We start from the raw sequence: 57,671 nt of genomic DNA on the forward strand, positions 1-57,671 counted from the left end.
ACATGGATCGTGTACCTGACCATTTGTCAAGCGAAATCAACCATCCCGACCATCAACACGCGCGCGAATGAGGTATGGCGCATACACTGCGACATAAAGCAGGAAAGCTGCGCTCCAACTAATGGCAGCAATGACAAGCAGGGCGTCGCGTACACCGAAGGCATTGGCGGCGGCGAGCAGGCGTGCAATGACGCCAGCCTGGATGAGCAGGTACATCAGGGTTTCACTGCGGCCGGCGGCCAGCGGACGTCCGGTATGGCCGAGCGCGGTACGTGTGATCATGCCGATGATCAGGCCGCCCATGGAACCGACAGCCAACGCGTGGAAGGCCGCACTCGTCGTGGCATATTGCAGTGCCGCCAGCGACAGCAGGAAGAAGCCGACCGCAATCCATGCGTACGACACATGAAGAATCCACACCAGCGGCTTGCGCAGCGTGGCCTGCGGCTTCCATCCCACCAGGCGTGTCAGTTGCGTGACGCTCGCGGCGAAGGTCAGCGCCGCCACCAGCGGCGCAGGCAGATGCGCGATCCACGCCACCGCCGCCACCGCGGTCAGCGCAATGCTGATGCTGTCGCGCTTTGGATTGGTGATCGGCTTGGTGCCCGGAACGCCGTTGGAGGTGAAGCCGGGAATCACACGGCCGCCAATCACCGATTCGATCATCACGACAATCAGAATCGCTGCCTCGATCGGCGCGATCGGCGAGATCGCCAGCACGCCGTTGGCGCTCAGGTGGAAAACGATGTTGGCGCAGGTCAGCAAGCTGAGCAAGGCTACCAGGAAATAATTGCGCTTGTTGCCAGAGCGCTTGAGCACGCGGTAGATCGGCCATGCCGCCAGCGGCAGGAAGGACACGTCCACCACGGCGGCCAACGCCGGCGGGCAAACCAGCATGGCAAGTCGTCCCGCGAGCCAGAGCCCGGCAAGCGCGGCGAGATGGCCACGGCGCGGCGTCCACAGGCCGGTCCAGTTGCGCCCGGCAGTGAAAAGAAATCCGATGATCACGGCGATGGCGAAACCGAACACCATTTCATGCACGTGCCAGTTGATATTCACATGCAGGCGGCTGGGCGCGAGGCCGAAGTAGCCGGCAAGCCATAGCGGAATGCTGAGCGCCGCGAAGGCGGCTGCCAGCAGATAGAACGGACGGAATCCGAGACGAAAGAACGGATGATGCGTCAGCGACGGCTTCCCCTGCGCCGGCGAGCGCGGCTCTTCAATGGTCAGCAAGGCCATGGCAACCCCTTTTAAAGATTCATATTGGATGAATCTTATATGGCATTGGGCTGCAAATCAACCTTGGCAAGGAATAATCGGCCGGATTCGCCAAAAAAGCTCAACTCTTTCGCAAATCCAGCTTCAGTAGTGTTGTGTCGTTTTCAAGAGAACGCGAGCAAACAAAGCCGAACTCCCGCGCCAGGGCAATCAGCGCCTTGTTGTAACTGAGGGTTTCACCCACGATTTCCTGTGTGCCGCGATCGCGGCAGTATTGCACCAGCTTGCTCATCAGCCGCCGTCCGAGCCCCTTCCCCTTGAGATCGGAGCGGACGATGATGGCAAACTCCGCGCTGACGTTGTCAGGATCGAAAATCACGCGCGCCACGCCCAGCGTTTCCGGATGACCTTTTTCGTTTTTCCAGCTTGCGATAAACGCCATCTCGCGGTTGTAGTCGATCTGCGTCATGCGCGCCAGTTGCGGATTGGTCAGCTCCCGCATGCGGACGAACATGCGGTAACGCACGTCTTCCGGGTCGAGCGCATTGAAAAACTCGATGTGCTGCGGCCCGTCTTCCGGCTTGATCGGGCGCAGCATGATCTGCATGTTCTGCCACGCGATCGTTTCTTCCAGTTCTTCCGGATACGGGCGGATTGCCAAGCGATCCACGCCGCTCTTCCCTGTCGGCTTCACCCCGATGCGTGCATCGAGCGCAATCACTCCCTCGGCATCAGCCAGCAGCGGATTGATATCGAGTTCGGCAATTTCCGGAATGTCCACGATCAGATGCGATATCTGGATCAGGACGCGGCAGATCGCATCGATGTCCGCCGCGGAACGGTTGCGATAGGCGGCAAGCAATTTCGACACGCGCGTGCGCTGGATCATGTCGCGCGCCAGCACCATGTTCAGCGGCGGCAGCCCGACCGCATGGTCGGCGGTGACCTCGACCGCAATGCCTCCTTGCCCGAACAGGATGACCGGGCCGAACACCGGGTCCGTTGTCACGCCGATGATCAGTTCGCGTGCGTCGGGGCGCCGCACCATCGACTGCACCGCGAAGCCGCGCAATTGCGCATCCGGACGCAATTCGCGCAGGCGCTTGTTCATCGCCTGGGCCGCGGCGGTGACCGATGCGGCATCCTCCAGATCGAGCACAACGCCGCCCACGTCGGACTTGTGCGTGATGTCCGGCGACAATATCTTGAGCGCCACCGGGAAGCCGATTTCCTCGGCGCCTTGCGCAGCCTCTTCGACCGTGCCCACCGAGCGGGTCTGCACCACCGGGATGCCATACGCCGCCAGCACTTCCTTCGCCTCCGGTTCCGACAGCATGCCCCGACCGCTGGCGAGTACATTGGTGACGACGGATCGCGCCTTGGCGCGGTCTTCCGAAATGCCGTGCGCGGCCGATGCCGGCACTTCCATCAGCAATGCCTGGTTGCGGTTGTATTGCACGATCTGCATGAAGCCGCGCACCGCCTCCTCCGGGGTGTCGTAGGTCGGTATGCCCGCCTCGGTGAACGCGCTGCGCGCTTGCGCGACGGAATCGCCGCCCAGCCAGCAGGCGAGAATGTTGCGATTCGCCTTTTTCACGACCGGTGCGACTGCGGCAGCAATGTCGGCGCTCGGCACGATCGCGGTCGGCACGTGGATGAACAAGGTCGCGTCGACCTCTTTTTCCTGGAGCAGGATTTCCAGCGTTTCGATGTAGCGCTCCGCCGGCGCGTCGCCGATGATGTCCACCGGATTGCCGTGTGACCAGGTATCGGGAAGAATCTGGTCCAGCCTTTGCATCGCTTCGGGCGACAGGTTGGCAAGCCGGCCCTGCTTGCCGATCAGCGCGTCGGTCGCGAGCACGCCCGGCCCGCCGCCGTTGGTCACGATGGCAAGGCGGTCGCCCTTGATGGGCCGCGAACGGGCCAGCGTTTCCGCCGCGTCGAACAAATCCATCGTGGTGTACACGCGCAACATGCCGGCGCGCCGGATCGCCGCGTCGTACACATCGTCCGAACCGGTCAGCGCGCCGGTATGCGAGGCTGCCGCGCGCGCACCCTCCGGCGCCCTGCCCGCCTTGATCACCAGGGTCGGCTTGGTGCGGGCGGCGGAACGGGCGGCGGACATGAATTTTCGTGCATCCTTGACCGCTTCCATGTACAACATGATGGCGTGCGTATCCGGGTCGCTGGCCAGATAGTCGAGCGCGTCGCCAAAATCGACGTCCGCGCTGTCGCCGAGCGAAATGAATTTCGAGAAACCGATGCCGCGCGACTTCGCCCAGTCGAGAATGCCGGTCACCATGCCGCCGGATTGCGAGACGAAGGCGATTTTTCCTGGCAGCGCGCCGGTATGCGCGAAGCTGGCATTGAGCGACAGGGCCGGCACCAGCAAGCCCACGCAGTTCGGGCCGAGGATGCGCAGCAGATGCGGTCTGGCGGCAGCCAGCATGAGTTCTTTCATGCTCCTGCCGTGCAGATCCTTGACGGCGGAAAGGCCGGCGGTCAGCACGATCGCGGCTTTGGTTCCCAGCCTGCCCAGATCGCTGATAATGCCGGGGACGGTTTCCGGCGGCGTGCAGATGACCGCCACGTCGGGAGCGCGCGGCAGATCCTTCACCGCGGCGTAGGTCTTCATTCCGGACAGCGTTTCGTACTTCGGATTGACCGGCATGATCTCGCCCTTGAAGCCGCCGACCACCAGGTTTTGCAGCACGGTCGCGCCCACGCTGTGCGGCCGACTGGTCGCGCCGACCACGGCGATGGAGCCGGGTTCGAACAGTGACTTCAGATTTCTGACTGTCATATGCGATTCCTAAGTTGCGCAGAGCCACCTCACGCGGCTGCTTGTAATCGTCCCGAATGCGTCTCGCCACCGTCAATGCAAAACGACAGTGTAGGCGCTTTGCGGCATGGTGACGACCCGTGTCCATGCCTTCTGAATTCCTGTCCATGACGCGGCGTCGATGCTATGAAACAGCCGTCCGGAAACTTTTGATTTGCATCAAAAATGCCAAAAGTAATAGATCGTGCGTTCGCTTTTCTCTGGACTGGGCTATATCTTGGCCCTACGCTATTACTGCTGGTTTTGATACCAATCATGTTTGGCTCATTAAGAAAAGAAGGGGTAACACATGTCTTATAAAACCGTTCTTGTGCACGTCGACAAAGACAAGCATGCAGGCGAGCGCATCGAACTCGCCGCCAAGATCGCCATGAGTGAAGAAGCACATTTGATCGGCGCAGCACCGACAGGCGTTTCACGGTTTGTCTACCAGTCCCGTTATATTTACGAGGGCGGCGGCATGACGACGCACCTTGAAAACCATATTGAAGAATTGCGCAAGGACGCAAACGACGCGCTCAAGAACTTTGAAGAGATCGTCAAAAAAATGGGCGTCCAGTCGTATGAAGGCCGCGCCGTGGACGATGAAGCCGGCGGCGGCGTCAGCCTGCAGGCCCGCTACAGCGACCTGGTGGTGATCGGACAAACCGATCGCGAGGAACCATCGACCACCACGCTTCCCGACTTCCCCGAATTCGTCGTCATGAATTCCGGCCGTCCAGTGCTGATCGTCCCGTACGTCGGACACTACAACACTGTCGCGAAACGCGTTCTGATCGCATGGGATGCCAGCACCAGCGCAACGCGCGCCGTCACCGGTGCGATTCCGCTCCTGAAGAGCGCGGATAATGTCGACGTCGTTGTCTTCAACGCTGACTCGCAAGGCGATGCGCATGGCGAGCAACCGGGCGCGGACATCGGACTCTACCTCGCACGCCACGGCATCAAGGTCAACGTGGTGCGCCAGAAGACCGATATCGATGTCGGCAATGCGCTGCTGTCAATTTCCACCGATCTCGGATCCGACATGATCGTCATGGGCGGTTACGGGCATTCCCGCTTCCGCGAGATCCTGCTGGGCGGCGTCACCCGCACCGTACTGGAATCCATGACGGTTCCGGTTTTCATGTCGCACTGATCATTTCTCATCCCGGCGCGCGCAGCGGTTTGCGCGCGCCGTCGTCCTTCCCGCCTCCCGTTTCTGATACCTCGGTTGTGTACGTGCAGCCTCAGTGCCCGCGATCATTGCTGAAAACTTGATCTTGATCATTTATGGGCGGCGCGCCGTTCAATTAGTATCGGCTGATGTGCGGCAACCCGACCGCCGTACATCGCGTCTCACCTCTGCAGCGCGCCTGCTTGTACCACCCATTGTCTTAAACAGAAATAAGGAAGCACCATGCAAACCGAAATCCTGAACGTGACAGGAATGAAGTCCGAAGATTGCACCGAATCCGTCATGCGCGCGATCAAATCCATCGATGGCGTCAGCAACGTCAGCGTGTCGTATCCGCAGAGTCGCGTGATCGTGCAGTACGATGAGGACCAGACAGCCACCCAGGAAATGGCAGCAGTGCTCGCCAAGGTCGGCTACGGTGTGAAGAAAGTCGCGCTGGAAGAGATCGAGTCCTGCGGCGGTTGCTGCGGCAAGTGCGGCGGCTGAAACCGCACTCCGGACAACGAATTACGGTTGTTTTTCCGAGCCGCCGGCCATGCCGTGGCCGACGGCAAAGACGGCAGCCTGCACACGGCTCGACAGATTGAGTTTTTTCAGGATGTTCTGCACGTGAATTTTCACGGTGCTCTCTGCAACATCCAGCGTGCGGGCAATGATCTTGTTGCTTTCACCCCGCGCCAGGCACGCAAGAATTTCCTTCTCCCGCGGCGTCAGCTTGTCCAGATCGGACGGCGGCTCGGGTTTCGCACCGCCTCCCTGCAAATGCGCCACGAGCTTGGTGGTCATCGCCTCCGCCAGCACCGGTTCGCCGGCGGCCGCACGGCGAATCGCACGTACCAGATAATCAGCGTCGATATTCTTGATCAGGTAGCCGCGCGCACCCGCTTGCAGCGCTGCCTTCAGGTCCTCAGCTTCTTCCGATACGGTCAACAGGATCACGGCGGTATCCGGGCAGTCCTGCAAGAGCAGTTGCAGGGTTTCCAGGCCGGACATGCCGGGCATGTTCAAATCGAGCAACACGACATCCGGCCGCAGTTGCTTGGCGCGCTTGATGCCCTCCACGCCATCCGATGCCTCGCCAACGACAGTGAAGTCGGAGTGACGTTGCAGCAGCGAGCGTATACCGCTGCGGAACAGGGTATGGTCGTCAACCAGCAGCACGGTGATGGGTTTGGCGGGTGTGTTCATGTTTTATTCTTATTCCAGATCATGCAGCGCGACGTTCTTCCTGCGGCAACTGCAGCGACACCGTCGTGCCCTTGCCGATTTCAGAACTGACCGCCAGGGATGCGTGAATGCGCTGCGCGCGTTCTCGCATGATATTGATGCCGACGTGATTCTCCCCTTTCTGGTGCAAAGAATCAAACTGGAAACCGATGCCGTCATCGCGAATGGTCAGCGAAAAATCCTGCCGGTTGTCGAGGCGGATTTCGACCCGCCGCGCCATCGCGTGCTTGCGCACGTTCGACAGCGCTTCCTGCACGATGAACAGCATCTGCAACTGCTGCTCGCGCGAGAATGGCGGACCGTTGCCCTCGGCAATGAATTCTGCTTCGATGCCGGTCTGGCGGCGGAATTTGTCCACCGTGGTCTTCAGCGCACCGAGCAGATCGTCTTCCGCCAGCCGGCTGCGGAAATTCAGCAAGAGTTCGCGCACGTCTTCATAGCTTTCCTGCACGCCTGAGCGCAGCGCCGGAACAATTTCCGCCGCCTCTTCGGTGTTGCCCGAGCGCAGAGAGTCGTCCAGCATCTGGATCTGGATGTTCATGAAGGTCAGGCCCTGCGCGATGCTGTCGTGCAGCCCTTGCGCGACCAGGTTGCGCTCCTCGGAAATCGCCATTTCGCGCTCGCGCGTCGCAAGCCGCAGATTTTCAATGGCGATGCCCAGCAATTGTCCCAGCGTTTCCAGCAACGCCTGCTCCCTCTGACTGAAAATCTTCGGCTCGCGGAAGTGGAGATTGAAGAATCCGAGGTGCTGCTCGTGGGCCTCGATGTGGAACACCGAGATCGTCGCGAAGCCCTCTTTCGCACACAAGAGTCCGCGCGATGTATCCGATTCGCGCAGGTCGCGCACGATCGATATCTTTTTCGCCACGGCCTCGCCGCACAGGCAATCGCCCACCTTCATGCATTGCTCGGAGGCCGCAAGACCGGTTGAAATCCCCTTGTGCACAACCATGTGCAGATTGCCATTCTTGTCATCGAGTACACGCACGGAGCCGCCGGCGGCGCCGAAATACTTGGTGATGCGTTGCAGGAAACCGTCGCACATCGATTCCAGGGTCTGCGGCCGCTGCAGGAAGGCGGCGCTGTCATACAACAAGCCAAGCTCGCGATTCTGGTCGGCCAGTGCCGCCGTCTTTGTCTGCACCCGCTGCTCCAGGCTGCCGTACAACTCCTCGAGCCGGTCAGCCATGTGGTTGAAGCCGCGCGTGAGCTGACCGAATTCGTCGTTGCTCTCGACCTGAAGGCGAACGCTGAAATCTTTTTCCGTCATGCGCTGAATGCCGACCTGGAGTCGATCGATCGGCTCGATAATGAGCAAGAACATCAGATAGATGAGCACCACCGTGCCGCTCAGCGCCATCGCCACCAATGCCAGCTGCGACGAACGCAGCCAGAAAGTGCGCAGCTCGCTGTCCCGTTCGATCAACTGCACCAAGGCGTCCACTTCGGCAACAAAACTGTCCACCTGGGCCTGATACTTTTGCCAGGCTGCATGCCTGGCGACGCCCTCCTGGCGCAGCACGTCGGTCGCCATCGGACGCATGGAATTGCTCCAGCGATCCTGGATCACATGGAAGCCGTTCTGAATCCGGGTAGTCGGCGGCAGCAGCAAGGGGCGCTGCGGATCGCCGCGATGCAGGCGGTCGAAGGTCTGTTCGATCGCCTTCAATTCCTGCACGGTGGCGGGCTGCATGTTTTCCGAGCCGGCCTCATTCACCAGCCGCGCCAGCAGCATGCTCAGGCGGTAGCTGTGCATGCGCAGGGTGCCGGTTTCATTGATGGCTGCAGAACTGCCTTCCAATTGCCAGGAAAGCATCAGGGTCGCACCGATCGCGATCAGCGCAAGCAGGAGAAAGCCGAGCAGCGCACCGACGATTTTCGTCGAAAGGCGTTGCCAGGTCGGCAAGAGTGTTTCCAAAGTGATTCCGTCAAGGTATCCAAATGGCCGGCCTCGCTTGCGCCCGGAGAAGGCCCGGGCTGCAACAGGCCGAATTCGCCGGTAGGTGGTGGCCGGCTCCATACGGCTACAGTATAACGGCCTGCTGCACCGGCCGCATTTGCATCTCGCACATTTGCATGCCGATATAAAGCTGGATCCAGGAAAGCACTTGCGCCGGCTTCTGGATGTCGAGCCAGATCAACCGCTGCCGCACGATGCGCGGCGGCGGCGAGTCGGTTGCCACCGCGATGACGTGGCTGTCATGCGGATAAAGCGCCGGCTCACCGAGTCCGGGACGATAGATTTCCAGCTTCGGAATCGGCGCATTCTTGAAGCCCTCGACCAGGATCAGGTCCGTCGCGGACTGGCAACACAGGAGCTTGTCCAGATCCGGCTCGCGCCCGCGGCTTGACGAAGCGACAAGCACCCTGGCAGCGCCGGCGGCATAGAGGCGGAAGCTGTCCTTGCTCCTGTCCTCGGACGATGGCTCATGATGGGTATGCTTGATGACGTTGATGCGCAAGCCCTGAGACGACAGGCGCGGCAGCACATATTCGAGCAGCGCCGTCTTTCCGCTGCCGGACCAGCCGGCAATGCCCAGCACCGGCGCCCTCATGCGGCCTCCACCAGTACGCGCTTTTCCAGCGGGCAAACCAGCGGCAGGAATTCCTGCTTGCGCGGCGAATAGGCGAGCAACGCGCCGGTTTCGATGTCGAAATACCATCCATGCAGCATCAGTTTTCCTTCTTCGACGCGGCGCTTGAGCCACGGATAGGTCATCAGGTTGTCGAGCGAGTGCAGAATGCTGGCCAGTTCGCAGGCTTTGTGCCGCTCGTTGCTCGACTTGTGTTCGAGTTCCCGCATCACGCGCTGCCGCACGGGCTCGGCGATGCGCATCCAGCGTTCGACGAAATTTGTTTCGGGCGCCAGCCGGCGCGGCGCCATGAGCGCGCGGATGCCGCCGCAGTGCGCATGGCCCAGCACGATCACGCGGGCAACTTCAAGTCCGCATACCGCGAATTCGATAGCGGAGCTGACGCCGGGCGGCGCGTCTGCCCGGCACGGCGGAACCAGATTGGCGATATTGCGCACCACGAACAGTTCGCCCGGATCGCTTCCCGTCAACAGTGCCGGATCGACGCGCGAGTCGCAGCAACCGATCACGAGGGTGCCGGGTCGTTGGCCTTCACGCAGACTATCGAAGATTCCTTGTTCGCTGAGATACTGTTCCTGAAACCGACAGAAGCCGCGAACGAATTTTTCGATGTCCTGCATGATCGTCACCCGCCCGTCTGTGCCATGAATCGGATGATTTTTTCCGGCTGCTCGCGAAATTCATGCTGCTGCGGTTTCAGCTCGATCGCCTGCCTGATCGCCGCCTCCAGTTCCGCATCGCTCGCGCCATCGCGCAGCAAGGGGCGGAACTCGAATTTTTCTTCCTGGCCGAGACAGAGATACAAGGTGCCGTCGACCGCCAGGCGCACGCGATTGCAGGTGGCGCAGAAATGCTGCGACATCGGCGTGATGAAGCCGACACTGGCGCGGCCGTCGGCCGTGGCGAGATAGCGCGCCGGACCGCCGCCGAGTTCGCGTGCTTGCGGCAGCAGTCCGAATTTCTTCGACAGCCGCGCCTGAATCGGTCCGAGTTCGAGGAAGGATGCATCGCGTCCGGTCGCGCCCATGGGCATGGCTTCGATCAGTCGCAGGATGAAACCGTGTTCGATGCAAAACTCCACCATCGCATCAATCTCGCCGTCATTAATGCCGCGCATCGCCACCATGTTGATCTTGATCGGATCGAATCCGGCGGCCTTGCCAGCCATGATGCCATCGAGAATCTTCTCCAGGCTGTCGCGGCCAGTGATCTTCTCCATGCAGCTGCGGTCGAGCGAATCCAGGCTGACGTTGATGCGCGATACACCTGCGGCCTTGAGGGCCTCCGCATGGCGGTCGAGGCGGGTTGCGTTGGTGGACAGGGATAGATCGCGAATGCCGGGCAGGCGTGCAATGCGCCCGGCCAGGTCCGGCAGATTGCGCCGCAGAAGCGGCTCGCCGCCGGTCAGGCGTATGCGTGACGTGCCAAGCCGGGCGAACACGCCGATCAGGCGTTCGATCTCGTCGAAAGTGAGCCAGTGTTTCGGCTCTTCGAATCCCTTGAATCCCTTTGGAATGCAATACGTGCAACGCAGATCACAACGGTCGGTCACCGATAGCCGCAGATAATCGATGGATCGCCCGAAGCGGTCGCTTAGCATGATCACTCCCGATGGATTTTGATGATCCGATTCTATCGGCTGCGCCGCGGTCTGCCAGTTGGCATGAGGAGCTAACGAGGGTAGTTCTTAAGAACTAGGGCACCTTGAAGCGTCCATCAGCGCGCCAGCCATAATCCCATGATCGAGAAGGACTCAATGACGGAGAGCGGCGTGATCCGCCATAAGTGCCGCGGGCGGGACAAAGGAATCACGCTGCGCAGAATCACGCCGTAATTCAGGGACTCTGCGTGGGGAAAATAATTTTCCTGAATCGAAATGATCTGCCTGAATCCTTTCATGAAGTAATACTTCAGCTGCGGATCCAAGGGCTCGTCTGCGTGGAAGTTTCGCTTCGCATGGACATACTCCCAGACGGAGAGATCCGGATTCTTTTGACGCGCCTTCCTGAAGCCCGGAATCGGGGAACCGAGATAGACATCCCGCCAACCTGCCTTGAGCGCTCGCGGATAAAAGAACTTGAAAATCGCTTTTACCGCCTCCGGGTGATTGCTGCTCAGGCTGATGCCAAACAAGGAACGACCGCAACTGTGCGCAGCGCATGCCCCATCCACGCGCGCCGCAGTTTCCCACTTCGTTGGTGCCGTGAATATCGCGGGATTCACGGGGCGCATGAAAAGCGACGCCAGTGACTGTCCCGTCCTTGCGCAAAATGTGCCGATGGACAGCTCCGGATACGCTGAGATCCGCTGGAGCATCAGCTCCCGTCCGGCCACCTGCTGCAGCTCCCATTTTGAGTGTTCCAGATCCATCAAGGCAGAGATGTCTTCAGGCTCAAGAAAACGCGTTTGAAATGCGGATAGAGTCATGACCGCAACGATCCATTCGCAATGTGCGCATCGCCTGCCCGCCACGCATTGCTCGGCACCATGGCGACTTCATCAACTAATCCCGTCAGATATCCGCGCGTGAGGACTGCATGGCGCCGATATTGACTATCCTTCATGAGAGCCCGGTGCAGTCGATTCAATCGAAAGAATGGCACGGAAGGAAAAAGATGATGTTCGGTATGGAAATTGACGCCGTTTTGACAAATCAGGAGACGCTCGATCGTTCCGGCGAGGACCGTTCTCGAACCGGCAATACCGGGTGACGGCATGCCGAAATGCTCGCCCATGTCACGCAAATACAGGATTGCCATCAGAAATGTGGCGAGCGGCACAATCCAGTAGAGAAACACATTCCACCACCAGCCGAACCAGGTTGTCGCGACGACAAAACCAGTCACCCACACGGCGCGGCTGATGCGCGTGGAGCGCGGAAGATCAATCGCCATGCCGGAGTCGATGGTGTATCCCTTCAAATCGGTGATGGTGTACCAGCCCGCGCAATGCTTCGCTATTTCGAGGAAAACCTGTTTCCGTGTCTTGGGGAAGCGATACCTGTCCTTTTTCATGGATGCAATCCAGTCAGGATCTTCATCGGTCGAAGCATGCCGGTGATGCGGCATGTGGTTCCTGCGAAATCCGTGGATGGTGATCAAGAACGGAAACGCAGTAAAGACATCGCCAACAAGGTCGTTCAGCAAGGGACGCTTGCGACTGAACTGATAATGCGAATACTCGTGCATCAAGACCAGCAAGGCATGCTGGCGCGTCGCGATCAGCATGATGCAGACAATACTGATTGCAGTGTTTGATAACCAGGCGGCGGCGGTGATCAGCATAACGATCCAGAGCCATTCGATGCAGGTCTGGAGCAGCAAGCGATATGGTGCTGGCGCTGCCATGCGCTTCAAGAACTCGCGGTCCAACCGGATGCACGCCCCTGCATGCTGCCCGGCGGTAAATGACTTAGCCATAGATGAATGTTTTCCGGCAAAAGGACTGATTGCTCACGAGCGGGGATCGTAAAGAGGAAATGTTTCAGCAAGATGAAATTTTCACAAGTTTCCGCGTGGAAGGAACCAGCCATCGAACCACCCCACTCATAGCCGGCGAGTAATGCGCCGAATCCCGAAAGCCTTTCTGAAGAGCCATGATCTCGAGAACCGTGCAATCCGGCGCGAACATGCGTCAGTCACCGAATACCAAGCCATCATCGCGTCAACATGAGGCCACAGTACCCTCACCAGTAAGCGAACGAGGACTATCCGGCGAGACGATTGACGATGCTTCGCAGAGAGCAAGGCAGCCGAACAGTGATGGCGGCCTGCGCGCCAGGCTGAAAAGACTGTTTGATACGAAGGACGTGCCGCATGAACCAGCCTTGCGTCTGGATGGAGACTGGAAGAACGACGTCGCGCAACGGATTTGCGACGCTTGGGTGGAAAGCCGGAAAAAGTACGACCCGCATGCAGTTTCCATCGTTGCCCTGTCGAGAATGAAAGCACTCGACTACGAGCGAAAGCATCGCGACAGCATTCCGGAGGATCAACGTCTTTTACCGGGAAATGCGACGAAGCAGGACTACTATGAGGCACAGACTGAAGCCTTCCTGGGGGCAATTGGCATCAATGGAGACGACCTGACAGCGATGCTGGAAAGTTTCAAACTCGCAGGGACAGGCGGCTTGCATCGCCAGCATGTCACTGCCGCTACAACGGTCAGCAATGTCGTCATCGGGACGTCGCAACTACTGTCCTCGCAACACCCCGCGGCAGCGACAGCTCTTTATGGCGTGCGATTGCTGTTGCAGGGAATTACCACCGAGCGAATACTTGACTCGGGATGGCGGCGCCTGCGCAATGCGGGGACGGAAGATGTGTTGCCGCATGGCCGCGCCGACGCCGCCCCCAGCGCCAAGAATGCACCAACCATGTTCGGCGCCGCCCATGACGTGATATGGGAACTGAGAGGCGTGAAGAAAAACCTGCGCAAGATGGAAGCCGCTTTGAAAGCGCTGGAAGAAGCCAGCACAGTCTTCGAGAAGAGCGGCACCAACGCGGACAGGGAGAAGTTGGAAAAGGCCACGGAGAAACTGGAGATCGGCTTTGCGAAGATCTGTCGCCAGTTGGAAGTCAAAGCCTCGTACAAGGTATCTTCAGAAAGCGCAAAGATTGAATTCCGCGGTAACCAGCGCTATCTCGGCACCAGCTATGCGGGCACCACGCTTACTCTCGGCGCCGGGCTGTTTTCCATTCTGACGCCTGTCCTCGGCGCAGCGGCCGCGCCGATCACCGGCGGCGTCAGCCTTGCCACGGCCGCACTCGTTGCGACCCTCTATGCAGGCTATCAGCTCAGCAAGGGCCCGAGCAAGGATGGCGAAGCGAAGGCAAGGCGAGCCATTGTCGCGCTGAGCAAATCCGCTGACATATTGAGCGGGGACACCGTACAAAGCCGGAAGGACCGAGCCGCCGCTCTCAAGATATACAGAAAGGATCGACGAAAAGCCCGTCTGAAGTTCGGCAAAGCCAGGGCCGAGGCCAAAGAAACCGCGAGAGCGAAGTTATTGGCGCGATTGGAGGCAATCTCGGAGCAGGAGAAGGTCGGAGATCTCATGGATGCGCGGCGAAACTGGAAGACCTATCGCGCGCACCTTGGAGAGGTATCGAAGATCGAACAGACGGCAGCACGTGAAGAATGGCCACCCTCGCGGCTCGCCGATCGGGTGGCGCGACTGGAAAAGCAATTCCAGACCACTCATCAAGCCGACTTTTCCACAAAAGTCATTGCGGACGCATGGAAGAATCCGATGCGCATACGCATGGATACAGCCGTCCGTCTGTTGAAAGGCAAGGTGGCACAATCGACCGATCACCTCATCAATCAGGTACAACATCCGGGCTTGAAAGCGCGGCTTTCCAGGAGCGGGAACGAAAACGCAATTGATGCGACCAGGACGGAACTGCGAAAAAACCTGCAGGATTTGTTCAATCTGGGGATCGCACTGCGTGAACTGAAGGCGCTGAAAGACGGAAGTGACGCCGACCCTGCGGCAATGCACCGCGCCGCGACCGCCATCGGCGCTATTGAAGATGCGGACGTGCGCAGCCTGTTTTGCGGCGATGGCAGGGAGCAGGTCGAGGCTGCAGACAAGGCGAAGAAACTGACAGCCGGGGAAGCAGAACGTTATGTCTATACGAATGCAGGCGCTTCCTCGATAGGCATCGGCTTGAATGTCGGGGTTGGCGCCACCGACTTCGGCATTGGCCTGGCGAAGGCGAGCAACGTTGTCCACGTCGGTCTCGATGACCCGAATCCCGAAGGAAAGCCAAGGATCCCCGAGTACAACGATTACAAGTTTGCCGCAATTTCCCAGGCCGGAGCGCCACTGATGGCGCATATGAACGCCGGCAATCGTGCGGCATTCCAGAAGACTCAAATGCCGGCCGCTCTGAAAGCCACGATACGTCCGAAGGATGAGCAAGTCGAACTGAAGATCGACCTCGACAGCGATATTGTCCACCTTCAGGACGGCAATGGCGCGACAAAGGAAAAGATCGATGCACTTGTCGAGCAGCTTGCCAGTGCGGACTCGGTACCCGACAAAATCATCCTGTCCATGACGCAAGCGCCTGATACTGCCGCACCGGGCGAAGCTGTGCGCAGGAATATCGCGTTCAATCTCCGGTCGACTTCCGCTTATCACCGTGCCCGATACAAAACTGCGTCACGAAGGGAGAAGTTGAAAGTGATGAGCGCGAAGGCCGGCATTATCGGACGACACGCCTTCATGTCGATCGCCGGCTTGCCAGCGCAAGCGATCGCCCAATATAACCTGAAGAAAACCCGAGCCGCGCTTGAGCAGGCCGCAACACTCGAGCACAAGGTGCGTGAGACGCTGTCTGGCGTCGCCACCACAGGCATCGTCCCGCAAGGCAGTCAGGATCGTTCCGGCTCGGATGCCGGGACAGACAATGAACTGCCATAAAAGCCACCGTGATACGTTGCCGTACCCGCCGGTGGAGACGTCATGGCGAGCCAAGCCAAGTTCGAACAACGCAGCGAGATGGAAATAGACGCGATGCCATCTCGCGTGACGGATGCGGATTGGTGTTACTGCACCAGCAGCGTTTCGGCACCTTCGAGCGTGACCCCTTGGATGTCAGCCTTACCGACCAGGATTTGCAGATACTGATGGACGGCGCGCTGCGACGATTGGCGCGTCAACGTATCCGCGATCTGGCTCCTGACCGATTCGAACGGCAGCAACTTGCCGGCGATATGCCGGGTGACCTGAACGATATGGAGCCCGAACCGCGTTTCCAGCAGACGGCTGCCAATCTCGCCCTCCTTCATGCGAAACACGAAACGTTCGAATTCCGGCACGGTCTGGCCGCGCGAGAGCTGTCCAAGATTGCCGCCGACCGTACCGGAAGGACAATTGGAATACGTCGTCGCGAGTTCGGCAAAGCGCTCGGGATTCGACTGCAGTTCTTCCAGCACCGACTCCGCCGTCGTGCGCAGGAATTCCAGCGGCACCGTCGGCGTGACCTGGAACAGGATGTGGCGCGCCTCGACCAGTTCACCATAGGTGAACAGTTCCGGGCGGCCTCGGTAATACGCCTCGCATGCGGCCTCGTCGGCTTCCGGAACGCGGATTTCCTGCGCGAGCAGTGCCTCTACGCGCGCATCCTCGTCCTCGCCGGCGATGCCGAGCCGGTCCGCTTCCTGCAGCAGCAGGGTGCGCAGGACCAGCTCGTGCACGCTTTGCTTCAGCGGGTTTTCCGCACTTTGATGATGCGGCATCTCGTTCTCGATGGCGCGGTCGGTGATCTCGACGCCGTTGACGGAAATACCCATGACAATCTCTCCTTGTATGACTTAACGCGGGCGCACCAGCTGATAGGCGCGACCAAGGTAGCCGACCGAAGCAAAACCGCTCCAGACATGCACCAGACGAGTGAACGGGAAGATCACGAACAGTGACATGCCCATGAACAGATGGATCTTGAAGACGGTCGGCGCATCGGCGATGAAGGATGCAGCATCACCGCGCAGCGTGATGACGTGCTGTGCCCAGGTCATCAGCTGCACCATCATGTGGCCGTCGGTATGCGAGGCGGACACGAAGATGGAAGACAGGCCGAGCAGCAAGGTGACGAGAATCCACAGCATCACGACCTTGTCCTTGAAGGTCGTCACGCGCAGCAGGCGATCGTTCGAGAAGCGGCGTGCCAGCAGGATCAGCAGGCCGATCAGGCACAGCGAGCCCATCAGGCCGCCGGCGGCCATCGCGAAGATCTGCTTCGCGCCATGCGAGACGCCGAGCGTGTCCCACACCACCACCGGTGTCAGCAAGCCCACTGCGTGGCCGAAGAACAGGCCGATGATGCCGATATGGAAAAGTATATTGCCAAGACGCAGGCTGCCACGATGCAGCATCTGGCTCGACTCCGATTTCCAGGTGTATTGCTCGCGATCGAACCGGATCAGGCTGCCGAGGAAAAAGATCGCCAGCGCGATGTACGGGTAGATCCCGAAAAAGAACTGATTGGCATAATTCATTGTTATATCTCCTTTATCGATGCTCCGGCAGCGCCGTCGTGCAATGTTGGATCATCCGGCGGCGCAAGCATTGTTGCGTGCGCCCTTCGGATAGAAATTGATCGGCTGGACGCCGTTCCCCTGCGCCTTCTTCAGCAGCGGCTCGACGCCATCGACGCCGGGGCCGAAGGTTTCCAGCGCTTCATCCATGTCGCGTACCGGCGGCTCGCTCAACTCCTCCGCCACCACCGGGCTGAGTTGTTGCACGGCGTCGAACACGCCTGCGTAGGGGCTGCCGTTGGCGGCGAGCTTGCGTCCCACGTGAGCCAGGACATGGACAGCATCGGACAGCAGGCGTTCCGCTTCGTCCTTGTCCAGTTGCGAGAGGAATTCGAGGAACAGCGGCACATAGTCCGGCAGGTCGTCGCCCACCATTTCCAGTCCGTGCTTCTTGTACTCTTCCATCAGGTCGACCATGGCCTGCCCGCGATCGCGCGATTCGCCGTGGATGTGTTCGAACAGATGCAGCGAATGAGAGGGATTGCGGTCGAAGGTCGCTACATAGTTTTCCTGCAGTGCGATCAGCTCTTCCTGCGCAAGGTAAGCGAACAAGGGGCGCAAGGGAGCGTGCAATTCCGGCGTTTTCTCCAGAATCGACTCGAGTTCGCCGAGGCTGTCGATCAGCCCCCGCTCGGGATACAGCAGGAGGGCCGACAAGACTTGATAGTGTTGCATAGTGATTCCTTTTTGACTCGCTTCAGAGTGGCTTCAGGCAGAACGGCAGGACGGACGAACTGGATGGGGGAACAGGCTGTCCATCCTGCCTTCTGACATCAAGCGCCTTCCGTCTCGCGTTTCTTGCGCGACTTCGGCATGTCGACAAAGATCACCGACCCCTGCTTCTTCTTGCCGAACAGCGACTGATCGCTGACGCCGTCCGAGCAGCCGTTGCCGAAGCTGAAGCCGCACGAACCTTTTTCGTTGAAGCTGTCTTCCGCCATTTCCTTGTGGCTGGACGGAATCACGAAGCGGTCTTCGTAATTGGCAATCGCCATGATGTGGTACATGTCTTCCACCGTTGCCTTGTCGAGGCCGACCTGCTTCAGAACCTCGAGGTTCTCCACGCCTTCAACCGACTTGCCACGCATGTAGGCGCGCATGGCGAGCATGCGGTCCAGTGCGTGCACCACCGGGGCTTCCTTGCCTGCGGTCAGCAGATTGGCCAAGTACTTGACCGGAATGCGCAGGCTCTTGGTATCGGGGATGATGCCGTTCATGCCCATCTTGCCGGACTCCGCCGCAGCCTGGATCGGCGAGAGCGGCGGGATGTACCAGACCATCGGCAGCGTGCGGTATTCCGGATGCAGCGGGAAAGCGACCTTCCATTCCATCGCCATCTTGTACACCGGCGAACGCTTGGCGGCTTCCAGCCATGCGTCGGGAATGCCCTGCTTGCGCGCTTCCTCGATGATCTTCGGATCATGCGGATTGAGGAACAGGCCGAGCTGCGATTCGTACAGGTCCTGCTCGTCGGGCACCGATGCGGCGGATTCGATCTGATCGGCGTCGTACAGCATCACGCCGAGATACCGGATACGGCCCACGCAGGTTTCCGAGCACACGGTCGGCTGGCCGGCTTCGATACGCGGATAGCAGAAGGTGCACTTCTCGGCCTTGCCGGAAGACCAGTTGTAGTAGATCTTCTTGTATGGGCAGCCGGAAATGCACATGCGCCAGCCGCGGCACTTGTCCTGGTCGATCAGCACGATGCCGTCGTCTTCGCGCTTGTACACGGAACCGGACGGGCAGGATGCGACGCAGGCCGGGTTCAGGCAGTGTTCGCACAGACGCGGCAGGTACATCATGAAGGTGTTTTCGAACGTGCCGTACATTTCCTTCTGCACGTTGTCGAACAGCTTGTCCTTGCTGCGCTTGGCGAACTCGCCGCCGAGGTCGTCTTCCCAGTTCGGACCCCATTCGATCTTGTCCATCTTCTTGCCGGTGATCACCGAGATCGGACGCGCGGTCGGCGGCGTCTCTGACAAGGGCGCGTTCTGCAGGCGCTCGTAGTCGTAGGTGAACGGCTCGTAGTAGTCGTCAATGGCCGGCAGGTTCGGGTTGGCGAAAATGTTGGCCAGGATCTTCAGGCGGCTGCCCTGACGCGGTTCCAGCTTGCCGGCCGCATTGCGCTTCCAGCCGCCGTTCCACTTGTCCTGGTTTTCCCACTCTTTCGGGTAGCCGATGCCCGGCTTGGTTTCCACGTTGTTGAACCATGCGTATTCCACACCGTCACGGCTGGTCCAGACGTTTTTGCAGGTGACCGAACAAGTGTGGCAACCGATGCACTTGTCCAGGTTCAACACCATGCCAATTTGCGCTCTAATCTTCATGTTTGCTCCAGATCTGTGACTGTGATTACGCTTTTTCTTTCAGCGGGCCTTCCAGCCAATCGATGTTCTTCATCTTGCGAATCAGCACAAACTCGTCGCGGTTCGAACCCACGGTGCCGTAGTAGTTGAAGCCGTAGGAGAGCTGCGCATAACCGCCGATCATGTGCGTCGGCTTGGTCACGACACGCGTCACCGAGTTATGGATGCCGCCGCGCATGCCGGATGTCTCGGCGCCGGGAACGTTCACGATCTTTTCCTGGGCGTGATACATCAGGGTCATGCCGACCGGTACGCGCTGGCTCACCACCGCACGGGCGGTCAGCGTGCCGTTGACGTTGAAGATTTCGATCCAGTCGTTGTCGACGATTCCAGCCGTCTTCGCGTCTTCTTCCGACAGCCACACGTGCGGGCCGCCGCGTGACAGCGTCAGCATGCGCAGGTTGTCCGAATAGGTCGAGTGGATGCCCCACTTCTGGTGCGGCGTAATCCAGTTCAGCGCGATTTCCTTGTTGCCGTTCGGACGCTTGCCGAGCATCGAGCTGGTGGTCTTGGTATTGATCGCCGGCTTGTACACGCACAGTCCTTCGCCGAATTCGCGCATCCACAGGTGGTCCTGGTAGAACTGCTGGCGACCGGTCAGCGTGCGCCAGGGAATCAGCTCATGCACGTTGGTATAGCAGGCGTTGTAGCTGACTTCTTCGCTTTCCAGGCCGGACCAGGTCGGCGACGAAATGATCTTGCGCGGTTGCGCCTGCACGTCGCGGAAGCGGATGCTGTCGTGTTCGCGCGGGATCGCCAGGTGCGTGTGATCGCGGCCGGTGATCTTCGACAGCGCATCCCATGCTTTCACTGCAACGTGGCCGTTGGTTTCGGGAGCGAGCGAGAGAATCATCTCGGCTGCATCGATCGCGGTGTTCAGGCGCGGCTGCCCCTTCGACACACCCTCTTCCGTGACCACGCGATTCAGGCCGCGCAAGACGTCGACTTCATGCTCCGTCTTCCAGCTGATACCTTTGCCGCCGTTGCCGACTTTCTCTAGCAGCGGGCCGATCGAGGTGTACTTCTTGAATACATCGCGGTAGTTGCGCTCCACCACCGTCATCGACGGCATGGTCTTGCCGGGGATCGGCTCGCATTCGCCCTTGCGCCAGTCCTTCGGATCGAAGGGCTGACCGAGTTCTCCCGGCGTGTCGTGCATCAGCGGTGTGAGCACGAGATCTTTCTGCGTGCCGAGGTATTCGCCGCCGATCTCGCTGAATTTCTCCGCGATGCCCTTGTAGATTTCCCAGTCGGACTTCGACTTCCACAGCGGCTGCACGGCTTCCGACAGCGGATGGATGAACGGATGCATGTCCGAGGTGTTCAGGTCATCCTTCTCGTACCAGGTCGCCGTCGGCAGCACGATGTCGCCGTACAGGCAGGTGGTGGACATGCGGAAGTCGAGCACGACCAGCAGGTCGAGCTTGCCTTCGACTGCCGGACGCACCTTCACGTCCTTCGGCAGCACGCAGCCTTCTTCCTCGCTCATCAGTGCATTCTGCGTGCCGAGCAGGTACTTCAGGAAGTACTCGTGGCCCTTGCCGGAGCTGCCAAGGATGTTGGAACGCCACACAAACATGTTGCGCGGGAAGTTCGCCGGATTGTCAGGATCGTCGCAGGACAGGTTCAGCTTGCCGTCCTTCAGGTTCTCGACCGCATACTTGACCGGATCCTTGCCGGCCGCTTCCGCGGCGCGCACGACTTCCAGCGGGTTGGTTTCGAGCTGCGGTGCGGAAGGCAGCCAGCCGAGGCGTTCTGCCTTGGCGTTGAAATCGAGCAGCGACATTTCCGCCGTCTTGCCGTCCGCCGTCGGGCAGAGGATTTCGGAAGTCTGCAGCTTCTCGTGACGCCATTGGCTGGTGTGCGCGTAGAAGAACGAAGTCGAGTTCATCTGACGCGACGGACGGTGCCAGTCGAGTGCGAAGGCGAGCGGCGTCCAGCCGGTCTGCGGGCGCAGTTTTTCCTGGCCCACATAGTGCGACCAGCCGCCGCCGGATTGACCGACGCAACCGCACATCATCAGCATGTTGATGATGCCGCGATAGGTCATGTCCATGTGATACCAGTGGTTCAGCGCAGCGCCGACAATCACCATGCTCTTGCCGCGCGTCTTGTCGGCGTTGTCCGCGAATTCGCGGGCCACAGTGATGACGTCTTCCGGCTTGACGCCGGTATGCTTCTGCTGCCACTTCGGCGTATAGGGAACGTCGTCGTTGTAATCGCGTGCGACGTTCTTGCCGCCGAGGCCGCGATCGACGCCGTAGTTCGCCATCGACAGGTCGAACACGGTGGCGACCAGCGCGGTCGTGCCGTCGGCCAGTTGCACTTTCTTCACCGGCACGTTGCGAACCAGCACGTCGTCGGCATCCTTGCCGCCGAAGTAGCCGAAACCGACTTCAACAACTTCATCGTGGCTGTCGATCAGCGACAGTTTCGGATCGATTGCCTTGCCGCTCTTGCCTTCGATCTGCTCCAGGTTCCACTTGCCGGATTCACCCCAGCGGAAGCCGATCGAACCGGCCGGCGCCGTGATGTTGCCCGTTGCCTCGTCAATGACCAGCGTCTTCCATTCCGGATTGTTGGCTTCGTCGAGATTGTTGGTGAGATTGGATGCGCGCAGGAAGTAATCCGGCACCAGATGGCCGTTCTTTTCCTTCAGCAGCACCAGCATCGGGAAGTCGGTGTACTGCTTCGCATATTCGCGGAAATAGGCCGACTTGTTCGTTGCGTGGAATTCTTTCAGAATCACGTGGCCCATCGCCATCGCGAGCGCCGCGTCGGTGCCCTGCTTCGGCGCGAGCCAGATGTCGCCGAACTTGGCCATTTCGCCGAAGTCGGACGAGACGGCGACCGTCTTCGTGCCCTTGTAACGCACTTCGGTGTAGAAGTGTGCGTCCGGGGTACGGGTCATCGGGATGTTGGAGCCCCACACCATCAGGTAGGTCGAGTTGTACCAGTCGGCCGATTCCGGCACGTCGGTCTGCTCGCCCCACACTTGCGGGCTGGACGGCGGCAAGTCGCAATACCAGTCGTAGAAGCTCATCGCCACGCCGCCGATCAGGCTCAGGTAACGCGTTCCCGCGGCATAGCTGATCATCGACATCGCGGGAATCGGCGAGAAACCAAGGATGCGGTCCGGACCGAATTTCTTGATGGTGAAGGCATTCGCCGCAGCGATGATTTCGTTCACCTCATTCCAGTCAGCACGCACGAAACCGCCCTGGCCGCGCACCTTCTTGTAATGCGCTGCACGAGCCGGATTCTGGCTGATGTGTTCCCAGGCTTCGATCGGGGACATGGTCTGGCGTGCTTCGCGCCACATCTTCATCAGACGGCCGCGCACCATCGGGTATTTCACGCGCTGGGCGGAATACACATACCAGGAATAGCTGGCGCCACGCGGGCAGCCGCGCGGCTCATGGTTGGGCAGGTCGGGACGCGTGCGCGGATAATCGGTCTGCTGGGTTTCCCAGGTGATCAGGCCGTTCTTGACGTAGACCTTCCAGCTGCACGACCCGGTGCAGTTCACACCGTGGGTCGAACGCACGATCTTGTCATGCTGCCAGCGCTGGCGATAGGCGTTTTCCCAGGTGCGGTCTTCGTTTACAACCGCGCCATGGCCGTTGGAAAAGGTTTCCTTCGGCTTGCTGAAGAATTTCAGGCGGTCCAGAAAGTGACTCATGGTTTCTCCATCCTTGTGCCCGGTGGTCGGACACATTGTTTTTCGAGGCTTGATTCGAGGCTTGTCTACGCAGAAAGTCTACGCAGATGTATCACGTCTTGATATTCCCTAGAAGTCGGGCCGGTCTCTGCGGAGTGACTAGCCCATCTAGATCGAAAGTAGTAGTGCGGGATTGAAGCGCGCCCCGTCGAGCGGGGCGTGCCGGAAAATCAACAGGGCATATCCGCGCCCTTGCGCGAATAGAACCACCAGGTGATGGCGACGCAGGTCACGTAGAAGCCGATGAAGCACCACAAGGCTGCTTCAGGTCCGCCCGTCAACGCGATCGAGGTGCCGTAGCTCTTCGGAATGAAGAAGGCGCCATAGGCTGCGACCGCCGAGGTGAAGCCGAGGACAGCAGCGGCTTCCTTGTTGCCGTTCGTGATGGCTTGCGCTTCCGCTGCCGCGCCTTTGCCGGCGGCTGCGCGCTGCTGCTCGGTGAGGAAAATGACCGGGATCATGCGGAAGGTCGATGCATTTCCGACACCAGTGCCGGCGAACAGCAGCATGAACATCCAGAAGAAGCCCGTGAAGCTGCCCGCAGTGCCGGCGTTCGGCAGGAAGAAGATGACGCCGACCACGGCAAGCGCCATCACGATGAAGGTCCAGAACGTGACGACCGCACCGCCCAGCTTGTCAGAAATCCATCCGCCCGCGACGCGCGCCAGGGCGCCGACAAGCGGGCCGAGGAATGCGTATTGCAAAGGATTCACATTCGGGAACTGCGACTTGATCAGCAGCGGGAAGCCTGCGGAATAGCCGATGAACGAACCGAAGGTGCCGAGGTAAAGCCAGCACATCAGCCAGTTGTGCTTGCGCTTGAAGATGACGGCTTGCTCTGCGAAGGATGCATTTGCCGATGCGAGATCATTCATGCCGTACCAGGCTGCGACGGTCGTGACCAGGATGAACGGCACCCAGACGAAACCCGCGTTCTGCAGCCACATTTCCTTCGTCATGCCGCCGCTGTTCCAGACCTGCGCTTCGCCGCCGATTCCGCCGAAGACGCCCGCCGTGATCACCAGCGGCACCACGAACTGCACCACCGAGACGCCAAGATTGCCGAGGCCGGCATTCATGCCGAGCGCATAGCCCTTCTGCGATTTTGGAAAGAAGAAACTGATATTGGCCATCGAAGAAGCGAAGTTGCCGCCGCCGAAGCCGCACAGCAAGGCCAGGATCAGCATGGTCGGATAGCTGGTGGCCGGATCCTGCACCGCATAGCCGATGCCGATTGCCGGGATCAGCAGCGACGCGGTGGAAATCGTGGTCCACTTGCGACCGCCGAAGATCGGCACCATGAAGGAATAAAAGATGCGCAAGGTGGCGCCCGACAAACCGGGCAAGGCTGCCAGCCAGAACAACTGGTTGGTGCTGTACTTGAAGCCGATGTTCGGCAAGTTCACCACCACCACGCTCCACACCATCCACACCGCGAACGCCAGCAGCAAGGCCGGGATCGAGATCCACAGGTTGCGGTTGGCGGTCGACCTGCCTTTGCTGAGCCAGAAGGACGGTGTTTCCGGCTCCCAGTGGCTGATCAGATATCTACTCACGTTTTTCTCCTATTGATGGCAGACGGGGCATTTACCCCGGAATTCGATGGCAATCGGTTATGCAGCTTTCGCAAACGGCATGGCCGATTCGGGCATGTTCCGCTGCGGTTTGAACGAGTAATGCATCCACACCAGCGACACGCAGACAGTTCCGTACAAGAGCATGAATGCGCTGGAGCGGATGCCGGTCAAGTCGACCAGCGCACCGAACATGACCGGCAGCACGAAGCCGCCCAGTCCGCCGGCCAGGCCGACGACGCCGGACACCGCGCCGATGTTGTGTGTGAAGTCGTCGGAAATGAACTTGAAGACAGAAGCCTTGCCGACCGCCATGGCGACGCCGACGACGAACAACAGCACCGTGAACATCACCGGCGACACGCCGATATTCATCGCCATGTCACCCTTCACGGTTTTGACGATCATGCTGGTTTGCGGATAGGACAGCAGGAAGAAGCTGACCCAGCAGACCCACATCACCCACCAGGTCACCTTGTAGGCGCCGTACTTGTCCGAAATCCAGCCTCCCAGGGCGCGCAACACGCCGCCCGGCAGGGAAAAGCATGCGGCAAGCAAGGCGGCCAGCCGCATGTCGAAGCCGTATTCGGACACGTAGTATTTCGTCATCCACAGCGCCAGCGCGACATAGCCGCCGAACACCACGGAGTAATACTGGCAGTAGCGCCACACACGCGGATCCTTCAGCACCCGCAACTGATCGATAAAGGACACGTTGGACGGCACCGTATGCGACTTGTCGCTGTAGGAGAAGAACCAGAACAGCAAGGCAGTCACGAGCATCGCAGCCGCATAAACTTTCGGCAGCATGGTCCATCCAAAGGCGGCGATGATGGGCGGCGCGACAAACTTCGTGAGCGCCGAGCCGGAGTTGCCGGCGCCGAAAATGCCCATCGCCAGCCCGCGGCGCTCTTGCGAGAACCAGCGCGCCACATAGGGCGTACCGACCGAGAAGGAGCCGCCCGCCAGACCGACGAACAAGCCGAGTGCGAGGAAGTGCCAGAACTGTGTCGCCTCGCTGATCAGGTAGATCGGGATCACGGTGGAAAGCATCAGGGCGAACAGGACGACGCGGCCGCCGAACTTGTCGGTCCAGATACCGAGCGGCACCCGCACCAGCGAACCGGTCAGCACCGGCGTCGCTGCCAGCAGGCCGAACTGCGTTTCGTTCAAGCCAAGCTTGGCCTTGATCGGGATGCCCAGCACCGCGAACATCATCCAGATGGCAAAGCAGATGGTGAACGCGAAGGTACTGCTGACGAGTACCGAAATTTGCTTCCTGCCGTTATTGTTTGAGTCGACCACGACACACCTCCTTGGACGAATGACCAGATGCAGCAAGGTTACGACTGGTCACGCGACAGCACTATTGGCCGGAGGGGTATTTGCGGGAGGCAAGCGAGCTAGGCCGGTAGGGCTTAGGGATTAGGCAAGTTGGAGGAGAATAGGCCGAAAGTAGTAGAAGAGTATCGACAGGCAGGAAGTCCGTGCGGATTATGTGGCTCCGGCTGAATCGTGGAGCCGGAAACACCCGGCTATCAGGCGCGTGGAGATCAGCTCGGCCCGGCTTCCGACGCCAGACGCTGTTGCATCGCAGGCGTCATCTCGACGTTCCGATTGGCGTCGATCAGCATCACTTCCTTGAGTCCAAGGTGCTCGGCAATCTCGCGCCAGTGCGCAGGACCGGCGACAAACATCGGCTTGGAGTTACCGTCGGAGCGCAGGCCAACGTCCTTGCCGCCCGAGACGATGATGGTCACCGAAGCCACCAGATCGGTCGTTTCTCCAGTGCGTGGATCGATGATGTGCGGATGGCGTTTGCCATCTTTCATGAAGTAGCGCTCGTAGTCGCCGCTGGTGCCGACCGCCTCATTGTCCTGCAGCGCGACGCTGGCGATCATGCCTTCCGAGCGCGGGTCGCGGATGCCGACGCGCCAGGGTCTGTCTCCCGGCCGGCCGATCGCGAGTATGTTGCCGCCGACATTGATCAGCGCCGCCTTCACATGTTCGGCGCGCAGAATGTGCGCGGCCTGGTCGAGCGCGTAGCCCTTCGCGTAGCCGCCCAGGTCAAGCATCACTGCCGTGTTCCTGCTTGAAATCCTGGTGCCGTCGAAAACCAGATCGGACATGCGCGGATTGGCGTCGACCCAGCGCTTGATCTCCGCCCTGCTCGGTCCGTGTTCGGTGATATCGCTGCTCTGGAATCCCCATAGCCGGATCAGGTGGCCGATGGCGGGATTGAACAGGTTGTTCGATTGTTCGGCAAGGACGGTGGCGGATTTCAGCAGATCGACCATCTCTTCATCTGCCTGATACACCTCGCCGCGTGCGATGGCATCATTGAGCGCAGTCAGCTGGCTCGGCTGCCATGCGTGGAATTTGTGATGCAGACGGTCGAACTCCTTCAGGACCGCGGCGCCCAATGCCTGCGCGCGCTCTTCGGATTCGCCGTAAACACTGACTTCAACCTGGGTGCCAAAAACATGGCCCTGCGTTCGGTATACCGTGTCGTTCTTGCCGCAGCCTTCCAATAGCGGCAACATGAGAAACAACACAAACGCCCACAAGCTCAGCTTACGCATCCCCGTAATTCCAGTACTTCAAGTTCTGCTGAAAAAATGCGCCGGCGATGCGATGCGCAGGCCGGCGCTTATTGCAACTCTTACTGCGACTATCTTGCGAATCAGCTGGACTTGCTGACCATGAAGTCGATCGCGTTCTTGACTTCCTCATCCTTCAGTGCAGCATTGCCGCCGCGCGGAGGCATCATCTTGAAGCCGTTGAGCGCGTGGGTGTACAGCGTGTCCTTGCCTTGTGCAACGCGCGGCTGCCAGGCGGCCTTGTCGCCGACCTTCGGTGCGCCGAGTACGCCGGCGCCGTGGCACGAAACGCAAGTGGTGTTGTAGACCTTCTCGCCTGCAGCGAGGTCGCCGCCGCCTGCAGCGGAAGCGCTTGCCGAAGCGGCGCCCGATGCTGCCGGAGCTGCTTCAGCCGGAGCCGAGGCTGCCGGTGCGGAAGCGGCCGGAGCGGGTGCTTCAGCAGCCGGCGGAGCTGCCGGAGCCGGAGCCGAAGCGGCCGGCGGAGTCTGCTCTGCGGGGGCCGGGGCTTGCGCCTCTTCCTTCTTGCTGCAACCTGCCGCCAATATTGCAACCATCAAGAATGGTAGAACCTTCGATGCTTTCATGTTTCCTCTTTCCTATTTTTAATTAACAACAACAAAAAAACCGTTTGAAGATCATGCTCAGTGCGACATGCCGTCGTCGTGCGCTGCAGTGCTATTCATACTGACCATGTCTGCGGTAATCTGTTCAAAGCGGAAAACCTTTCCGCCTTCCTTTTGCGCAAACGCTTCAGCGTCCTGCGCATTGGAAAAAGAACCGAAGGTCGGGCCCATCGATCCGCGTTTCTTGCTGCCGACCACGTAAATAGCCGTCTTTGCGTCGATCCAGTTGCCCTGCGGATGCTCCCACTCGGTCTTGCCCATATCCTGCACGTAAATCGCCGCAACGGCGCGCTTGTGCTCGGGCGCCAGCACCTGTCCGAACAATTCCGTCAGGTCACAGAAGAAATCCGGCTGTCCTTCCGTGTAATGCATTTGAGCCTTCGGTCCAGCATAGTCCTTGAGTATCATGCCGTCCAGCGCGCAAGCGGTGTCATCCGTCGGTTCTTGCGCGGCAATTTTTTGCACTGCCTCACTACAGGCGGCGAGCGCGGCAATCAATACCAGACCGCTGATCCATTTCGACGATGCCATCCGAGCCAGCGCAGACTTCTTCACGATCAATCCCGAATTCACTTGAATCTCCAATGTGCAAAAACGAACGGCGTCACAATCCAGGCCAGCATGATGCCGATCAGAATCGTCGGATCGGTGAGCCTGTCCGGCATCACGGTGGCGAGGCCGTACATGTTCTGCACCTGTTCCGAACTGAAGATGTTCAGCAAACGGAAAACATCGGCGGGATTAAGCATCAGCAAGGCACCGAACAATCCGCTGCCCAGCCTGCCCTGACTCAGCACGAGCGCTCCCATCAGCAGCAGATCGAAAATCAGCACAAAGAAAAACCAGAGCCCGATTGCCACGCCGCTTGCGCGAATGCGGTCAAGCGCAAGTACCGACACCAGCAAGGACAGGCTCAAGAACGCCATGCCCATCAGAATCGCGCTGCACACAAAACCCGCGTAATGATACACGTCTCGAGTACCGAGTTGGGATGACAGAAGCAATACCCCTGCTCCGAACCCGAGAATAGTCGAGCTTGCCAGCGCTGCCGACAGACCCGCGAATTTGCCGAGCAAAATCTCGAAACGCGTGATCGGCATCGACAGCAGCAGCTCCAGCGAGCCGCGCTCCTTCTCGCCCACGATTGCGTCGTAGCCGAGGATCAGCGAGATCAGCGGCACGAGGTAAATCACCAGGCTGACCAGGCTGGCGATGGTGACGTCGATCCCGCGAAAACCGACCGCGCCCTGCTGCGCGGAGCCGAAATACGCGATCGCCAGCGCGAACAGCGAAAAGATCAGCGCAACCGCCAGCACCCAGCGATTGCGGATGCGATCGCGAAACTCCTTGCTCGCGATGACGCGTACCTGCGACCAATCAACGCTGCTTGCCATGCAAACCTCCATAACCGAGAAACAGATCTTCCAGCGAGGGCTCGTGAATGGCGATGTCATGCACCGTATCCGCCAGCGCCGAAAGAATATTGAGAACCGCGACCTTCTGCCCCGGCAGGCAGGACACGCGCACGCAATCCTGGTCGATCTTCAGCTCCAGGCCGGCAAGATGTTGCAAGGCCGCCTGCACGCGCGTCTCTTGTCCGGAGCGCAGTTGAATCTGAATCACCGAAGGCAGCACCATCTGCGCACGCAATTCCGTCAGCGTGCCTTGGGCGGCGATGCGCCCGGAATTCAGGATCACCAACCGGTCCACCCGTTCCTGGATTTCCGCCAGAATGTGCGAGGTGATGATGATGGTCGTGCCCTTCGCCTTCACGTCATGCAGGACCTGGTAGAAATCGTGGATACCCTCCGGATCGAGCCCGTTGGTTGGCTCGTCCAGAAAGATCAGGTCGGGCGAACCGAGCAGCACCTGTGCGAATCCGAGCCGTTGGCGCATGCCCTTGGAATAACCGCGCACCCGCCTTCCGGCGGCCTCGCGCAGGCCGACACGTTCCAGCACCGCATCGCATTCGCGACGCGGGACCTTTTTCAGATCCGCGAACAAGTGCAAGACTTCCAGTCCGGTGAGATTGTCATAGGTGACGAAGCTCTCCGGCAGATAGCCGATGCGGCGCCTCACCTCGCGAAAATCGCGACCGCCGATCAAGGCGCCGTTGACGCGGATCTCGCCTGCGGATGCCGGGATCAGGCCCAGCATCATCTTGAACAGTGTGCTTTTGCCAGCGCCATTGTGGCCGATCAGGCCGAACATCTCGCCGCTGCCGACTTTCAGGCTGACGCCGTCGACCGCATGCACGTCGCCGAACCACTTGCTGACGTTGCTGACTTCAATGAGATCGCTTGTCATTCCACTTACTCCAGTTTTCGTTCCAGGGTCGCATGCGCGGATGCTTGTCGACGATGCTCGGTGCGCGCAGCACCGGGAACTGCCGCGCCACGAAGCGCAGCGTTTGTATCGACGGGCTGCTCAACAGCAGCTTGAGCAAGGGATATTGCCAGTTGAGGCGATCCACGACATCGTTCGCTTCATAAATGACGTCGCCGATGCCGTCGCCATTCTGGTCCCAGCCGCTGTAATTGCTCCAGTAGTTGCCCTTGCCCTGCCCCCATTCCAGGTCGCTCGATGCGACGAATTTCACTTGTTCCTCGTTGTCGATGAAATCATTGCCTTCGACCTTGTTGTTCTTCGATCCCGCCGACAGATGGACGCCGGAGTGATTACCGATCACGAGATTGTCCTTGACCGTGTTGTATTCCGCGTCATAGATGAAAAAACCGCGCCCGTTGCCGGCGACGACGTTGTTTTCAACGACCGAATCCTGAATCGTGCGCAGCATGATGCCGTGATCGTCATTTCCCCAGGCGATGTTATTGCGCACCACCAGGTTGCGCACTTCCATCAGCGCCAGGCCGCCGCGGTTCTGATAGACCTGGTTACCTTCCCATGTACTGTTGTTGGTGTTCATGTAGTGCGTTCCGTAACGCACATGATGAATCGTGTTGCCGCGAAACAGCGCGTGACGCGAAATATCGACATAGATGCCGTCACGCGTGAAGCTGATCTTGTTATCGATGACTTCCGAGCCGGAAGTGTTGTAGACCTGGATGCCGTTGCCGCGATTGACCGACATCTGGTCGCGCCTGCCGGTGATGACATTGCGAAGGATGCGGGAATCCGCCGAGTTCTCCAGCCAGATGCCGAAGAGGTTGTAGACCAGCTCGCAGTCCTGCACCGTGGCGCGGTCGGCGCCGGGCTGGATGTAGACGCCTGCGTTCTGCTTGTCGAGATCGATGCCGCTGTCGCGTACGATCAATCCTTGAATCTTCACGTCAGCGGCCGTGACGCGAATCACGTCTCCGCTGTTCTGACCGCTGATGGTGGGATGGTTGAGACCTTGCAGCGTCAGGCGCTTGTCGATCAGCAGATGTTCGTTGTACGTTCCGCGCTCAACCTGAACCGTGTCGCCCGGCTGCGCTGCGCGTATGGCGGCAGCAATCGACTGACCCGGCTTGACTTGCAGGACTGCGCTCCAGGCGGCGCAGCCCGTTAATGCCAGCGCTCCGGTGAACAAGGTCGCGCCTATCTTTCTGCTGAGCGACTTCACCGGAACGCTTCCTTACACTCGGCTTTCATGATCGTTATCCTGCCTTTCTTTTCACTTCGGTAGATTTCTCGGCCAGATTCTGCCGCACGCTGTCCAGCGAAATGAAGTAACCCTTGTCATCGATCGGCGTCAGCGGCAATCCCGCCTTGTCGCGCGACTTGCGTTCCTTGACCAGCGGCGGACAGGCGTGATCATCGTAATACATCACCATGCAATCGAGGCAAGCCAGGCACTCGCGCTGGTCGATCTTGCCTTTCGCATCGATTGCGTGCGAACCGCAACCGGCGGCACAGGCATGGCAGGTCTCGCATTCCTTCTTGCGCTTCAGGCCGAACAGCCGGAACGTGCTCGGAATCGCCAGGCCGGCGCCCATCGGGCAAATGTATTTGCAGTAGGGGCGTTCGCTGAACAGGGAAATTCCGAGAATCGCGGTGACAAACAGCACGAACGGCCAGGAACGATTCCACACGCCGACCAGGAACGTGGTCTTGAACGGCTCGATCTCCGCCATGGTCTCGGCCAGCTCCATCGAGTAGAAGGACGCGCACAGCAGCACGACGAACACGGCGTACTTGATCCATTTGAGTTTGTCATGCAGCTTCTTCGGCAACAAACCCTGGAAGCGCTTGAGGCCGATGAGCTGACCCAGCTTGAACGTGAGGTGCTGCAAGGAGCCGAACGGGCACATCCATCCGCAGAACAGGCCGCGCCCCCAGATCAGCACCGTGCCGATCATGAACCACCAGAAGATGAATATGAACGGATCCGACAGAAACAGTTCCCACTTCCAGTGATGAATCACCGAATGGAACCAGGTCATGATCTGCGTGATGCTGGGCTGCGCCTTCAGGTAAAAACCGATGTAGACGACAGCGACGATCCACAGCAGATGGCGCGGAATCGAAATCCACGGCTTGTGCTTGCGCGTGGATGCACGCACCAGTTTGTCGCGCAGCGCATACAGCACGGCAGTCGTGGCGAGGAACAGCACGAAGAAGGCGATTTCCACTTTCTTCGCGATCCACATCTTCTTCCATGCCGCCTGCGGGCGCTCCACCTTGGGCCGTCCGCCTTCCAGATAGCGGGCCGGCAGCCAGTATTCCTGGTCGAAATGCTCGAAAGTCTTGATGCGTGTCTGCGCGTCGACCTTGTTGGCAAGGTAGGTCAGCTGCCATGGCCAGGCCGGATTGAAATTGGCCGAGCGGATGATGAAGATGCCGGACTCCTTGTAGTCGGGCGTGTCGGCAGGCTCAAGATGGTACAGGTTCTGATAGTCGGTATCGCGGAAAGTGAAGGTGCCGGAATCCTGCCGAACCTGGATCCGGTCATAAATGCCGCCGCGCACGAAGCCCGATCCCTTGAACGACACCTGGCCGTTGGCGACGACGAACAAGGCATGTTCATCCTTCTTCAGGTCCTGCATCAGGCGCTCGTAACCGCGCTCGCCCAGCAGGCTGATGCCGAGCGTCGGCACATTCAGGTAGCCGAAATACAAATCCATGTAAGGGCGCGAACTGTCGCCGGTGCCGACGTCGGATGCCTCCAGCACGAGGTGCTGAACGCTGCCTTCCTTTTCCAGCGCTTTCCAATCGAGCTTCTCGCGCAGCGGCGTGAAATGCGCGCGCGGCTTGGGGGTGTACTTGAAAATGCCGACCTGCTTGCCGATCTCATAAGAACTCTGTGCGATCACCTGATTCTCGGCAATCGCCGTCACCGTCGCGCCGCTGATCGCATCCAGGCCGACTGCACCATTATCCTGCTGGGTCTGGCTGTGTCCGATTTCCAGCTTGGCCGCCGCCGACTTGCCGATGTATTGCGCAATGAACTTGGTCAGCACCGATTCAGGAATGCCGGCCAGCAGAATCGGCTCCGAGTGTTTCAGAATGCGCACGCCGGTAATGATGCCCTTCGTGTCCATGCCGATCAAGGTGATGACCGGCTTGCCGGAGTAAGCGGGGATATCGACCACGTCGGTGGACAGGAAGACATAACCGATAAGCTGCTTGCCGCTCTCGTCGGAATACGCTTCGACGTAGCTCGGCATGCCCTTGCGGGTGGAGAACTTCTTTGCCGACGGTATGACGTCGCCGCATGGCGCGTAGGCACACAGGTCGGGGCTGGTTGTGAGTTCGGGCGGAAGAACGGTGTCGTACATCGATGCATGCGAACGCGGGGCAAACAGCAGCCCGCAAAGCGCGATCCAGAGAACGAGCATCAGATGCAACGGGGGGAGACGGCGAAAAGTATGTTTCATACGGATTTTCTTGAGTATTTTCAGAAATACTCGGACCGGCACGCGTTGTGGGCTTGTTTCACAGGGCAATAGCGGAATGGCGACGTGCCGGAAAGATCCGCCATTTGAAACAAAAACCGTAGGGCAGGTCCTGCCCGCCCTACGTCATGCATGTTACAGCTACATCAATTACGCTTCGACGATGAAGCGGCTACGCATTTCCAAATGCAGCGCGTGGCAGAAGTGGGTGCAATAGATCCAGTAGAGCCCCGGCTTGTCGGCCTTGAAGGTCACCGACTTGGTTTCCTGCGGATTCACGATGAAGTTGATGTTGTAGTTCGGGATTGCGCAGCCGTGCGTCAGATCTTCCACCTTGTCATGGTTGGTCAGGATGATCGTGACTTCATCACCCTTCTTCACCTTGATCTCGGGGATGCTGTACGCCGGAGCGACCGACATCATGCGTACCGTGACCTTGTTGCCCTTGCGGGTGATGCCTGCGTTTTCCGCCTTGACCGCGTTCGGGAAGTCGTCCATGTTGTAGATCTGGCGCGTCTTCACGATATCGCGGCGCACGATGATCGCATCATGCGGTTCCGGATGTGCGGTATGGTCCGCGAGCAGGCGCATCTTGTCGCCGGTGATGTCGATCAGCTGCTCCGTTTCGACGTGCAGCGGGCCAACCGGCAGGAAGCGATCCTTCGAGAACTTGTTGCCCGAGTTGTAGTACTTGCCGTCGGCTTCCTTCGTTTCACCCATCGATGCAAAACCGTGGCCAGGCTGGTAATGCACGTCGAGCTTGTCGAGGATCGGCTTGGCGTTCTTGTCGCCCTTGTAGAGCGCAATCGCCTTGTCGACGTTCCACTTGACGATCTGGCTGTCCAGGAACAGGGTGGTGTAGGCATTGCCCTTGCCGTCGAAACCGGTATGCAAGGGGCCGAGGCCGATTTCCGGTTCCGCCACGACTGCATCGCGCTCGGTCTTCAACTCGCCGTTGAACCACTTGGTCACAAGCGCCAGTTCGATGACAGTGGCGGTCGGCGACAGCTTGCCGGAGCATACGAAGTACTTGCCGTCCGGGCTGGCGTTCACGCCGTGCGGGTTCTTGCCGACCGGCACGTAGCAAGTGATCGCGGTCTTCGGATCCTGGTTGGCTGCCTTGCGGCCGTCAACGACCGGTACCTTGGACTTGCCGATGGTAGTGAACTTGCCGTCCTTGACGAGCTTCTCGATGCGGGCAATATTGAAGAACAGGCATGCATCGCGCTCGGCGGACATCATGCCGGCCTGGTCGGCAGCGTTCTCGACGTTGTACTGGTTCGTACCAGCCAGCGTGCCGTCGTACGACGTCGCGACCAGGTCGCAGTTGCCGTCGATACGGACCTGCCAGCGCACTTCCATCGATTCCGCATCGACGCAGCTGAACAGGCAACCCCACTTGGTCGGATCGTTCAGATCGTGGCCGTCGTTCGGCAGCGGGATATGGAATTCGGCGCCGCAGAACACGCGGGTGGTGTAATTGATCTTCGGATCAACCGGGTCGCACTTGTCCGGGAAGATCCCGTGGAAACCCATCACGTTCGGCAACTGGGTGATCTTGTCGCACTCCATCGTATCCATACGGACGCGAGCGATGCGCGAATGGATCTTGTCGTTGACGAACAACCAGCGACCGTCGTACGTGCCGTCCTTGTAGCTGCCATGCACGTGATGCGTGTCGCCCGTGGTGTACTTCAGGCTGCCATCCGGGTTGGTGCCGATGATCGCCTTCGATTCATTCGTGATACCCCAGCCGCTCATCGGGTCGATGTTGAACACCGGGATGCGCTTCAGCGTGCGGCCGGAAGGAATACCGATGATGCGCATTTCGCCCGAGTGGCCGCCGCTGGAGAGTGTGTAGTAATCGTCAAGCTGGCCAGGGGGAACTTCAATGCCGTGCTTGGCAGCGGGCTGGACGGCAGCGGTTGCGCTGGCCGAACCTGCCGGTGCCGCCCCCTTCGTTGCTGCGGGCTCTTCCTTGCAACCGGCCAACACCCCTGCGCCGGCGAGTCCCAGCAATGCGCTCTGGCCCAAGAAGCGGCGGCGAGTGTTTTGCTCGGGTAGATCGTTGTTCAACTTGGTCTTTTTGGCCTTATCCATGAGTACCTTTCTGAGTCGGCTGCCTTAAGTAAAAAAATCGTGTTGCGGACAAACCCGTCTAAATATGCATTTCTGATGCAGATTATTCGTTTTGCGTCGCAGAAAAAATATGATCTGGATCAACTTTCCCCGGATCCAGACCGGAAACAACTATTTCGGATTGGCGTTTACTACAGGGACGAGAGCTTAATTATTTTTCTGCAATTGGCCCAATGACCTGAATCAAGACTAGCCCGAACTAATTTTTTTAATTGCATGCACCCAGATTGTGCATCGCGACATGAAGGATATGTCTTTTGGGAAATATGAGCTATCCGTTGGAGGGCTAAAGCGAGCTCCCAATATGACTAGCGCCCTAGTCATAAAGGCGTAGGCAACACGCTACTGCGCTAGGCTGAAAGATCTATCTCGACGACAGGCGATGCAGGAACGGAATTCGCCCCGACCACTGGACTTATTCCAGATCAAGAATTTCAAATAAATCCACACCCCTGATTGTCGACACTAGATTTAGTGATTAACATCATTTCGACCACAACAGGTTGTATTCATCAGGAGGCGCAATGACGGCTCGCGCAATTACTTTTCTCACAAAAATCATCAAACGGGACGGCAGTCTCAAGCCGTTCGATCCCAACAAGATCCTGTCCGCCCTGCTTCGCGCCGGCCAGGCAAGCGGCGAGTTCGGCCATGAAGAGGCCGAAGCGCTGACCCTGCAGGCGGTCATGCAGCGCATCCAGCTGCAAGGCGATGCTGCACCGCACATCGAGCAAATCCAGGACGTGGTCGAGGCTGTGCTGTTCGACGCAGGCTATCGCAAGACGCTGCGCGCCTATGTCGTCTATCGCGAACAGCACAAGAAACTGCGCAACGACCGCAAGACGCTGGTCGACGTGGAATCCTCGATCAACGAATATCTCGAACAGCTCGACTGGCGCGTCAACGCGAATGCCAACCAGGGTTATTCTCTCGGCGGACTGATCCTCAATGTGTCCGGCAAGGTCATCGCGAACTACTGGCTGAATCACGTCTATCCGCCGGAAGTGGGTGAAGCACATCGCCGCGCCGACATTCATATCCACGATCTCGACATGCTGGCAGGCTATTGCGCCGGCTGGTCGCTGCGCACCTTGCTCAACGAAGGTTTGAACGGCGTGCCCGGCAAGGTGGAATCCGGCCCGCCCAGGCATATGTCGAGCGCGATTGGTCAGATCGTCAACTTTCTCGGCACCCTGCAGAACGAGTGGGCCGGCGCGCAGGCGTTCAGTTCCTTCGATACCTACATGGCGGCCTTCGTGCGCAACGACAAGCTGTCGTATGGCGAAGTCCGGCAGTACATGCAGGAGCTGATCTACAACCTCAACGTGCCCTCGCGCTGGGGAACGCAGACGCCCTTCACCAACCTCACCTTCGACTGGGTCTGCCCGGAAGATCTGCGAGAGCAGGTGCCGGTCATCGGCGGCAAGGAAATGCCCTTCACCTATGGCGACCTGCAAGGCGAGATGGACATGATCAATCGCGCCTACATCGAAGTGATGATGGCCGGTGATGCCAAGGGCCGCGTGTTCACCTTCCCGATCCCGACCTACAACATCACCGAAGACTTCGACTGGAACAGCCCGAACGCCGAACTGCTGTTCGAAATGACCGCACGCTATGGTCTCCCCTACTTCCAGAACTTCGTCAATTCAGAACTCAAGCCGAACATGATCCGTTCCATGTGCTGCCGGCTGCAGCTCGACCTGCGCGAGCTGCTCAAGCGCGGCAACGGCCTGTTCGGCTCGGCGGAGCAGACCGGCTCGCTCGGCGTGGTCACGATCAATTGCGCGCGCCTCGGCTATCAGTTCCGAGGCGATGAAGCCGGCTTGCTGGAGCGCGTGGACCAGTTGCTGGAAATCGGCAAGATCAGCCTCGAGATCAAGCGCAAGGTGATCCAGCGTCACATGGACAATGGATTGTTCCCGTACACCAAGCGCTACCTCGGCACGCTGCGCAATCACTTCTCGACGCTCGGCGTGAATGGCATCAATGAGATGATCCGCAACTTCACCAACGACGAGCACGACATCACCAGCGAATGGGGCAATGCTTTCGCGCTGCGCCTGCTCGACCACGTCCGCGCGCGCATGCTGGAATTCCAGGACCAGACCGGCAACATGTACAACCTGGAAGCGACGCCTGCGGAAGGCACGACCTACCGCTTTGCCAAGGAAGACCGCAAGCGTTTCCCGGACATCCTGCAGGCCGGCACGGCAGAGATGCCCTACTACACCAACTCCTCGCAGTTACCGGTCGGGTTTACCGACGATCCCTTCGAGGCGCTGGAGCGGCAGGACGAACTGCAGCGCAAGTACACCGGCGGCACGGTGCTGCACCTCTACATGACCGAACCGGTGTCCAGCTCGAACGCGTGCCGCATGCTGGTCAAGCGCGCGCTGAGCCGGTTCCGTCTGCCGTATATCACGGTCACCCCGACTTTTTCCATCTGCCCCAAGCATGGATATCTGAGCGGGAAACACGAATTCTGTCCGAAATGCGATGACGAAATTATCGCGCGCAAGATGCGCGAGGCGGAATCGGCTTAGATAGCAGACTGTTGAAAAACGTAGTGAGCGGCGCGAGATTGGAGCCGAGGAGCGCACGCGTACGGAGTGGTACGCAGAGCACCGCAGGCCCCAGGATCGGCCCGCGCAGCAGTTTTTCAACAGACTGCCAGAACTAGCCGAGATCAAGTCGGATCGTTTTCATTGGTCCGAAAGACGACAAAAGATGCAACTTCAACGTACACTTCGATAAGGAGATAGTCATGACAGACCTTAGCAATCAAAAGGCGCTCGCAAGCAGGCAAATCATTCTCACGGATGCAGAACGCCAGCCATGCGAAATCTGGACCCGGGTGATGGGTTATCACCGTCCCGTGTCCTCCTTCAATATCGGGAAAAAGGGAGAATTTCATGAGCGTCAGTACTTTAGCGAGCAATCAGCACAACTCTCCAGCGACTGAGAGTTTGCCGCGTTCGCTGAAGGTCGGTGGCATCACGCCGTTTACGTCCACCGACTACCCCGGACAGCTTGCCGCGGTCGTGTTCGTGCAAGGTTGTCCGTGGCAGTGCGGGTATTGCCATAACCCGCACTTGCAGCCGCGCCTGCAGAAGAGCCCACTTCAATGGTCGCGCGTACTGGGCCTGCTGGAAAAGCGCGTCGGCCTGATCGACGGTGTCGTGTTCAGCGGCGGCGAGCCGACACTCGATCCGGCGCTGGGCAATGCCATACGAGATGTGCGCAGGCTGGGTTTCAAGATCGGCCTGCACACCGGCGGATCCTATCCGCATCGCCTCATGGAACTGTTGCCGGAGATTGACTGGATCGCGCTGGACGTCAAGGCGCCATTCAATCAGTACGAGAAAATCACCGGCGTCACCGAAAGCGGCCTGCACGCGCTCGCATCGGCCGAAGCGATCCTTTCAAGCGGTATCGACCATGAGTTCCGCACGACCGTGCATCCGTCGCTGCTCAGTGAAGAGGAAGTGCTTGAATTGGGCCGCACGCTGTCGAGCATGGGCGTCAAGAACTATGCGCTGCAAGTCTTCCGCGCACAGGGATGCAAAACCAAGGAATTGAAAGCGACGGCGCTGGCCGGTTATCCGAGCACAGGCCTGATTGCGCAGCTCTCGCAGTTGTTTCCGGGCTTCGTCCATCGCCCGGCATAGAGACTGAAACCAACATAGGAAGGGAAATACGGTGCGCGTGGCAGATGTCGCGCACCATCCCCGCAGCAGCGCTTACTCCTGCTCTTCGTTCACTGCTTCGGCGCGATGCCGATCGAGGTCGGCGATCACACGCTCCACCACCGCATCGCCCTGCTCGCGATCGAAGTCCATGTGATTGCGTTTCTTGACGCCATACTCGTTCAACTGGTGATAATGTTCCGGCGTGACGCCATGACGCGCCAGCGAGCTGCGAGTGCATGCAAGGGGGCAGCCATCGAGCGCGATGATCGGACGCCCGGATTTGGCGACCCTCACCAATTGCGGCACATCGCCGCCCACGCCCGCGATGCACGACATTTCAGCGACTCCGCGACGATCCAGTCGCAGGGCAACATAGTTCGCCGTCTGTGCGGCACTGGAACAGCCCGAGCAGGAATACACCAGTGGAAAATTCGGATCCTTTGCAGCCATCCTATTCGCCCCCGCTCTATCAGGCCTGTCCGCGTCCGCCCGGCTTGATCCTTCCCAATACGCGGGCCGGAGCCAGTTTTCCGAGTTCGAATACCGGCAGCTCGATCGCATCCAGCGTGTTCTTCACCAGCAGGCCGAGTTCGGTATCGCCCTCCATCGAAAGACGGCGGCTGAAGAACAGCGTGTCAGGATCTTCCTGGCGACGCGCAAGCAGCAGGAAGTCGTGCGCGCTGGCGCCGATCGTCAAGTCCGGCTCGCCATCCTTGCCGCATGCGGCGAAGCGTCCGTTCTCCCACTTGAAATCGAAGGACAGCTTGGCATCGGTGACGCTGATGCGCAGTTTTTTCCCGTTCAGGGACTGCTGCACGTCGGGCGGCAGATCGCCCTTCAACGCAATATTGAGCCCGGTTGCGAACAACAGTGAACCGGGATAGACCGGCAACAGGGAAAGTAGCTTGCCCACCGGCTCTGGCAACAGAAAACGACTTTGACTCATAGGAGTTTCCTCGACTGAAACTTGCTGGGCTTTGCACAGACAGATCACAGTCGACAAAGCTCAGTCCTTCACTTCCTCTCACGGAATCGCGAGAGGGCACGTCGCGGCGGAAACAGGGACTCTCCCGCTCCCGCAAAAATCAGGCTGCCACCATCTGGTCAAGACCGGGCTTGCCGTACCAGAAACCGTTGCATGGCGCAGCCGGCATCAATGCCTCCATCTCGCGCATCGCTTCGGCTGCATCGCGCTTCTGCGCGATGACATCATGGAACAGGCCAATGATACGATCGGTATGCTGCGATTGCGGACTGATGCGAACCACATCCACGCCAAGCTCGCGCATGGCGCCGATTTCATTGACCAGGTTGTAGACCAGCGCCGATTGCGTCTGGATGCCGTTGAGCGTCAGGAAATGCTGGCCCTCGCGCGTCTTCAGCGCCAGACCATCCGGGAATTCCATGCAGGTGAACTGGCAATCATCTTTCGGCAGGTTGCGATGGCGCGCGGTGAAGCAACGCGCGGAGAACGCCAGCGGCATTCGTCCGTAAGAGAACACCTCAGTCTCGATTCCGGCCGGGCGCCCCTGCTGCATATGGATCAGTCCATCGCGCGACATTTCCAGCGGCATGACCCAGCGTCTTGCGCCGGTTTCAGCCATGAACTGCAAGGTCGGCGGGTTGAATACATTCAGATGCGGACCGGCGACGAACGGCACCTTGCCCGCCAGGCAATGCACCGCGCCCATATCGTTCGCCTCGACGTCGAAGCGGCCGTTTTCGGTGATCCGGTGCAGCGTGCCGATATCGGTCTTGGACTCCAGCAGGACTTGCGTGGACAGCACCACTTCCTTGCCGGCTGCCTGCAGCATATCGGCGACGTCAAGCCAATCGGTGAGCTTCAGTTCGCGACGGCGCGAGCAAACGGCCTCGCCGATATAAACGATATCGACCGGCGTCTCCGCGATCATCTGATAAAACTCGAATACGGTATTGCGCGGCCAGAAATACAGGTTCGGCCCCAGAGCCAGCTTCAAAATGTGTTCTCCAGCAAATTATTTCCAAGGCTTGTGGTAGGCGCCGAGCGTGTGCTGCTGTCCTTCCGCTACCTTGTTGAGTTCCGACATCCAGGCCGGCTTCACGGAATAGCGCTGCGCATGGTCGCGGCAATTGTCGATCGCCTCGCGCCACACCTTGGTGACTTGCGCAACGTAAGCCGGGCTGCGCTGGCGGCCTTCGATCTTGATGGCGCGCACGCCCATCGCCAGCAGTTGCGGCAGCAGTTCCAGCGTATTGAGGCTGGTCGGCTCCTCGATCGCGTAATAGCTTTCGTTGTTGACTTCGAAGCGGCCCTTGCACAGCGTCGGATAGCCCGCGTTTTCGCCTTCGTCATACCGGTCGATCAGCACGCCGTTCAGACGCGACTCCAGTCCCTTCGACGTCTGCTGCCAGCGCACCGACTTGGCGGGGGAACACACGCCGTGCGTGTTGGGCGCTTCGCCCGTGACATAGGATGAAAGTGCGCAGCGGCCTTCCACCATCACGCACAGGCTGCCGAATCCAAAGACTTCGATTTCCACCTGCGTGTTCTGGCTGACGAACTCGACCTGCTCCAGCGACAGCACGCGCGGCAGAACGGCGCGCTGGATGTTGAAGCGCTCGCGATAGAAATTGATCGCCTCGTAGTTGGTCGCCGATCCTTGCACCGAAAGATGCAAGCGCAGATCCGGGTAATTCTTCGCCGCATACTGCATCAGCGCCGGGTCCGCCAGGATGATCGCATCGATGCCCGAAGATGCGGCGCGGTCGATGGCCTTGCGCCACGGCGTGACGTCGGTTGCCTGCGGATAGGTATTCAGCGCCAGCAGGACCTTGCGACCCTTGCCATGCGCGTACGCGATACCTTCCGCAATGGCCTTCTCGTCGAAATTCAGACCCGCGAAATTGCGCGCGTTGGTCGCGTCGCGAAAGCCGAGATAAACACAATCCGCGCCATTATCGACGGCCAGCTTCAGGGCCGGGAGGCTACCGGCCGGACAAACCAGTTCCATCTGGCCTGCTGCGTTCTGCATAACTTCTATTCTTCAAAAATAACGATGGGGTTCTTGATCATGCAAACTTCAGTGTCCCTCAAGCGGGCATGATCGCCGCCGACGGCGAAACTGCAATGCAGTCGGCTTTCGCGGGGCGCATGCCGTTCAGCAGGAATTCGATCAACTCGCGTACGGAGCGGATTTCACTGCCGAAAGGAAGCTTTTCCGAGCCGCGGAAGAACAGGCCGCGCTTGACGTCGCCTTTCATCGCGAAGGCAAGCTGGGTATCGATGCAGAACTGGCCGTGCTTGGCAATGCCGTCGCGCAGACCGCACTCATGCAGGCAGTCGAAACCGACCGTGCAATCCTTCGGTGCCGCCTTGCTCTGCAGCTTCGCTTCTTTCTCCAGGTAGTTCGCCAGCCAGGGAGTACGCACTGCACGCGCGGGCAGGCCGGCAACGCTCATGAAGGTAACAATATCTTCAGGCTTGGCCTCGGCCAGCACTTTCTTGAAGTTGATGTGGGCATCGCCCTCTTCGGTCACCGCAAAGGCGGTACCGAGCTGAATCGCGCTCGCACCCATATCCAGCAAGGCACGCACCTGCTCGTGAGAGTTGATGCCGCCGGCGGTAATCAGGGGAATGCGTTCACGCTCGATGCCAAGTTCCTTGAACAATTCAAGCGTGCCTTCCAGCACCGTGGGGAAAGCGAAATGCGGCTTGTCAACATCTTCCACCTTGGCCGCGCCGAGGTGGCCTGCGGCATAGCGCGGATTTTCGATCACGATCGCATCCGGCAGGCGATTCTTGCGCATCCACTTTTTCAGGATCAGCGCAATGCCGCGCACATCCGACAGGATCGGAACCAATGCCACATCCGGGTGGTCTACGGTCAACTCGGGAAGGTCCAGCGGCAAGCCGGCACCGACAACGACCGCATCGATGCCGCTCTCGCAGGCTTGCTTGACATAGCTGGCGTACTCGGCAACGGCACGCATGACATTGACCGCGACCATGCCGACGCCTTGCGCAACCGCCTTGGCCGCCTTGATTTCACGATCGAGGGCAATCAGGTTGGCGCGGTCGATCAGCGCCTTGTTGCGCGACTTGCCGGTCTGCGCCATGAGATCGGCGTGATGACGCCGCAAATCCACGCTGGAAATCGTGCCGACGCCGCCCAGGCTGGCGACTGTGCCAGCCAGACGATGTGCGGAAACCCCGACACCCATACCGCCCTGGACAATTGGAAGGAGAGACTTGCCCTTGACGACAAGCGGTTTTAAAGCGGTTTTCAGCACGACGGTCCTTCCGATCTCTAAGCAACGAGCGAATGTAGCAAATGCGAAGTCGAATTTGTTTGATCTCAATCAAGAATTTCGGACTTGAATTGAATTAAGGCAATAACATCCGCCACATAGCCATTTTGCCCACTCTACTCTGCGGACGGCCCTGAAATCCTTGATCCAGGTTAAGGATTCCCGCTTGCCACGAATGTCACAATGTGATGCACTTTTAACGAACAAGGCTTTACATGACCACCATCTCACGCTTTCTCGGCAGCGATCACAAACGCTGCGATGATCTTTTTGCCAACGCCGAGACCAGCGTCAGCAAGGCCGAATGGGATCAGGCCACAAACTACCTGAATGAATTCACCGAAGCGGTCGAACACCACTTCACCATGGAAGAAAAAGTGCTGTTTCCGGCGTTTGAACAAGCCACCGGCAGTACTGAAGGCCCGACGCGCGTCATGCGCATGGAGCATGAGCAGTTGCGCTCCATCATGGGAATGCTGAAGGCCGCGCTGGACAAGCGTGATCCGGACGATTTCTTCGGCTGCTCGGACACGCTGAACACGATGGTTCAGCAGCACAACATGAAGGAAGAGACGATTCTCTACCAGATGGCCGAACGCGTGCTGGGCGGACAGCAGGAGCAGATCATCAGCGAGATGAGCGCCGTCGACGCCACGCTATGAACAAGCCGGCAGACGACATCGTCCTGGATGTATGCGGACTGGAACCGCCGGAACCGCTGGAGCGCATTCTGGAGGCGCTGTCCGATCTCGCGCCCGGCCGTCGCTTGTGCGTCATGATCGGCCGCGAGCCGTTTCCCCTCTATCGCATCCTGGAGCAGAACGGCTTCGCGCATCAGACCCGGTGCCGCGAGGATTTCATCTACGAAGTCCTGATCTGGCACCGAAACAAGAACTGAGACGAAGTCCATGCAGCGCGTCTTATCGTTCGAACAGACACCGCCCTTATCGGTGCCGCTTCGCTTCTTCCTCACCGCACCGCTCTTTGCCGTCGCCGCCGGACTGTTGCTGCTCTGGCAAGGACCGGAGGCGCTGGTATCGCGCTGGACGCCGGCAACGCTCGCCCTCACCCATCTGCTCACGCTGGGCTTTCTCGCGATGTGCATGATCGGGGCGCTGCTGCAGATTCTCCCCGTGGTCGCCGGCATCGACATTCCACATTCGAAATTGACCGCCGGTGTGGCGCATGCATTGCTGACATCCGGCGTTCTCGCGCTGGTCGTCGGCTTTCTGCTGTCCTCGTCTGCCTTTTTCAAACTGGCGCTGCCGCTGCTTCTTCTTGCATTCGGCTGGCTTCTCCTTGCCGGCTTGCGCGGCGTCTGGTTTGCGCCGGATGGCAAGGAAATGCTGACCGCGATCCGCCTGGCGCTCAGCGCACTGGGCATTGTCGTTGTGCTTGGAATCACGGCGGCAAGCGGATTTGCCTGGCCGCTTCCGCTGCCGCTGATGCAAATCACCGATATCCACGCCGGCTGGGGACTGCTTGGGTGGGTCGGCTTGTTAATCGTCGGCATCTCCTACCAGGTCGTGCCGATGTTTCAGGTGACGCCGACTTATCCGCGCATCGTCACGAAATGGCTGGCCAAAACCGTTTTCGCATTGATCGCGATCTGGTCCATTGCGGAGGTGCTCGGCTTCCCGGGCAATCCATTGTCCGCCCTGCTCGCCATTCTCTTCGCCGCCTTCGCCTGCACGACGTTTTATCTGCTGTGGCAACGCAAACGGCCGAAACCGGACCCGACCACCTTGTTCTGGCGTGCCGGCCTTGCCAGCCTGCTCGGCGCGGCGGCTCTGTGGCTCGCAGGACGGCTGTTCCCGCAACTCGCCGCGACATCGGCCTATCCGCTGACGCTGGGTGTGTTGTTCATCGTCGGCTTTGCCTATTCGATCGTGAACGGCATGCTCTACAAGATCGTTCCGTTCCTGGTGTGGTACCACCTCCAGAACCAGCTCGCGGGCGGCTGCACCAAGGCCCCGAACGTCAAGCAGATCGTGCCCGACAAAGTCGCCCAAAAGCAGTTTCGCGTCCATTTGTTGGCATTGGTATTGCTGACTGCGAGCACGCTATGGCCGCAGTGGCTGTCGCAGCTTGCCGCGCTGGCCTTTGTCGCATCTTCCGGCTGGCTCTGGTTGAATATCTGGAAAGCGGCGCGCATCTACCGCAACATGACATCGGACCTCTCGAAGCTGCGCGATGCGGCAGCCTAGCGGCCCTCGTAGGAGCGCAGTTTTTCGATATCGAGAATCGTGATGGTGCGCCCCTCCACGCTGATCATCTGCCGGTCGGCGAGATCATGCAGGATGCGCGAGAAATGTTCCGGTGTCAGGTTGAGGCGGGAGGCCAGCACCGTCTTGCTCACCTTCAGGGTGATCTGATCGCCGTCCGCCGGCGCCTCTTCCTTCAGCAAGTAACCGATCACCCGCTGCGTGCCGGAACTCAGCGAGTAGGCTTCGACATCGCAGATCAGGCCGTGCAAGCGCCGGCTCAGGCCCGCCAGCATCTTGCGCGCAAACTTCGGATCGCGTTCCAGTTCGTCGAACACCGCTTTCTTCGGAACGTGCAGCAGCAAGGAATCCGCGAGCGCCTGTGCCGTCACGATGTACGGCTTTTCCATGAACATCAGCGCCTCGCCGAAGCTGTATCCCGGCCCGATGATCTCGACCACCTTTTCGTTGCCGTCGACGGAATGAAACGCCAGCTTCACCTGGCCGTAAATCACGGTGTGAAACCCGAGGCAAGGATCGCCCCGGCGAAAAATGATGTCGCCGCGCGGAACGTGAACTTCACTTGCCGATTCGGCGATCTTTTCCAGTTCTTCCGGCGCGATTTCATTGAACAACGGCAGCCGGGACAGGAAATCGCGGATCTTGGTTTTGCTGGTGCCCATTCCGTATTAACGCACGATCAGAACAGGGATGGTCGTCGCGGCAAGCACCTTGGTGGCTACCGAGCCCATCACGAGGTTCTGGAAGGCCGTGTGTCCATGCGAGCCCATGACAATCATGTCAATCTTCTGCTTCTTGGCATAAGCGCGAATTTCCTCCGCCACGTTGCCGATTTTCCAGGCCGACGTATAGGGAATCTCCAGCTTGCGCAACAACTTCTCGGCCGGAACCAGTTCGGCCTGGGACTCTTCCTTGTAATAATTCTTGACCATCTCTTCACCCAGAATCGCGCTGGCGCGACCCGGTGGAATGGGTTCCGTCACGTGCAATAGATGCAACTCCGGCGTTCCCTGAAACCAATCGAGGTGCGAGGTCACATGCTTTACCGCCTTGAGCGAATATTTCGAGCCATCAACCGCGATCAATATTTTCATTGGAATTCCCTGTATCCGAAGTGGTTAATATGCAGATTGTCGCGCACGAATGTAACAAAGGGGTATTGCAAATTGTTTGATTTGAATCAATTCGTCCAAGATTGACGCAACGCCCGCCTGCCGGTCATACAAAGAGGGTTTTCGCCTTCATCGGTCGGATCAATGGTATTTTCACAACGCCTCGCAACATCCCCGTGAACCTGTCTGCATTGCCTGGAGATCGTTTTGACACAACATTCTGGCACACATCTGCATCGCATCACCATCGTCGGCGGTGGCGCCGGCGGCCTCGAGCTCGCTGTTCGCCTCGGCAAAAAACTGGGAAAGCACGGCAAGGCGCAGATCACCCTGGTCGACGCCGCCCGCACCCATTTGTGGAAACCCTTGCTGCACCAGGTCGCCGCCGGCACCATGGACAGTCATACCGATGAACTCGAATATCTCGCGCTGGCGCGCAATTACCACTTCAAGTTTCGGCTCGGTCGCATGGACGGATTGAGCCGCACGCAAAAGGAAATCTATCTTGCGCCGACATACGACGAGGAAGGCAATGAAATCCTGCCGCGCCAATCCATCCCGTACGACACGCTGGTGCTTGCGATCGGCAGCCAGTCCAATGACTTCGGCACGCCGGGCGCGCAGGAGCATTGCATCATGCTCGACTCCCCTGAGGCCGCAGAGCGGTTTCACCAGCGCCTCATCAACTCCTGCCTGCGCGCGCAAACCCGGCCACGGACTCCCGGCCAGGATCAATTCACCGTGACGATTATTGGCGGCGGCGCGACCGGCGTGGAGTTGTCCGCCGAACTGCACATGACAACCAAGATCATGTCGACGTACGGCCTCGCCAACTTTGATCCGGAAAAGGATTTGAGAATCGTCGTGGTGGAAGCCGCGCCGCGCTTGTTGCAGGCGCTGCCGGAACGCCTGTCTTCAGCAGTCGCGCATGAGCTGCGTTCACTGCATATCGAAATTCATACCAGCGAACGTGTCGTGGAAGTGACGAAGGACGGCGTCAGGATGGCCAACGGCACTTTCATCCCGAGCGAAATCGTCGTGTGGTGTGCGGGCATCAAGATTCCCGATTTCATGAAAGACCTCGATGGGCTGGAAGTGAACCGTCTGAATCAACTGATTGTCCACCGCACCCTGCAGAGTACCCGGGACACATCCATTTTTGCCATGGGCGATTGCGCGGCGATTCCCCAAGGAGACGACAAACCCGTCGTGCCCCCGCGTGCTCAATCCGCGCATCAGGAAGCAACGATGCTGGCAAAATCCCTTGTGCGCATGTTGCAAGGAAAACCCCTTCTCGAATTCACCTATCACGATTACGGCTCGCTGGTGTCCCTCGGCGACTACAGCGCGGTCGGCAGCCTGATGGGCGCAATCGCCAAGGGCTCGGTCTTCATCGAGGGAACTATTGCCAAGTGGATGTACTGGTGGCTGCACAAGAGCCACCAGATTGCCGTGAGCGGCTGGTTCCGGACTTGGCTGGTGACTTGGGCCGAAGCCATCAACTGGGCCCGCAATCCGCGCATCAAGCTGCATTAGAGCGGATTCCGGATTAGTACCCGGTCACGCTATGGCCTGGCGAGCGTCACGCCGTGCCTCGCGAAAATCTGGGCCAGCTGCCCGGATGCCGCCAGGTCATTGGTTGCGGCTTGCAAGGCTTTCGCCAGCTCGACATTGTCGTTCTTCACTGCCATGCCGACCACCCAGCCCTGGCGCGGCAGTCGCTGGAACGTGGCCTCGCTCAAGGCAAAGTTGGGATCTTGCCTGATCACCGATTCGATCTCGGAACGATTGGCGAGTACCGCATCGAGCTCACCCGCCTTCAGCTTTTCCAATGCCTCGACGGCCGTCGGATAGATCTTCACATTGTCGCGAAATTTTCCGTCCTGTTCGCCCAGCATGACCATCGCAGAGATCGACACTTTTTCCACACCGACCTTCTTGCCGGCGAGCGAATCGACGCCGTCGTAGGTCGGAATCTTGCGCACATCGCGCACCAGACGCACGTTCTCATGATAGTACGGCGCAAATATCTTGACCTTCCTGGCCCCGTCCATCAGGCGCGGGTCGACCGGTACATGCATCAGCACGTCGGCCGGACCATAGCCGAGATAATGGCCTTTCCACACCATGTTGCGCAGGTCGTCGCCGAGGTCTTCACCGGCATCGAAAGGTAGCAGGCTCAGGCGTAGCCCAAGCTTTTCCGCCAGAGCGCGTGCAAGGTCGATATCGATCCCGCTGTCCTGCGCAGAGAATGGCGCGAAATCCTTGTATACCGCGACCTTCAGGATACCGTCGTGCTTCAGCTTGTCGAGATCGGCATGCGCGGAATGCAGCGGTGCATACAGCAAGAGTGCCAGCGCAAAAGGCGCCATCAGTCTTCGAATGAATGGCATGAACATCTTTGTCTCCGTTGATCTTGTTGAATTTGCCCCAGTCGCTTATCGCGTTTCCCGGCGCGTCTCCAGATAAGCCTTGATTGCCCACATCGCTTCCTGGTTGAACACATTTTCAAAAGGCGGCATGTACACGGCACCGTTGCGCACCTTCCCGCCGCGGATCGACGTCAGGAAGTATTTGTCGGTGTCCTTGAAGCATGCCTGCTTCTTCGCCTCGTTCTTCAAGCCGAGGCAATCGCGGTCCAGCTTGCGCAGGTCGGGCGCAATGCCGCCGGAAACGGCCTCGATGCCGTGGCAACGTGCGCAATTCTGTGCGAAGGCGGAGGTTCCGACCTTGACCGCCTCCTCGTTGCCCTTGTAGGGATTTTCATCGCGCCATTTCTCGCCCAGGGGCGGCAAGGATTTGGTATCGACGGCTTGCGGCGTGACGTCGCCGTGTGCATGGGCCGCAAGCGGCATCAACGATGACGCGGACATCATGAGACCAACAACAAAAGTGCAAGGTTTGAATTTCATGGTAGCTCCCGAATTAAAAAAATGAAGGGTAAGCACCCAAACGCAATTGGTATGCCATGCGGTTCACCGCGCATCGCGAAGGCCGCATCAATCCGGATTCCTGTCGCATAGAGCGAACATGCGCTGTTCAATGCTCCTCGACGGGGCTGAACCGTCGGCATGCGGTACAAATCCGTTGCGTCAATATGCAACAGTGCTCCAGAACACAACGCTTCAAAACAGGATCAACGAGCGGTCTGCATTGCGCAAAAGACATGATGAAAAACGGTTGGAAAGTCGGTGGGGAAAAAGCGAGACTGCGATATCTCGATGCGCAAACGCGACAATGCGCAGGATGCGCATAACGCGTCCTGCGCATTGTCGAATGCGCGCAATTCTGGTCCGAGCTTTAACGCGGCAACATGCGCCAGATGATGCGCGTCCCGGAAACGGCGAGGTGGTAGAACACCGCCATGACATGCACGACGATCAAGCAGACAAGCAGCCAGGAAAACGCCACATGCGTGCTGTTGAACACGGAATGAATGAGCGGATCATCCCATCCTGTGCGCGGCAGCGGGTATCCGAAAAAACTGATTCCATGCCGCGTGAAACTGGATGCGACGAAGCCGCAGAATGGCGTCAAAACCATGCACGCATACAGCAGCCGATGCGAAATCTGCGCGGCTTTTTCCTGCAAGGCAGAGCGATGCAGGCTGGCCGGCGCCGGCATCCTTGACTTCCACCACAAACGCAGCACGACCAGCGCAAACGCAATCAGTCCAAGCGACTTGTGCAAGCCGTAATAAAACGCGACCGGCGGTGTGCGCTTCGGAATATCGACCATGTACCAACCGATCCCGATCTGTACAAACAACAGGATCGCCATGATCCAGTGCATTGCCATCGCCGGCTTGCTATACGCGTCTTCGGAATTTGCTTTCATGCTAGTCTCCAGCCGTTTCAGGTTCTCCATCGATTACTGCACCACCACGCCCCACGGCAATTCGCCGACCGGGATTTCCTTGATCACCTTGTTGCTCTCCGTATCCAGCACCGACACCGAATTGGATCGGCCGTTGGCCACGTACAATTTCTTTCCGTCCGGTGTCAGCGCCATGTTCCATGGCCGCTTGCCGACCGGGATGGTGTCGATCATCTTGTTATCGACGGCATCGATCACCGACACGCTGGCATCCTTGCCGTTCGATATATAGACATGCTTGCCGTCCGGATGCACTGCCACGCCGTTGGAGAATTTTCCGGCCTTGATTTGGGTGATCAGTGCCTGGCCCGGTACATCGATCACATACACGGTGCTCGCAATTTCGGCGGCAACGTAGGCCTTGCTTCCGTCGGGCGAAAATCCGATGCCGCGCGGCCGCTCGCCGAGCTTGATCGAATTGACCTGCTCGCGCTTCGCGACATCGACGATATCCAGCGTGTCCGCCTCTTCCGCACTCACATAGAGCCATTTGCCGTCCGGGCTGAACTCCGCATGCTCCGGATTCTTGCCTTTCGTCTTGACGCTGAATACCTGCTGATTGGTGGCCGTCGACACGAAGCTCACGCTATTGCTGATTTCGCTCGCAACCACGACCCAGTCGCCGGCGCGAGAGATGCCAACACCCTCGGGCGATTCCTCCAGCACCACCTTGGACACCACGGCTTTTTTCGCGAGGTCGACGATCAACAATGCATTGCTGGTCTGGTCGCTGACATAGAGAAATTTTCCGTCATGGCTGGCCACGAGTCCTCTCGGCTTTTTACCGGCTGCGATGGTATCGACCACGGTATCGGTGGCGCAGTCGATCACCGACAGCGTGCCGGATTTCTCGTTCGGTACATAGGCGAAGGGACTGGCATAGGCGCCGAGCGTTGATGCAGACAGAACAAGGGTTGCGGCGAAATGTTTTTTCATGATGTCTCCGTTATAGGATCTTGTGGTCAATCGTTGTTCAAAACATCGTGCGCAAACCGACGAACAGGCGCCGCCCGGCGGCCGGCTCGAAGAAACGTCGGTTGCCGTCATTGACGATGATCGATCCGGCGTAGTTCTTGTCGAACAGGTTGTCGATTCGTCCGTACAGATACATCTTCGCCTTGCCAACCCGGAAGTCGTAACCTGCGCGGACATTGAACACGGCATATCCGGGCGCAGCGTCGCTGTTGAGGTCATCGACATAGGCACGGCTTTCGGCGCGCATCTCCAGCGCAGTCGTGACTGCCTCCAGCGGCCGGTATTCAAGTTGCGCGAACAAGCTGTGCATCGGCGCGCCAGGCAAGCGGTTGCCGGAAGCGATCGCCGCATTCTGCCCATTGACGAACTGCTGCCTGAAGCGTGCATCAAGCAAGGTATAGCCAAGCTGCGTGGCGAACTTGTCCCATGCGGCTTTCCACGCCACTTCAAATCCGCGACGTTCCACCTTGTCGACATTCTGGAAAATCGAGCGTCCGTTCTCGGTCGTCAAGGGAACGATTTCATCATTGCTCTTCGCATCGAACAGCGCCATGTCGACGCTGTGCCGACCCTGACGCAGCTTGATCCCCACTTCGCCCTGCACGCTGCGCGATGGTTTCAAAGCCAGGTTCGGGCCGGTTGCGCCGGGCCGATAGGCCATCTCGGTCAGCGTCGGCGTTTCAAAGCCGCGACCGATATTGCCATACACGTTCACATCATCATTGGCATGCCACACGAGGCCGAGAACCGGGCTGGTATTGCGATATTCCACGCTGCCGCTGTCATTCGGGCTGGCGGAAGTGACGTAATGATCATCGACCGAGAAGCGCACGCGTGACGCACGTGCACCGGCGGTCGCAGTCCATTGCGGCGAAAAGGTCCAGTCCATCTGACCAAAGAGATCAAGATTGTCCGCGCTGTCGATCTCGTCGCGGCGCAAGTCCCCGACGCTGCCGTTGTTGTTGACGAAGCCACGCCGGTTCTGATCGAGCTGATCCGCCTCGACACCGAGCGTCCAGTGCAGCGGCAATCCATTGAGTTTCGTCTTGTGAGTCCAGCTCAAGCCGGCGCCGTCGAACTTGTTATCCAGATCGACAATGCCGCCGGCGGAGTTGCTTGCCGCACCGCTGAACGAGAGAGTCTGGAACGCCTGGCGCGTGCCGCCGTACACCCGCGCATTGAGCGTATCGCTGGTCGACAAGCGTTGTTCCAGCAATACGCCGGCCTGATTCTGTTCGATCGACTTGCGCGTGTCGAAGGCAATCGCACCGGATATCACCTGTCGCGGATTCTGCTCGAACTGGGCATGTGTCAGGCCGAGCGGATCCTGCGCACGCGGCTGGTCGAAGCGATTGAAAATGCCCGTGATGGTGGTATCCGCGGACGGACGCGCCACCAGTTTGGCATTGACCTGGGTGCGATCGGCCGCACTGTGATCGCGATATCCATCCGTCGAATAATGCGAGACGTCAAGCAATGCACCGACAGTCTCATTACCGCCACCCACCGACACATCTGCCTGCCGCTGTCCATATGTACCGGCACCGACTGCGAGGCTGGCGAACGGCGCTGCCGGCGCCATCGGCGGATCCTTGGTAAATACTTGCACCACACCGCCGGCGGCATTGCCATACAGTTGCGCAACCGGGCCGCGCAACACCTCGATGCGCTTGGCGGAAGTCAGGCTGGCGATCGCCGCCTGCCCTTGCCCGTCCGGCATGGTGGCCGGGATGCCATCGATCAGTATCCGCACCCCGCGAACACCGAAGGTCGAACGCGTGCCGAATCCTCGCACCGACATCTGCAGGTCCTGCGCATAATTCTGGCGCTCCCGGACCTGAACCCCGGGCACGGCCTGAAGCAGCTCCGACAGGTTCACCAGCGGCGACGCAGCGTGCTGCGTATCGATCTGCACGGCGTCGATCGAGGCCGCGGCATCGAAGCGGCGCTGCTCCGAACGACTGGCGGACACGACCACATCTTCCAATCGCTTTTCCTGCGCGTTCGCGACATGTGCCGCGCACAGCAGCTGCGCACTTAATGAAAGAACAAGGACCGGACGGCGCCCTGCCAGCGAAGGAACTGCTGCGCTGCAGCGATGACGATTGGATGAATTCATTTGGAAATTGATGTTGAGGTTGACAGGAGCGACAGAGGCCATGCACCACGGTTTGCAAGTTGCATGCCACGGCCAAACCTGACAGGCCGGATCCGATGCACCTGACGCGGGAACGGAAATTGCGCTGCGATGTGCCGCACACATTTTCCAGAGGGAGCGCGTTCATGGACTTCGTTACTCGCAGCGCGGATTCGCGCCAATTCATCGACCGGCTGATCGAAGCTGTCGAACCGCGCATGATTGCGCAGGCGATCGCTGCGCTGGCTGCCGCGGCCGGCACTGCTGTTCATGCACAGGTAGCGCCAGCGAATTCGGAGCGGGAGTTACCCGCCGTGTCCGTGACCGCCGCTGCCTTGCTTCCTGGCCTCGGTATTGATGGCAGGCTGCTTCCCTACGACGTGCAGACCGCGTCGGACATGGTCTTGAAGCAGTCGCAGTCCGGCACACTCACCGAGTACATGACGCGCAACCTCACCGGTGTCAACGCGAATGAGATCCAGGGCGGCACGTTCCAAAGTGACATCACCTTCCGCGGCTTTCGCGCTTCCCCCATCCTCGGTTCGCCGCAGGGCATGTCGGTCTATCTCGACGGCGTGCGCGTGAATGAGCCCTTCGGCGATGTCGTGAACTGGGACATGCTGCCCGAAGCGGCCATCGCGAGCGTGTCGCTCGTACCTGGATCGAATCCGCTGTTCGGCCTAAACACACTGGGCGGCGCGCTCGCCTTCACTACCAAGAGCGGACGCAGTCATCCCGGCCTCGACATGGAAAGCTCCATCAGCAGCGGCGGCAACAAGCGCGTCGACATTGCCTACGGCACCCGCCATCAAGGCGGCTTACACAGCTTCGTCGCCGCCACGATGCTGAGCGACAGCGGCTGGCGTGAGCATTCGCAAAGCCGCCTCGCCAACCTGTTTGCCCGGATCGGCGCGCAACACGGCATGACGCAATGGGATGCCTCGCTTCTGCAGGGTTCCAGTCATCTTGCCGGCAACGGCCTGCTGCCGAGCTACCGCTGGTCGGATGGTGCGCTGCGCAGCGGCTTGTATGAAGACAGCCGCCGCGCCGCCTACACTTACCCCGATGTCACGGAAAACCAGGTGACGCAGCTGGCGTTCAACATGCGCCATGCGCTTGACGCCGAAACCGACATTGCGGGAACTGCCTATTGGCGCAACAGCCGGCGCGACGGCGTCACCGGAGATGTCAATCAGCAATACAGCGACTATGTGCAAGCCTGCGCGGCCGGATTCGATGTGCGCGGCGCAGCCCTTGATCCCGGAAGCTGCGAGGCTGACCGGAACGTCGCCAACGCACTGCATTCCGCCTCGTTGAACACCGCGACGACGCGGCAGGACAGCATCGGCTTCAGTCTGAACTTGAACAAGTACCTGGAGCGCCATCAATTCACGCTGGGCGCCGCGCTCGATGCGAGCCGCGTGCATTACGCTCAACAGGAACAAGATGCGTGGTTCACCGAACAAAGAGGCGTGCTGGCCGATGCGCAGGCGGTCCCTGAGCTTAGCGCAACCGTCAAGGGAACATCGACTGCCACCGGGCTGTATGCAACCGACACATGGCAAGTCGCGCCCGCCACGCATGTCACTGGCGCGGCGCGCTTCAACCACGTCGAAGTCGGAAACACGCTGGGCAACAGCGCCGGCAATCAACCGCACGAACACTTCACCTACAACAAGCTCAACCCGGCACTCGGTATCGCCCACGACGTAAGCAGCGGCCTCACCGTGTTTGCTAACCTCGCGCAAAGCAACCGCGTACCGACCGTAATTGAACTGGGTTGCGCCGATCCGACTCAGCCTTGCCGCCTTCCCGCGGGGCTGCAATCCGACCCCTACCTGAAGCAAGTGGTGTCACGCACGGTCGAGGCCGGCACGCGCTGGCAACCATCCTCCGCCATGTCGCTCTCTGCGTCGGCATACCAGACAGTGAATCGGGATGACATTCTTTTCTTCACCGCCGGCGCAACGCAGCTAGGCTATTTTGCGAACTTTGAGCGCACCCGGCGCCGGGGAATCGACCTCGCCTTGAGCCGCCGGTTCGGCAGTGTGACGACCCATGTGGCGTACAGCTACCTGCGCGCCACATATGACGCACAAGGCGTGCTGTTCGCCGGCGAGCGTAATGTGACCGTCCAGCCGGGAACGCCGATCGCCGGCCTGCCGCGCCACACTCTGAAGCTCACCATCGATTGGAATGCCGCACGCCATTGGCGGATCGGCGGCAGCATGCTTGCCCTGTCGCGCCTTGCCACGCAGGGCAACGAGGACGGCTTGCGGTCGGACACGACGACAGCTTCCCCCGCCGATTGGAGCATACGCGGCCACGCAATTTTCAACCTGCATGCGAGCTATCGGCATGACCATCAGTGGGAGTTGTTCGCAAGGGTCAGCAATCTCTTCGACCGCCGTTATGAAACCTACGGCGTACTGGCGCGAGACCTGTTCCCGAACGGTGTTCTGGTGCAGCCGCATGTCGCGCCGGCCGAAGCGGCGGAAGCACGCTTTGTCGCTCCCGGCTCGCCGCGCATCATTGTTGTCGGGGTTCGCTACCAAATGTGAAGTCGACCGGCTGAACATTGCTCCAAAGTGCAACACACGCTGCGACATCTTGGAGCAATGTGCAATGTCACACGCCGCCAATCAAGATAGATCCACACACCTTGTCGCGACGCACCATAACCGCGTGCGAAGCGACGGATGCAACAGGATGCATTCGTTCCCGTTATCGTTGCAAATCGTCCGTCCGTACTGCTGAGAGATGCGTATTTCCAAAAAGTTACTGCGCATTGTTTTCACAAGCGTCTGACACCGACGCATCGCGCGCGCCGTGTCGCTGACAACAGGCAACTCCATCACGCCTAGCCCGAGTCACTGCCACAAAAAAAAGGCCGATGATTTGCATCATCGGCCAAACCGTCCTTAGGCGAGGGTTAGGCTGGCTGTGCATGCCAGCACCCAAGGAGGAAGAGACAATATTTCGTCGCTCAGAGGGAGGACAATTTGAATACCCAGACCGAACCGCCTTGCTCGAGGAAGTTGACACGACGCGCAACATCGCCGCCCCACAGCGGAACCGCGCCGCCCCAGCCGGACACCACCGCAACATATTGCGTATCGCCGTCCTGCCAGGTGATCGGCGGCGCGACCACACCCGATCCGGTCTGGAACTTCCACAACTCCTTGCCGGTCTTGGCGTCAAGCGCTTTCAGATAGCCCTCCGGCGTACCGTAGAACACCAGGTCGCCCGCGGTCGTCATCACCCCGCCCCACAGCGGCGCATTGTTTTTCGCTTCCCACACGATCTTGCCGCTCTTCGGATCGATCGCACGCAGTGCGCCGATGTAGTCTTCATTCAGCGCCTTGATGGTGAAGCCGGCACCCAGATAGGCAGCACC

At 59.3% G+C, this 57,671-nt stretch carries 48 protein-coding genes (1 of these 48 cut by a window edge); 11 read left to right on the forward strand and 37 right to left on the reverse strand.

Annotation, left to right across the window (positions count from 1 at the left end):
• Positions 1-36 precede the first annotated feature (36 nt).
• Positions 37-1,239 (reverse strand): NnrS family protein, encoded by a 1,203-nt coding sequence (locus E6W33_RS10345; RefSeq protein ID WP_136417178.1) that lies wholly within the window; start codon positions 1,237-1,239, stop codon positions 37-39.
• 100 nt (positions 1,240-1,339) lie between these two features.
• The gene (locus E6W33_RS10350) at positions 1,340-4,021 is read right to left on the reverse strand and encodes a bifunctional acetate--CoA ligase family protein/GNAT family N-acetyltransferase (RefSeq protein ID WP_136417180.1); all 2,682 of its coding nucleotides are present in this window, start codon (positions 4,019-4,021) and stop codon (positions 1,340-1,342) included.
• A gap of 328 nt (positions 4,022-4,349) precedes the next feature.
• Here E6W33_RS10350 and E6W33_RS10360 point away from each other — a divergent pair, with 328 nt between their 5' ends.
• The gene (locus E6W33_RS10360) at positions 4,350-5,198 is read left to right on the forward strand and encodes a universal stress protein (RefSeq protein WP_136417184.1); all 849 of its coding nucleotides are present in this window, start codon (positions 4,350-4,352) and stop codon (positions 5,196-5,198) included.
• 261 nt (positions 5,199-5,459) lie between these two features.
• Positions 5,460-5,723 (forward strand): heavy-metal-associated domain-containing protein, encoded by a 264-nt coding sequence (locus E6W33_RS10365; protein WP_136417186.1) that lies wholly within the window; start codon positions 5,460-5,462, stop codon positions 5,721-5,723.
• Positions 5,724-5,744: 21 nt separating this feature from the next.
• Here E6W33_RS10365 and E6W33_RS10370 read toward each other — a convergent pair whose 3' ends face one another.
• The 7 genes from E6W33_RS10370 to E6W33_RS10400 form a co-directional block, all read right to left on the reverse strand.
• Positions 5,745-6,425, reverse strand: a complete 681-nt coding sequence (locus E6W33_RS10370; protein WP_136417188.1) for a response regulator — start codon at positions 6,423-6,425, stop codon at positions 5,745-5,747.
• Positions 6,426-6,444: 19 nt separating this feature from the next.
• Positions 6,445-8,382, reverse strand: coding sequence for a type IV pili methyl-accepting chemotaxis transducer N-terminal domain-containing protein (locus E6W33_RS10375; protein ID WP_348983157.1), 1,938 nt, complete (start codon positions 8,380-8,382; stop codon positions 6,445-6,447).
• A 106-nt stretch (positions 8,383-8,488) separates the two neighbouring features.
• Positions 8,489-9,019, reverse strand: coding sequence for a molybdopterin-guanine dinucleotide biosynthesis protein B (gene mobB / locus E6W33_RS10380; RefSeq protein ID WP_136417206.1), 531 nt, complete (start codon positions 9,017-9,019; stop codon positions 8,489-8,491).
• Positions 9,016-9,678, reverse strand: a complete 663-nt coding sequence (locus E6W33_RS10385) for a carbonic anhydrase (RefSeq protein WP_136417209.1) — start codon at positions 9,676-9,678, stop codon at positions 9,016-9,018. Before E6W33_RS10385 ends, mobB begins: the two co-directional genes overlap by 4 nt.
• A 5-nt stretch (positions 9,679-9,683) precedes the next feature.
• Entirely contained in the window at positions 9,684-10,658 is a 975-nt protein-coding gene (gene moaA, locus E6W33_RS10390; RefSeq protein ID WP_136417211.1) for a GTP 3',8-cyclase MoaA, read from the reverse strand.
• A 116-nt stretch (positions 10,659-10,774) separates the two neighbouring features.
• The gene (locus E6W33_RS10395) at positions 10,775-11,485 is read right to left on the reverse strand and encodes a hypothetical protein (RefSeq protein ID WP_136417213.1); all 711 of its coding nucleotides are present in this window, start codon (positions 11,483-11,485) and stop codon (positions 10,775-10,777) included.
• Positions 11,482-12,477, reverse strand: a complete 996-nt coding sequence (locus E6W33_RS10400; RefSeq protein WP_136417215.1) for a fatty acid desaturase family protein — start codon at positions 12,475-12,477, stop codon at positions 11,482-11,484. The genes E6W33_RS10395 and E6W33_RS10400 overlap by 4 nt, the downstream gene beginning before the upstream one ends.
• Positions 12,478-12,653: 176 nt before the next feature.
• Here E6W33_RS10400 and E6W33_RS10405 point away from each other — a divergent pair, with 176 nt between their 5' ends.
• Positions 12,654-15,488 (forward strand): hypothetical protein, encoded by a 2,835-nt coding sequence (locus tag E6W33_RS10405; protein WP_136417217.1) that lies wholly within the window; start codon positions 12,654-12,656, stop codon positions 15,486-15,488.
• 125 nt (positions 15,489-15,613) lie between these two features.
• Here E6W33_RS10405 and E6W33_RS10410 read toward each other — a convergent pair whose 3' ends face one another.
• From E6W33_RS10410 to nosZ, 15 genes are all read right to left on the reverse strand, one after another.
• Complete coding sequence (locus E6W33_RS10410; protein WP_136417219.1) at positions 15,614-16,360, reverse strand: peptidylprolyl isomerase; 747 nt, start codon at positions 16,358-16,360, stop codon at positions 15,614-15,616.
• Positions 16,361-16,381: 21 nt separating this feature from the next.
• Positions 16,382-17,065, reverse strand: coding sequence for a respiratory nitrate reductase subunit gamma (gene narI, locus E6W33_RS10415; protein ID WP_136417221.1), 684 nt, complete (start codon positions 17,063-17,065; stop codon positions 16,382-16,384).
• Between the two features lie 51 nt (positions 17,066-17,116).
• On the reverse strand, positions 17,117-17,779 hold the full coding sequence (gene narJ, locus E6W33_RS10420) for a nitrate reductase molybdenum cofactor assembly chaperone (protein WP_136417223.1): 663 nt from the start codon (positions 17,777-17,779) through the stop codon (positions 17,117-17,119).
• A 98-nt stretch (positions 17,780-17,877) separates the two neighbouring features.
• Entirely contained in the window at positions 17,878-19,434 is a 1,557-nt protein-coding gene (gene narH / locus E6W33_RS10425; RefSeq protein ID WP_136417225.1) for a nitrate reductase subunit beta, read from the reverse strand.
• Between the two features lie 25 nt (positions 19,435-19,459).
• The gene (locus tag E6W33_RS10430; RefSeq protein ID WP_136417228.1) at positions 19,460-23,155 is read right to left on the reverse strand and encodes a nitrate reductase subunit alpha; all 3,696 of its coding nucleotides are present in this window, start codon (positions 23,153-23,155) and stop codon (positions 19,460-19,462) included.
• Between the two features lie 209 nt (positions 23,156-23,364).
• Positions 23,365-24,750, reverse strand: a complete 1,386-nt coding sequence (locus tag E6W33_RS27300; RefSeq protein ID WP_211097297.1) for a NarK family nitrate/nitrite MFS transporter — start codon at positions 24,748-24,750, stop codon at positions 23,365-23,367.
• 57 nt (positions 24,751-24,807) lie between these two features.
• Positions 24,808-26,073: a nitrate/nitrite transporter gene (locus E6W33_RS27305; protein ID WP_282183689.1), complete on the reverse strand. Its 1,266-nt coding sequence runs from the start codon at positions 26,071-26,073 to the stop codon at positions 24,808-24,810.
• Between the two features lie 248 nt (positions 26,074-26,321).
• Positions 26,322-27,350, reverse strand: a complete 1,029-nt coding sequence (locus tag E6W33_RS10440) for an FAD:protein FMN transferase (RefSeq protein WP_136417230.1) — start codon at positions 27,348-27,350, stop codon at positions 26,322-26,324.
• Positions 27,351-27,451: 101 nt separating this feature from the next.
• Complete coding sequence (locus tag E6W33_RS10445; protein WP_136417232.1) at positions 27,452-27,952, reverse strand: c-type cytochrome; 501 nt, start codon at positions 27,950-27,952, stop codon at positions 27,452-27,454.
• Between the two features lie 57 nt (positions 27,953-28,009).
• The gene (locus E6W33_RS10450; protein ID WP_247869607.1) at positions 28,010-28,564 is read right to left on the reverse strand and encodes a nitrous oxide reductase accessory protein NosL; all 555 of its coding nucleotides are present in this window, start codon (positions 28,562-28,564) and stop codon (positions 28,010-28,012) included.
• Entirely contained in the window at positions 28,561-29,385 is an 825-nt protein-coding gene (locus E6W33_RS10455; RefSeq protein ID WP_136417234.1) for an ABC transporter permease subunit, read from the reverse strand. The genes E6W33_RS10450 and E6W33_RS10455 overlap by 4 nt, the downstream gene beginning before the upstream one ends.
• Positions 29,369-30,298 carry an ABC transporter ATP-binding protein gene (locus E6W33_RS10460; protein ID WP_136417236.1) on the reverse strand — a complete coding sequence of 310 codons (930 nt, stop codon included), beginning with the start codon at positions 30,296-30,298 and terminating at the stop codon, positions 29,369-29,371. The genes E6W33_RS10455 and E6W33_RS10460 overlap by 17 nt, the downstream gene beginning before the upstream one ends.
• Positions 30,279-31,523 carry a nitrous oxide reductase family maturation protein NosD gene (gene nosD / locus E6W33_RS10465; RefSeq protein WP_247869620.1) on the reverse strand — a complete coding sequence of 415 codons (1,245 nt, stop codon included), beginning with the start codon at positions 31,521-31,523 and terminating at the stop codon, positions 30,279-30,281. Before nosD ends, E6W33_RS10460 begins: the two co-directional genes overlap by 20 nt.
• Positions 31,524-31,590: 67 nt before the next feature.
• Positions 31,591-33,810, reverse strand: coding sequence for a 4Fe-4S binding protein (locus E6W33_RS10470; RefSeq protein WP_247869608.1), 2,220 nt, complete (start codon positions 33,808-33,810; stop codon positions 31,591-31,593).
• A gap of 168 nt (positions 33,811-33,978) precedes the next feature.
• Positions 33,979-35,928, reverse strand: coding sequence for a TAT-dependent nitrous-oxide reductase (nosZ, locus tag E6W33_RS10475; protein WP_136417238.1), 1,950 nt, complete (start codon positions 35,926-35,928; stop codon positions 33,979-33,981).
• A 563-nt stretch (positions 35,929-36,491) separates the two neighbouring features.
• Here nosZ and E6W33_RS10480 point away from each other — a divergent pair.
• From E6W33_RS10480 to E6W33_RS10490, 3 genes are all read left to right on the forward strand, one after another.
• Complete coding sequence (locus E6W33_RS10480; RefSeq protein ID WP_136417239.1) at positions 36,492-38,513, forward strand: ribonucleoside triphosphate reductase; 2,022 nt, start codon at positions 36,492-36,494, stop codon at positions 38,511-38,513.
• 221 nt (positions 38,514-38,734) lie between these two features.
• Positions 38,735-38,932: an anaerobic ribonucleoside-triphosphate reductase gene (nrdD, locus tag E6W33_RS10485; RefSeq protein WP_136417240.1), complete on the forward strand. Its 198-nt coding sequence runs from the start codon at positions 38,735-38,737 to the stop codon at positions 38,930-38,932.
• Positions 38,883-39,638 (forward strand): anaerobic ribonucleoside-triphosphate reductase activating protein, encoded by a 756-nt coding sequence (locus E6W33_RS10490; RefSeq protein WP_136417241.1) that lies wholly within the window; start codon positions 38,883-38,885, stop codon positions 39,636-39,638. The genes nrdD and E6W33_RS10490 overlap by 50 nt, the downstream gene beginning before the upstream one ends.
• Before the next feature lie 72 nt (positions 39,639-39,710).
• On the opposite strand, the gene E6W33_RS10495 is transcribed toward E6W33_RS10490, so the two are convergent.
• From E6W33_RS10495 to E6W33_RS10515, 5 genes are all read right to left on the reverse strand, one after another.
• Positions 39,711-40,109 carry a putative zinc-binding protein gene (locus E6W33_RS10495; protein ID WP_136417242.1) on the reverse strand — a complete coding sequence of 133 codons (399 nt, stop codon included), beginning with the start codon at positions 40,107-40,109 and terminating at the stop codon, positions 39,711-39,713.
• Positions 40,110-40,128: 19 nt separating this feature from the next.
• Positions 40,129-40,605 (reverse strand): SCP2 sterol-binding domain-containing protein, encoded by a 477-nt coding sequence (locus tag E6W33_RS10500; RefSeq protein WP_136417243.1) that lies wholly within the window; start codon positions 40,603-40,605, stop codon positions 40,129-40,131.
• Between the two features lie 139 nt (positions 40,606-40,744).
• Complete coding sequence (locus tag E6W33_RS10505; RefSeq protein WP_136417244.1) at positions 40,745-41,638, reverse strand: U32 family peptidase; 894 nt, start codon at positions 41,636-41,638, stop codon at positions 40,745-40,747.
• Positions 41,639-41,656: 18 nt separating this feature from the next.
• A complete protein-coding gene (locus E6W33_RS10510) occupies positions 41,657-42,673 on the reverse strand; it encodes a peptidase U32 family protein (protein WP_136417245.1) in 1,017 nt (338 codons plus the stop codon).
• A 58-nt stretch (positions 42,674-42,731) separates the two neighbouring features.
• Positions 42,732-43,931: a nitronate monooxygenase family protein gene (locus tag E6W33_RS10515; protein ID WP_136417246.1), complete on the reverse strand. Its 1,200-nt coding sequence runs from the start codon at positions 43,929-43,931 to the stop codon at positions 42,732-42,734.
• A gap of 233 nt (positions 43,932-44,164) precedes the next feature.
• Between E6W33_RS10515 and E6W33_RS10520 the strand changes: the two genes are divergently transcribed.
• Genes E6W33_RS10520 through E6W33_RS10530 form a run of 3 tightly spaced genes read left to right on the forward strand, consistent with a single transcriptional unit; the run spans position 44,165 to position 46,156 of the window.
• Positions 44,165-44,611 carry a hemerythrin domain-containing protein gene (locus E6W33_RS10520; RefSeq protein ID WP_136417247.1) on the forward strand — a complete coding sequence of 149 codons (447 nt, stop codon included), beginning with the start codon at positions 44,165-44,167 and terminating at the stop codon, positions 44,609-44,611.
• Entirely contained in the window at positions 44,608-44,847 is a 240-nt protein-coding gene (locus E6W33_RS10525; RefSeq protein ID WP_136417248.1) for a DUF2249 domain-containing protein, read from the forward strand. The genes E6W33_RS10520 and E6W33_RS10525 overlap by 4 nt, the downstream gene beginning before the upstream one ends.
• 10 nt (positions 44,848-44,857) lie before the next feature.
• Positions 44,858-46,156, forward strand: coding sequence for a hypothetical protein (locus tag E6W33_RS10530; protein WP_136417249.1), 1,299 nt, complete (start codon positions 44,858-44,860; stop codon positions 46,154-46,156).
• Here the strand turns inward: E6W33_RS10530 and E6W33_RS10535 are convergent.
• A complete protein-coding gene (locus tag E6W33_RS10535) occupies positions 46,153-46,836 on the reverse strand; it encodes a Crp/Fnr family transcriptional regulator (protein WP_136417250.1) in 684 nt (227 codons plus the stop codon). The genes E6W33_RS10530 and E6W33_RS10535 overlap by 4 nt on opposite strands.
• Positions 46,837-46,842: 6 nt before the next feature.
• Positions 46,843-47,268, reverse strand: a complete 426-nt coding sequence (locus E6W33_RS10540) for a universal stress protein (RefSeq protein WP_136417251.1) — start codon at positions 47,266-47,268, stop codon at positions 46,843-46,845.
• 225 nt (positions 47,269-47,493) lie between these two features.
• Between E6W33_RS10540 and E6W33_RS10545 the strand changes: the two genes are divergently transcribed.
• Complete coding sequence (locus E6W33_RS10545; RefSeq protein ID WP_247869609.1) at positions 47,494-48,822, forward strand: NAD(P)/FAD-dependent oxidoreductase; 1,329 nt, start codon at positions 47,494-47,496, stop codon at positions 48,820-48,822.
• Between the two features lie 29 nt (positions 48,823-48,851).
• On the opposite strand, the gene E6W33_RS10550 is transcribed toward E6W33_RS10545, so the two are convergent.
• The 5 genes from E6W33_RS10550 to E6W33_RS10570 all read right to left on the reverse strand — a co-directional run bounded on the left by E6W33_RS10550 (position 48,852) and on the right by E6W33_RS10570 (position 54,256).
• Positions 48,852-49,685, reverse strand: coding sequence for a transporter substrate-binding domain-containing protein (locus E6W33_RS10550; protein WP_247869610.1), 834 nt, complete (start codon positions 49,683-49,685; stop codon positions 48,852-48,854).
• A gap of 39 nt (positions 49,686-49,724) precedes the next feature.
• Positions 49,725-50,198 carry a cytochrome c-550 PedF gene (gene pedF / locus E6W33_RS10555; protein ID WP_136417252.1) on the reverse strand — a complete coding sequence of 158 codons (474 nt, stop codon included), beginning with the start codon at positions 50,196-50,198 and terminating at the stop codon, positions 49,725-49,727.
• A gap of 388 nt (positions 50,199-50,586) precedes the next feature.
• Complete coding sequence (locus E6W33_RS10560; protein WP_168798604.1) at positions 50,587-51,123, reverse strand: cytochrome b; 537 nt, start codon at positions 51,121-51,123, stop codon at positions 50,587-50,589.
• Between the two features lie 33 nt (positions 51,124-51,156).
• On the reverse strand, positions 51,157-52,098 hold the full coding sequence (locus tag E6W33_RS10565; protein ID WP_136417254.1) for a beta-propeller fold lactonase family protein: 942 nt from the start codon (positions 52,096-52,098) through the stop codon (positions 51,157-51,159).
• 37 nt (positions 52,099-52,135) lie between these two features.
• Positions 52,136-54,256: a TonB-dependent receptor gene (locus E6W33_RS10570; protein WP_136417255.1), complete on the reverse strand. Its 2,121-nt coding sequence runs from the start codon at positions 54,254-54,256 to the stop codon at positions 52,136-52,138.
• 164 nt (positions 54,257-54,420) lie between these two features.
• On the opposite strand from E6W33_RS10570, the gene E6W33_RS10575 reads away from it, so the two are divergent.
• Positions 54,421-56,835, forward strand: coding sequence for a TonB-dependent receptor (locus E6W33_RS10575; RefSeq protein WP_211097298.1), 2,415 nt, complete (start codon positions 54,421-54,423; stop codon positions 56,833-56,835).
• A gap of 425 nt (positions 56,836-57,260) precedes the next feature.
• On the opposite strand, the gene E6W33_RS10580 is transcribed toward E6W33_RS10575, so the two are convergent.
• On the reverse strand, positions 57,261-57,671 hold the 3' portion of the coding sequence (locus tag E6W33_RS10580; RefSeq protein WP_136417256.1) for a PQQ-dependent methanol/ethanol family dehydrogenase. 1,338 nt of this gene lie beyond the right edge of the window; the window shows 411 of its 1,749 coding nt (coding positions 1,339-1,749); its start codon lies beyond the right edge, outside the window — the gene reads right to left on this strand; its stop codon occupies positions 57,261-57,263.

Source organism: Herbaspirillum sp. ST 5-3 (genome assembly GCF_004804275.1).
Taxonomy (GTDB): Bacteria; Pseudomonadota; Gammaproteobacteria; order Burkholderiales; family Burkholderiaceae_D; genus Noviherbaspirillum.

Coding starts and splice junctions, on each gene's coding strand:
- moaA (WP_136417211.1), bottom strand. CDS start 10,658: ATGCTAAGCGACCGCTTCGGGCGATCCATCGATTATCTGCGGCTATCG.
- E6W33_RS10500 (WP_136417243.1), bottom strand. CDS start 40,605: ATGAGTCAAAGTCGTTTTCTGTTGCCAGAGCCGGTGGGCAAGCTACTT.
- E6W33_RS10360 (WP_136417184.1), top strand. CDS start 4,350: ATGTCTTATAAAACCGTTCTTGTGCACGTCGACAAAGACAAGCATGCA.
- E6W33_RS10365 (WP_136417186.1), top strand. CDS start 5,460: ATGCAAACCGAAATCCTGAACGTGACAGGAATGAAGTCCGAAGATTGC.
- E6W33_RS10550 (WP_247869610.1), bottom strand. CDS start 49,685: ATGTTCATGCCATTCATTCGAAGACTGATGGCGCCTTTTGCGCTGGCA.
- E6W33_RS10540 (WP_136417251.1), bottom strand. CDS start 47,268: ATGAAAATATTGATCGCGGTTGATGGCTCGAAATATTCGCTCAAGGCG.
- E6W33_RS10525 (WP_136417248.1), top strand. CDS start 44,608: ATGAACAAGCCGGCAGACGACATCGTCCTGGATGTATGCGGACTGGAA.
- E6W33_RS10385 (WP_136417209.1), bottom strand. CDS start 9,678: ATGCAGGACATCGAAAAATTCGTTCGCGGCTTCTGTCGGTTTCAGGAA.
- E6W33_RS10565 (WP_136417254.1), bottom strand. CDS start 52,098: ATGAAAAAACATTTCGCCGCAACCCTTGTTCTGTCTGCATCAACGCTC.
- narH (WP_136417225.1), bottom strand. CDS start 19,434: ATGAAGATTAGAGCGCAAATTGGCATGGTGTTGAACCTGGACAAGTGC.
- nosZ (WP_136417238.1), bottom strand. CDS start 35,928: ATGGATAAGGCCAAAAAGACCAAGTTGAACAACGATCTACCCGAGCAA.
- E6W33_RS10490 (WP_136417241.1), top strand. CDS start 38,883: ATGAGCGTCAGTACTTTAGCGAGCAATCAGCACAACTCTCCAGCGACT.
- E6W33_RS10530 (WP_136417249.1), top strand. CDS start 44,858: ATGCAGCGCGTCTTATCGTTCGAACAGACACCGCCCTTATCGGTGCCG.
- E6W33_RS10430 (WP_136417228.1), bottom strand. CDS start 23,155: ATGAGTCACTTTCTGGACCGCCTGAAATTCTTCAGCAAGCCGAAGGAA.
- mobB (WP_136417206.1), bottom strand. CDS start 9,019: ATGAGGGCGCCGGTGCTGGGCATTGCCGGCTGGTCCGGCAGCGGAAAG.
- E6W33_RS10405 (WP_136417217.1), top strand. CDS start 12,654: ATGATCTCGAGAACCGTGCAATCCGGCGCGAACATGCGTCAGTCACCG.
- E6W33_RS10495 (WP_136417242.1), bottom strand. CDS start 40,109: ATGGCTGCAAAGGATCCGAATTTTCCACTGGTGTATTCCTGCTCGGGC.
- E6W33_RS10410 (WP_136417219.1), bottom strand. CDS start 16,360: ATGGGTATTTCCGTCAACGGCGTCGAGATCACCGACCGCGCCATCGAG.
- E6W33_RS10400 (WP_136417215.1), bottom strand. CDS start 12,477: ATGGCTAAGTCATTTACCGCCGGGCAGCATGCAGGGGCGTGCATCCGG.
- E6W33_RS10520 (WP_136417247.1), top strand. CDS start 44,165: ATGACCACCATCTCACGCTTTCTCGGCAGCGATCACAAACGCTGCGAT.
- E6W33_RS10470 (WP_247869608.1), bottom strand. CDS start 33,810: ATGAAACATACTTTTCGCCGTCTCCCCCCGTTGCATCTGATGCTCGTT.
- E6W33_RS10370 (WP_136417188.1), bottom strand. CDS start 6,425: ATGAACACACCCGCCAAACCCATCACCGTGCTGCTGGTTGACGACCAT.
- E6W33_RS10440 (WP_136417230.1), bottom strand. CDS start 27,350: ATGCGTAAGCTGAGCTTGTGGGCGTTTGTGTTGTTTCTCATGTTGCCG.
- narI (WP_136417221.1), bottom strand. CDS start 17,065: ATGAATTATGCCAATCAGTTCTTTTTCGGGATCTACCCGTACATCGCG.
- E6W33_RS10510 (WP_136417245.1), bottom strand. CDS start 42,673: ATGCAGAACGCAGCAGGCCAGATGGAACTGGTTTGTCCGGCCGGTAGC.
- E6W33_RS10350 (WP_136417180.1), bottom strand. CDS start 4,021: ATGACAGTCAGAAATCTGAAGTCACTGTTCGAACCCGGCTCCATCGCC.
- E6W33_RS10395 (WP_136417213.1), bottom strand. CDS start 11,485: ATGACTCTATCCGCATTTCAAACGCGTTTTCTTGAGCCTGAAGACATC.
- narJ (WP_136417223.1), bottom strand. CDS start 17,779: ATGCAACACTATCAAGTCTTGTCGGCCCTCCTGCTGTATCCCGAGCGG.
- nrdD (WP_136417240.1), top strand. CDS start 38,735: ATGACAGACCTTAGCAATCAAAAGGCGCTCGCAAGCAGGCAAATCATT.
- E6W33_RS10445 (WP_136417232.1), bottom strand. CDS start 27,952: ATGAAAGCATCGAAGGTTCTACCATTCTTGATGGTTGCAATATTGGCG.
- E6W33_RS10535 (WP_136417250.1), bottom strand. CDS start 46,836: ATGGGCACCAGCAAAACCAAGATCCGCGATTTCCTGTCCCGGCTGCCG.
- E6W33_RS10575 (WP_211097298.1), top strand. CDS start 54,421: ATGGACTTCGTTACTCGCAGCGCGGATTCGCGCCAATTCATCGACCGG.
- E6W33_RS10455 (WP_136417234.1), bottom strand. CDS start 29,385: ATGGCAAGCAGCGTTGATTGGTCGCAGGTACGCGTCATCGCGAGCAAG.
- E6W33_RS10460 (WP_136417236.1), bottom strand. CDS start 30,298: ATGACAAGCGATCTCATTGAAGTCAGCAACGTCAGCAAGTGGTTCGGC.
- E6W33_RS10480 (WP_136417239.1), top strand. CDS start 36,492: ATGACGGCTCGCGCAATTACTTTTCTCACAAAAATCATCAAACGGGAC.
- E6W33_RS10345 (WP_136417178.1), bottom strand. CDS start 1,239: ATGGCCTTGCTGACCATTGAAGAGCCGCGCTCGCCGGCGCAGGGGAAG.
- pedF (WP_136417252.1), bottom strand. CDS start 50,198: ATGAAATTCAAACCTTGCACTTTTGTTGTTGGTCTCATGATGTCCGCG.
- E6W33_RS10570 (WP_136417255.1), bottom strand. CDS start 54,256: ATGAATTCATCCAATCGTCATCGCTGCAGCGCAGCAGTTCCTTCGCTG.
- E6W33_RS10560 (WP_168798604.1), bottom strand. CDS start 51,123: ATGAAAGCAAATTCCGAAGACGCGTATAGCAAGCCGGCGATGGCAATG.